The sequence below is a fragment of the Trichocoleus sp. FACHB-46 genome (assembly GCF_014695385.1).
Lineage (GTDB): Bacteria > Cyanobacteriota > Cyanobacteriia > FACHB-46 > FACHB-46 > Trichocoleus.
In genome coordinates, this window is record NZ_JACJOD010000031.1 from 402,584 (window position 1) to 460,254 (window position 57,671).

Consider the following 57,671-nt stretch of genomic DNA (forward strand, 5'->3'; position numbering starts at 1 on the left):
TCTGCACGGCCATCCTGGGTCAGGCAGTAGTTTGTCAGTGTTTACCAATCATTTATCCCAGCGTTTCCAGACCATTGCGCCAGATTTACGGGGTTATGGCAACAGCCCTGCTCAGCAAGCATTTCAGATGGAAGATCATCTACTGGATTTAGAAGCGGTGCTCGATCGCTATCAAGTTTCGCGTTGCTTAGTTTTGGGTTGGTCGCTAGGTGGCATTTTGGCGATGGAACTGGCCCTAAAATTTCCCCAACGAGTCAGCGGCTTAATTTTAGTCGCGACAGCCGCTCGCCCACGCGGTAGCCATCCGCCCATCACTTGGCAGGACAATTTTTATACGGGGTTAGCATCGATGATCAATCGCCTTTCCCCGGGTTGGCAGTGGAATATTGAGGCATTTGGTAAGCGATCGCTCTACCGCTACCTGATTCAGCAGCACACCGCGATCGCCTACCAGTATTTAGCCGATGAGGCACTAATTGCCTACCTCCGCACCTCCCGAGAAGCCACCCAAGCTCTGACAGTCGCTTTGAGAAAAGACTATAACCGCCTAGCGGATCTCGCTCAAATTACTTGTCCCAGCTTAGTCTTAGCGGGTGCCGAAGATCGCCACATCACGGCTCAATCTAGTTGGGAAACTGCTCAGCACCTCCAGAACAGTCAATGGCATTGCTACCCAAACACAGCTCACCTATTTCCTTGGGAGATCCCCGATCAAGTCGTAAAAGATATTGATCGGTGGCTAGCTCTCCATCCAGAAGTGATGAAATCAAATTAGGTTGGTTTTCTTAGCGAACCTCAAGGGTAGCCACAGGTTTAAAGGCAATTTTGAGCGTGACAACTCACACTACTAAAATTGCCCACTAAGAATCCGAGACTTTCCCAGAGGCATTTTTACCTCCAAATCATCCGCGATTGTTAGGTCGGCAGGGGTTTTGCAGCGCTTTACTGTGACTCGAATCCCTTGAGCGCCTTCTTGCTCCAAATCCTCAACGTAACCAGATTTGGCAACTTGAGCTTCTTGAGAACTGAGGAATGGCCCAAAGTAGTAAGTACACCGAGGCCTATCAGTAACAATCTCAACCCAAAAAGCGAGCCCAAGAGTCTCGAGAAAACTGACCAAAACTTCTTTCATGATTCTTTTTCTGTGCCGATTACCAACGTTTTACGGGGTGCTACGCAGGCTTTTACTGTCGTTATTATTCACACTTTGTTATACTCTGTTGCATTTCTTTTTTCAATTCCTTCTTTGTTAGGCATGTTGGCAAAATCAAAGGAGGTGCCATGCCGCTGTCGGTAAATTTCATAAAGTACCATTCCTGTGGCAACGGAAGCATTGAGGCTGGGAGTCTTGCCGCTTAACGGAATGGAGACTAAAACATCACAGCAGCGCTGTACCGTTAAGCTTAAACCTTCCCCTTCGGAACCAATGACCAGCACAATCGGGCCAGAAAACTTCACCGTGGGGACTGGCTCGCTCGCTCCCGCAGCAGTACCGTAAATCCAGAATCCGGCAGTCTTGAGTTCTTCTAAAGCGCGGGTCAGATTAACGACCCTAGAAACAGGAAATGTTTCTAAAGCCCCTGCGGCTACTTTCTTCACAACGGATGTAATCCCCGAAGCTCGTCGTTGTGGGATCACCAAGCCCTGGGCTCCTAACGCTTCAGCAGTCCGAATAATAGCTCCTAAGTTGTGGGGGTCGGTGATCCCATCCGCCACAATGATTAAGGGCTGACTCGTTGCCGCTTGAGCTTGGGCAATCAAATCGCCCAAATCAGCATATTCATAGGGTGCAACCTGAGCAATCACACCTTGATGATTTGCACCTGGTGCAATGTAGCTGAGGCGTTGCGGCTCCACTTCGTCAATGACAGTGCCATTGGCTCTGGCTTGCAGCAGCACGGTATGAAACCGGGGGTCGTAACGCAGTCGGGGAGTAATCCAGATCCGATTGAGCGGATGTTGGTTTTCTAAGGCTGTTAGCACCGGATGACGACCATAGATCAAGTCGCTTTCTTCGGACTCGCCAGCAGGTTTGGTGGAAGTCTCGTCAAAACGGCGATCGCGGTTTTCCTGCCCTCGATCCCGTCCTTCACTCCGCCCCTCAAACTTGCGATCGCGACCTTCACTCCGCCCTTCAAAACTGCGACCCCGACCTTCTGAGCCACCGTGACCCTCAAAGCTGCGGTCACGACCCCCAAAGTTACGCTCCCGTCCTTCAGGACGACCGAAACTCCGATCGCGGCCTTCACTGCGGCCTTCAGAACTAGAACTGCGATCGCGCTCTCCAAAGCTACGGCCACGAGTCTCAGGGCTGCGTTCCCGCCCTTCCGAACCCCGGTCACGCGGCTCAAAACTGCGTTCACGGGGGCCAAAGTTACGCTCCCGCCCTTCGGGACGACCAGAATTGCGATCGCGCTCTCCAAAACTGCGATCGCGGCTCTCAGAGGTGCGTTCCCGCTTATCAAAGTTACGAGTGGGTTTATCTGAGCGCTGCCGAGGAGCCTGAAAGTCTCCTGTGTTTGCAGTAGGCCTGACTCTAGGCTCTCCGTCACCTGCCCCCCTCCGGTCGCTGCCTCGGTATTCTCCCCCTCTATAATCGGTTCCCTTCCCGGAGGGGCGCTCCTTAGCAGATTTTGTGCGCAGACGAGGACTTGAGCTGCGAGATGCATCCTTTGGGATGGGGCGGCCTTGGCGGTCTCCTGACTGACCTTGCGATTGAGACCCTTTGCCTTCAGCGGCTCTACCGCGGTCTTTAGAGTAATTCTTCTTGGCGGCCATATTATTCTCTCAATAATTCGAAAAATTTATATCCCGGAGCCTTCAAGTCCCCACTGGTCTGAGGCTCATTATGTTGACCAGGAGGTAGCTACTCCTCTAGCGTTGGGTCTAGTTTCAGTTGGGCCAATAAGTAAGCCAAACGCTGGGGATTGGTTAGGTATAGATAGCCCATTAAAGCTTCTAGACTAGTCGCCTGCTGATAGATTTCTGGATTCACTCGCTTAGAGCGGCTAGAAGCGGCGTTACGTCCTCGTCTCAGAATTTCCAACTCTTCGCCGGTCAACAAAGACTCTAGCGATCGCAGATGGTGAGCCTGGCTTTCAGCTCTGACTTGCGCCACAACTTGCTGATGATAGCTTTGCAGTCGCTTGGGAGGAAGCAGGTACTGGGAGCGGATATACAATTCATAAACTGCATCTCCCAAGTAAGCCAACGCACCAGGTGAAATCGTCTGCAACTGAGCCGTGGGCAGAGTGATAGTGGGCAGAAAATTAGCTGGGCTAGCCAGGTCTTGAGCTGCCTGTGTATCCGAAATTTCTAAGCAATCTTCTTCTGCTTTCACAGACAGCTCTTACCTTGTCAGCTAGATCCCACAGAACCGTTATTTTCCATCATAGGTCAGTCGATTAATTCGCTACAGTCTTGCCATTTTTGCAGAATGACAAGCTATCCAGTTAAGCCTGGATAGCTTGATGGCGCGACTTTTGCATGAGTCAAGCTGACTTGACGTTCTCTAAGGCCACATCGACTGAAGTTTGCAGAGCTAAGAATTGCTCTAAACGAACTAGCTTCACAGTTTGGGTCACTCGAGGATTAGTGACAATCTGCAAGGTTCCCTCAGCGGCTTGCGCCTTTTTGGCTAGCTGCACCAGCGCACCCAGTCCAGAACTATCAACAAAGTCGATATGGGAAAGATCCAAAATGACATGCTTGGGGCCTTCTTCGACGCATTTTGTGAGCACCTTACGAAAGGTAGGTTCAGAAAATGCATCTAACAGACCCGTCAGACGGAAGAGTTGGCAATTATCTCTGACTTCGCGTGTGCCTCTAAGGCTAACGGTCAGGGTGAGTGGCTCAGGAATAAATCCCTCCTAACAAAAAATGTCCATAATTCGAGGCTCCAGTATACACTTTAGCCAGTTTTCAGGACAACTCATGCCAGTATAATCCTTAGCTCCATGCCTGTAACCTCAAGTTTGCAACTTTAAGTTTTTTAGGACGTTGCTTCGGTGGCGACGGCTGTAGGGCGATCGCCATTAGTTTTGGCAGCTCGCATGGCCTGTACAAAGTTTTCAAACAAATAATCTGCGTCATGCGGCCCAGGGCTGGCTTCCGGGTGATATTGCACTGAGAACAAAGGCAGGGATTTGTGCCGCAAGCCTGCTACCGTGCGATCGTTGAGGTTGAGGTGGGTGATCTCCACATCTGCATCAGGCAGGGATTCTGGCGCGATCGCGAAGCCATGATTTTGGCTGGTGATCTCAATTCGCTGCTTTAATCCAGCAGGTTGATTGAGTCCTCGATGACCAAACTTGAGCTTGAAGGTTTCTGCCCCCAACGACAACCCTAAAATCTGGTGGCCCATACAAATGCCGAAGATGGGTTTTTGGCTGGTCAAGAGTGCCTTGGTCGTGGCAATACCTTCGGTTACTGCCGCCGGGTCACCGGGTCCATTCGAGAGAAAAATCCCGTCTGGATTGTATTTCATGATTTCGTCTGGAGGCGTGTCGGCTGGAACCACAAGGACGCGGCAACCGTAACTAGCCAAACGACGCAAAATATTGCGCTTAATCCCAAAGTCCAGCGCCACCACGGTTAACAAATTAGAGCCGCTCTCATCGTTCTGAGCGGTGGGGCTGAACTCCCACACGGAATCGGTGGGGTCAGACCATTCGTAAATCGTTGAGGTCGTTACTTCCTGGACTAAGTTGAGACCAGCCATACTGGGTGCATTTTGCACCTGCTCCAGCAGTTCTGTGGGATCAAGAATTTCGGTCGAGATTGCCCCATTCATGGCTCCAGCAGAGCGAAGCTTACGCGTCAGGGCGCGGGTATCAATGCCGTAAATGCCTGGAATGTTGTGTTGCTTCAGGTAGTCCGATAAAGATTGGGTCGATCGCCAATTGCTAGGACGTGGGCAAATATTGCGAGCGATCGCCCCTCGTACCTGAGGCCGTGCAGATTCATCATCTTCAGGGTTTACGCCAGTATTTCCCAACTCAGGATAAGTGAAGGTAACAATTTGACCGCAATAGCTGGGATCAGTCAAAACCTCCTGATAACCCGTCATTCCTGTGTTGAACACAACTTCGCCAATGGTGGTCCCAGGCGCACCAAAAGACCACCCCCGGTAAACTGAACCATCCGCAAGAACTAAAAGAGCAGGTTGAGGGGCAGAAAGAGCCATAGAAGTCTAGATAGGAGGACCTTGGAAACTGATATTTGAAAACTACTTGCCGGACGCTATTATCCCATGCCCAATTGTAAGTGTCGTATCGAAAACTGCCGAATCCGGCTGGCCCAGTAGGAGCACATTAGGGCGAACTTGTCTCTGCTGGAACGAGCACTTTCAGAGCCTGGTGTACAACTTGGAATGTCACAGGCAACTCACCAATTTGATGCCCATCAATATGAAAAGGCAGCTTGGTAGGTGAACTAAGACGCACCTTTGCCACTTGGTAAGTTTCAATTTTGGGGTTGTAGTGGTACTGACCTCGACTAATAGACCAAAAATGACGCACTAGTTCCCATTTGCTGAACTTGCGATAAACGCTGACAGTCAGCAGCCCATCATCCATCAGTGCATCAGGAGCCACCGTAAATCCGGTTCCATAATAGGGACCATTGGCAATCACAACTAGCAGAGCTTGGAGCTGAAATTCGCTGCGAGTTGCGAGTTGACGGCGCAAAAATCGTTGACGCAGGGAGGTGCGTGTCGTCGCGTTTGCCAAGGGACGATCTAACTCAATTTTCAAGCGCTGAGGTTGATAACTGATGGCTAAGCGGACAGCTTGCAGCGTTCGTCCCCATTGCCCATCTTTCACTTCTTCCCCTAAAGGAAAGAGAGCTGCATCTAGCCCTACCCCAGCGGCCTCAAAAAAGTAGTGCTCAGCGTCGTTGTTGGCTTGTCCAACATCAATACTTTTGATTTGCCCTTGGGCGATCACTTGACAGGCTTGAGCCAGATCGGTCGGTATGCTGAGGCTACGAGCAATGTTGTTATAGGTGCCAATGGGAACAATGCCCAGCGGAATTGGAGCGTGAATCAGCCCTTTTGCGACTTCACTGACCGTGCCATCTCCACCCCCCACAATCACCATGTCATATCCTTCTTCTACGGCTCGTTGGGCCAGCAGCGCCGGAGATTCATCTGGCTTGGTAAATGCGAGATCAGCTCGAATATCTTCTGTCTCCAAGGCAGCAATGATATCGGGCAGCTTCATGGGGTTAGGCTCATCCGTACCGGAAACCGGATTCATGATCAAACTTGCACGCTTCACTGGCTTGGCCCCACTTGGATGTTGTGAATCAATATCAACTTATTCAGTGTCTAAACTAAACCTAGCTGATTCCAGCTTGGTGCCGCTCAATTGACTAAACAAGCCAACCGTCTTTTAAGCTGGCGATCGCCCTGTACGGAATCTCAGCTGGGGTCGGTGAGTTTAAAGTAGAAGAGTGAAAACTAAAAATATCTAGCTTGTAGACTTTAAACCATCCCACGGCAGTTGTTTGCCTTCCTATGCCAAAGCTTTTTCCGTCGAGAGCGATTTTGCTGATTGTGTCGGGTGTCTTAACGCTGGCTAGTACAGGTTGCAGCGGCTCCTCGATCAAGCCTTCGGCGCAGAGTCTGTCTGCTCCCACGCCTACTTCGAGTCCTGCGCCAGTGGCTGAATTACCGATTGATCCCTCACCTGTAGTGATTGAAGAGCCTGCGTCTCCACCTACTCCAGAACTGGACCCCTTTGAGTTTGCGCTCGATCGCGCTGCCAGTGCTGCTAGCATTGGAGCCTCCGCGCAATCCCAAGATGACTGGAAGTTAGTGGTGAGCCAGTGGCAAGAAGCGATCGCCTTCCTCAAACAGGTGCCAAATTCCAGCCCTTACCAATTGCTAGTTAAAGAAAAAATTAGCGAGTATCAACAGCAACTCACGTACGCCAAGAAACAAGTCAGCAAGCCAGATGGGGCTACCGAGCCTCCGGCTGAGAGCGTGATTGCTTTAGCGCCTCCCCCGATCCCACAACCCTTAGAGGCATCACGCTCCAATGTCGCCACCCGACCGGCTCAACCTGCACCTAGGCGCGAACGAGTTTTTGAGGCTCCCATCAAGCGCCGAGAAGGCGGTACTCCCGTCATTGATGTCACCTTTAACGGCAATCAAACCTTTGAGATGATTGTAGACACAGGCGCGAGCGGTACCTTGATTACGCAGCAAATGGCAGCTGCTATGGGTGTCAAACCCGTTACCAAAGCCTTGGTAGACACAGCCAGCCAAAAAGGAGTAGAAATTCCCGTCGGCTTTGTCGATTCGATTGAAGTAGATGGGGCAGTCGCCAGCAATGTATCAGTTGCGATCGCGGGGCCTGACTTAGATACTGGATTGCTCGGTCACGATTTCTTTGGCAACTTTGATGTCACGATTCGGCGCGACGTGGTGGAATTTCGAGTCCGATAACGCGATCCTACTGTACTGAGTTTGTATGCAACTGAATTTCGATTACGCAAAGCTGAAAGAGGCTTTGATTTCTGCCACAGCTGAAGCATTTGCCCAAACCAAAGCAGTTGCTGAAGCTGAGTCTCTCTATGTTTTCGGCCTCTACATTTGCCGGGAAGGCACTTTCATTACACCCACTGCCAACACAGAAGCAGGGCTGACTCGGCTAGCCCAAGAGTATGCTCATAAGTACGGCAAGCCGAGCAACTTGTATCAACAAAGTTTACGCTGGTCGCCCTGGGACTGGACCTACCATGCTCAAGGCCAAGAATTTTATGCTGAGGTAGAAGACCTTCTAGAAAGTACTTGGTCTGAAGCAGATTGCCGATACCTTCTAGAAGCTCAAAAGGTGTTTCAGGTTTGCCGTGAAGCTCTAGCACAGCTCGATCGCCAAGCCGTTTTCGACACCGGTAACGTGCGTGAAGCTCTTCTGCTCAATTTGTTCAAGAACGACCAAACTCAGGCACAACTCTTACAAGAAGCCCGCTACCTGAACAGCCCAAAAGCTTGCGATCGCTTCGCTGTGGAATTACACCAAGGCCAAACTGTGTTTTTCCAAAAAGCTCGTTAGACAAAACTAGGCAAAAGCGGAAGTGCCGAAATCAGGAGGAACATCCTGCCAGCGACCTTGGCCCACGGCTCGCAGGGCTTCTTTCAGATCTACGTCTCCGGTGTAAATCGCTCGACCGACGATCGCCCCTGTCACCCCGGAGGGTTCTAGCCCCAGCAAACTCAGTAAATCGGTGACAGAGCTGACTCCACCCGACGCAATGACTGGGATGGCGATCGCATTGGCTAATTCTCGGAGTGCGTCTAGATTGGGGCCTTGCAGCGTGCCGTCGCGGTGAATATCGGTGTAGATAATTGCGGCTGCGCCGAGTTGGGCCATACGCTGCGCCAACTCTGTAGCTAACACTTCCGAGGTTTCCAGCCAACCTCGTGTGGCTACCTTGCCATTGCGGGCATCAATCCCCACCACAATCTGACTAGGAAATTCTTGGCAGAGCTGCGCTACTAGATCCGGCTGCTCCACGGCCACGGTGCCCAAAATAGCGCGTTGCACTCCTGTTGCTAGGAGATTAGCGACACTTTGGCGATCGCGCAAACCGCCCCCCACTTGAACTGGCACATCCACCGCTCGCACAATTGCCTCAATCACTGGCAAATTCACCGGATGTCCAGCCTTGGCTCCATCTAAATCAACCAAGTGCAATCGAGGTGCGCCTTGTTCCGCCCACTGCCGCGCGACTGCCACCGGATTTTCATCAAACACTTGTGATTGGGCGTAGTCACCCTGGTACAACCGGACACAGCGACCTTCTAGCAGATCAATAGCTGGAATCACATCCATGACTTCACTATCCCTTAACCGTAAACACCAAACTTGCTACAACTCAGGTTTGCGATCGCGCTACCCAGTTCTCATTGAAGCAGGTTTGTTCTCATTCAGGAGCAAGGCCACAGACTCCAAGCCACGACCTGAGTTTCGATTTGCGGCTAAGAATCAAACAAGTGCTTCCAATACACCAACTTACTCAGTTCATCTCACCCAACTCTTGTCCTGGCAGCGTCACTCTAAAAACGACTTGAGTTGCCTGACTTTCAACTTTAATCTGTCCTTTGAGCAGTTCTACCAGCTTCTCGACTAAAGCTAGACCCAAACCTGTGCCTCCCTGTTTCCAGGGGCCATGGCTGGGGACTCGATAGAACTTCTCAAAGATGTGAGCTAAGGCAGGCTCAGGAATTTCACAACCAGAGTTTTGAATCGTGAGTTCGATTTGATCTGACTTCTCAAATCTAGAAGCTAAAGCGATCGCCCTTGCGCTAACGACGATCTCGCCTCCCATTGGAGTATATTTGCAAGCGTTATTTAGCAGTTCTGCCACAATGCGCTCTAAACCATTCTCCATTGAGAGCAAGGGTGGGAGATCCGCCGGGATGTCTAGCTGCAAATTTTGTTGGCGTTCTTTAGCTCGTTCTTGAAAGGGCTCCAGGATGGAGGGGAGCCAGTCTTGTAGCCGCAAACTTTCTAACTCTACCGAGACAGCACCCGCTTCCAACCGCTGAAAGTCTAGTAGATCGTTGATGAGTTCGATTTCGCGATCGCACTCTTTGCTCAAGATTTGCATGTAGCGATCGCGTTGCTCTGCATGTTTGGCCACCTTCAACATCTGAATTGCCATTTTGATGTTGGTCATGGGGGTGCGCAGTTCGTGAGAGACGGTGGACAAAAAATCATCCTTGGTTCGGTTTGCCATTTCGGCCTCAGACCGAGCGGCTTGCTCTTGAGCCGCAGCGGCTTCGGCAATATAGCGAGCTTGAGAATTGCATAAAGCAGCAGCTGTAAAGTCTGCCAAGCTGGTCATGACTCGCACATCTTCGGCATCAAAGTGGCAGTGCTCATCATGGGAAACAATCCAAATCGTGCCTAAAGGTTGTCCCTGGGCTAGCAGCGGAATCACCAATCCTTCAACAATGGTCGGTTTAGCTTGCTGAAAGTAGGTGAAATATTGTTCAGGATAGGAATATAGCTGGGGCGCACCTCGATCTATGCAAGTGCCGCAAGGGCTAAAGTGACAAGGAGTTGATCCTTGCTCGTAAGCCGCTAAGCCTCCTGCCAAACATGTCCAACGAAAAATAACTTCACCAGTCTCGGTGGTCTCCAGCAAACTCACCCCTGCTGTTCCGGCGTGGCAAAGCTTCAGAGCCATTTGAACTAGTTGTCTCAGCATAGTGGCAGGCTGGTCCACCATTTGTCTGGCTAAGCTGTGGAGAGCCGCATTCTCTGCCTGAAAGTTTGGCAATCTGGAGACTGGCCCCAACAACCTGTGCGTGATCAGAATATCTTCTAAGACAATTTGCTTCGAGGACAAGGAAGTCATAACGCACTGAATTGAAAGGGCAAAGAGATTTTGAGGTGAGGTTCCCCTTCAACTTCAGTTTGCCCTACCGATAGAGTGGCCCAACCTAATTGATAAATGTCTTATCTTTCTCGGCTGGCTTTCGTAGCCTTTACGCAGATGGAGCAAGTTCTCCTAGAATTTTGAACTTGATGTGATTAATGGACAAATCTCCGAGAGAAACGCCCAAAGATTCGCCTATGGGTGCTCCTTGAACTCTGACGTTTTCAAACGAAACACCTTTCGCCATTTCAGCGTGGTACCAAGCCAAGCCCATAAAGAAACGAGTTGGGTAGGGGCCGCGATCGACTACATCATCTGGGTTGGATTCCATTGGTAGCCAACCAAATCCTGGGATGTAGAACTCAATCCAAACGTGATTGAAATCAGGTTCTAAAGGGACAAATTGGCGCTCAGCATAAGGTGGGCACTTGTAGCGACCCACAGTGCGGCAGGCAATTCCATTCAGGCGAGCCAACGCTAAAATTAAGCCCACATATTCCCCACAGGAACCAATGCCCCGCTCTAGCACAACATCGGGAGTGTCGATATGCGGTTTGATGCCATAGGACAGGCGATCGTAAACATAATTACGAATCTTCAAAACTCGGCGCAACAGATTGGTTTCTGTGCCGACTGCGGCTTGAGCAGCCCAACGAATGGGAGCTTTATCCATTGCCAACTCATCATCATCCACTAAGTAGCGAGCCTGAAACTCCGGCGATAACGCTGGAACATTCTCTACTTCACGCGGAGCAAGCTGATACTTAATACTCCACACTTCTAAAAGCGCCTTCCAGCCCAATAATCGCCGCTCCCCAGGCTTCAACGCAGCAAACTTAAATACTGCGACTCGTTGCCCATCGTGCAGTTCTTCTGTAAACGGCACCCCAATCGGTTCCACCTGCCTCACCTTTTGCCGATTAGTTTCCGCAGGCAGCGCAATCCGCCACTCCACGTTTTCTAAATGCACTTCCTCTAGCGGTTGCAGTTCCTCCACATAGGACATTTCAATTAAGTAGCCGTTGGAGAGGGCATAGCGCTTGTCTTCGTAATAGTGAAAGTGCAAGGGATGGATGAACGTGCGATCGCGAATGGCGAGTTCATGGGACGGGTCAGCATTGGGGTTGTCGCGGATATAAGGTTCTTCTCCCGCATAAGCGACATAAAGAATATCTTGGCCATTGGCAGGATGACGGTGAAAAGCCAAACCTGTGGGTTGATCGAAGGGGGTTAGGACACTGAAGCGAATCTCCCCAGTGCCGCGATCGAGACAGTAAACAGTTTGCTCAATGCGATCGCTGACCCAGAGTTCTTCGTCCCGCACCGTCAGGTGTTCGCTACCGACCCCCGGCGTAGGAAATCGGGTAATTTGCCGAGCCGTAGCCGCCTCAAAAATCACGATGTAACCGAGTTTTTGAGAACTCACATAAACAGTGGATTGCCAAACTGCCACGCCATCAATCTGGTACGGCAAAGTGACAAAGTGTTGCGGTGTCAGATCGCTCAGGGTGCAATAGTAAACGCTACTGCCTCGTGTAAACCAAAGTTTGTCCCCTTGAACCGCTAAACCCGTCGCATCTAAAAAGTCTGCCGTGTGATGTGCGTTTAGAATCTGCGTGTCGCCATTGGTCACAGTGACTTGGAGCAGATATCCCCGGACTGTATCCACTGCCAGCAAAGTGTCTTCCCAAAAACTTAACCCCTGGAGGGCATAAGTGCCAAAGGGACGAATGGTACTTAACCAAGGGTCGAGTGGTCCAATTACAGCAGTCAATGGTTGGAGAGAAGGGGGCGGTTCAAGCGGCATAGTTGCAGGTTTTCCAGCAATGGCCTCCTCATAATAAACAAAAGCCCTCCGGGCTGATCGTATCCCAGCCATACTCTCTGGACGGAATTTTGATCTCGTACTCCAGATACTTGTGTCCCGGTGGCCCACCAGCGGAGCATTTATCTTCAAGGTATGGTTGGCAATTTATGAATCAACGCGCACTATTACTAGTCAATCGGCAGGCTCGGCGGGGCCAGGAGGCCCTCACTCAAGCGATCGCTCACTTGCAAGGTTGGGGGCTAGATTTACTAGAAGAATCAACTGCTGATCCTCAGCAGCTACCTGATTTGATTCGTAGCTACCGCGATCGCGTCGATTTAGTCATTGTAGGTGGCGGGGACGGCACCATGAATGCCGTCACTGAAGGCTTGGTTGACACTCAGTTACCGCTTGGGATTTTGCCATTAGGCACGGCTAATGACCTAGCTCGGACACTCTGCATCCCCACAGACTTAGCTCAGGCGTGCCAAATTATTGCCGAAGGTCGGGTGCAACGGATTGATCTAGGTTGGGTGAATGGCAAATATTTTTTCAATGTTGCCAGCCTTGGCCTTAGCGTCCAAATCACTCAGCAGATGACTAAAGAAGTAAAGCGTCGTTGGGGTGTGTTCGCTTACTTAACGACTGCCCTTCGGGTCGTAAGACAATCTCAACCCTTTAGGGCCGAAATCCGCTGTCGGGGAGAATCTATCCCAGTGAAAACGGTACAAATTGCCGTGGGAAATGGTCGCTATTACGGTGGGGGCATGACTGTGGTGGAAGATGCCGCGATCGATGATAATCGGCTCGATTTGTATAGCTTAGAGATTCAAAATTGGTGGCAGATTATTCCTCTATTACCCGCCATGCGAGGCGGGCAGCACATTAAGTCGTCTAAGGTCCGGGCATTAGCTGGAAAAGAATTTGAAGTGCATACTCGCAGACCCCGTCCGATTAATACCGATGGTGAAATTACTACTTACACGCCAGCTACTTTTCGAGTCGTTCCCAAGGCGCTATCAGTTTTGGTTCCCAACTCCCCGACTCCGACAAGTTAAACCAGGAACGCGATTCTGTAGTTTGAGCGGCTGGGGGATCGCCGGAGAGCAATTCTGGCAGATCAAGCGCTGACCAGTTGAGGGGTTGCTCTTGCAAGGTGAGTTCTGGCATGCCTAAGCCATAGCCTTGACCAAAATCGACTCCTAGTTCCCGACAAAATTCTATATCTGCGATATCTTCTAGACCTTCGGCTAAAACTAAAATTCCCAGTTCGTGGGCTGAGTGGAGAAAGCTCTTGATTAGCACTTGCTGGAGGGCATGTTGGCTACAGCCATGCACCAGTTGGCGGTCGAGCTTAATTAAGTCCGGATAAAAGCCCGTAAAGTAGTGGTCAAACGAAACATTACCGCACAGATCATCCACGGCAATGCCAAATCCTTGCTCACGAATCCAAGGAACGAGTTCGCTCAACTCTGGGCAGTCCAGTAGAGCTTCTACTTCCGTCAATTCAAACACGATTTGCTGAGGTCGTAACCCTAAGTCAAAAACTTGTTGAAAGTTCTGCGCTAAGGCTTGGGGATTTTGAATAATAGCGTTCGGTAAAACGTTAATAAAAAAGGTTTGTTCAGTATTGAAGTTGGCGATCGCTTCTAAACAAGTTTTACGCGCAAGTTCATCAAACTCATGCACACATCGACTAGAGAGCGCAGCATCTACCAACTGCTTACCACTAAAAGCCGCTCCATTTTTACCAGTCGCTCTCGCTAAACACTCGTGCGCAATCACATTTCCAGAAGACAAGTTAAAAACAGGTTGATATTTGAAAAATAAAGTTTGATTAATTAGAACTTCAAAAAACCAACTGTATTTAATCGATGCCGTCAATGCACTGAGGGGTTGAGCATGGAGAAATTCAATCAGTAATCCTTCTGAGTTCAAGGGCGATCGCGTAAAGAAACAACGAGAAAGCAGTTGGCTCTCATCGGATACAGTCTGGCCAATTTGCAAGCAAACTTCGATCAACTGTTGATCGGTAACGGCCAAATAAAGCAGTTGAGGAATATTAGGAAGATTTTGAAACCCTAAGCCATGCAGGCACTGCTTCACCTCTGGGTTATGAGGTTGAATAATCAGCTTAAAGGAATTGGAGAGCACCGAGGTATCAATAGGGGACACAAACAAGGAACCTTTTTCTATCGCTGCTTAAATTTTAAGTAAAGGCGTTTCATTAAGGAATGATGAAGTAGCTGAATAATATCCCGCAAAATGCTGAGTCTGCCTTTGCAATCAAGACAAATTTATTACTTAACGTATCAGCTCATGTCTTACTGCTCAGCTAATTAATTGAATGCCCTGTTACTTTAAAACTTAAACGGAAATTATCTTTCCTGGCTTTAGAGCTTAGTAATTATTTACTGACAATTTATTCAATTCCTGTATTTTTCTATACTCTTTTTATACTTATGTTTTCCCAATGTTAGGGCTAGATGCTTTTAGACAAGGATTGGGCTGAGGATTAAAATTATTAAATTGGTATTAAAAGATTTACTTATCAAAAATTTGAATGTTGGGACGAGCCGAGTTACTCCAAGCTCAACCAATTCCCGATCGCTCAGGGTTTCGTGGCAAACACAGAGCTAGAACTGGAACGGGCTCAAAGTCGCTCAGATTGCGGTTACAACAGCCTAGGAGCAGATGGAAACCAAATTTAAGCACTATGATTAAGTGCTGTAGGCGTTGTTTTATTTCCCGTGACTCTATCCATGGCTTCAGATTCACCGCCAGACTCTGTTGTGGCTTGGCATACCCTAGAGGCTGAGAAAGCTCTAGAGGTTCTTCAAAGCGATCGCGAATCTGGCTTAACGACTCAACAGGTGACAGAGCGCTTAGCACAGTACGGCCCCAACGAGCTAGTTGAGTCTGCGGGCCGCAGTACCTTAGCCATCCTGTGGGATCAGTTCAAGAACATCATGTTGTTGATGCTGATGGGTGTTGCGGTCGTCTCTGCCATTTTGGATTTGCGTTCTGGTAGCTTCCCTAAAGACGCGATCGCCATTACCTCGATCGTTGTTTTGAACGCTATCTTGGGCTACGTGCAAGAAAGCCGGGCTGAAAAGGCTTTGGCTGCTCTCAAAAGTCTGGCCTCTCCTAGGGTTCGGGCGATCCGCGATGGCAAAATTGTTGAAGTCAGCTCAAAAGAGTTGGTTCCAGGCGACGTCATGCTGCTGGAAGCAGGGGTTCAGGTGTCTGCGGATGGCCGCCTCATAGAAGCATCAAATCTGCAAGTCCGAGAATCGGCTTTGACTGGGGAAGCTCAGCCAGCTACTAAGCACGCAGAAACTCACTTGCAGGAAGAAACACCTTTGGGCGATCGCCTCAACTTGGTCTTCCAGGGCACTGAGGTCGTCCAGGGGCGGGCTACTGTGCTAGTTACGAATACTGGCATGAAGACTGAGCTGGGCCACATTGCCACCATGCTTCAGTCTGTTGAGGCGCAGGAAACGCCTTTGCAAGAGCGCATGACCCAGTTGGGGAACGTCCTTGTAGGTGGTTCGCTCGTTCTAGTGGCTTTAGTCGTCATTGGTGGCGTCATACGAACCGGAAACTTTAGCACCTTTGAAGAATTGCTAGAAGTTTCTTTGAGTATGGCTGTTGCGGTGGTTCCCGAAGGCTTGCCTGCGGTGATCACGGTGACATTGGCCCTGGGGACGCAGCGCATGGTTCGTCGGCAAGCGCTGATTCGTAAATTGCCTGCGGTGGAAACCCTCGGTTCTGTCACCACCATCTGTTCCGATAAAACTGGAACACTGACTCAAAACAAGATGGTCGTGCAACTCGTCGATACTGAGCGTCATACTTTCCGGGTTTCTGGCAACGGTTACGATCCAGTCGGCGAGTTTCAGCTAGAGCAACAAGCTGTTTCCCCAGAGCAATACTTAGAGCTACAAACTTTATTAATTGCTTGTATTCTTTGCAACGACGCGACCTTGCAGTATGAGAAAGACCAATGGGTCATTTTTGGTGATCCCACCGAAGGAGCGTTGCTCACGTTAGGCGCAAAGGCAGGCGTTGACAAGGCAACTTGGGCTCGTAAATTGCCACGAGTTTCCGAGTTCCCCTTCTCGTCTGAGCGTAAGCGTATGAGCGTGATTTGCGAAGCGAGTGATTACCGACCCATTACGGCTACTGCGGCAGACCCAATTCAATATCTGATGTTTACCAAGGGGTCTCCAGAGTTGATTTTGGAACGCTGCACCCATATGCAGGTGGGCGATCGCTTAGAGCCGTTAAACGCAGAACAGCGAGCCGAAGTGCTAGACCAGAACAACCAAATGGCAGGTCGGGGTCTGCGCGTTTTAGGGTTTGCTTACAAACCCCTGGCAACTTTGCCTGCCGAAGGCTCCGATGCAGCCACCGAAAAAGGATTGATTTGGCTCGGTTTAGTAGGGATGCTGGACGCACCTAGACCCGAAGCCAAAGAAGCCGTTGCGCGTTGCCGAGCCGCAGGTATCCGTGTGGTGATGATTACAGGTGACCACCAACTGACCGCCCAAACCATTGCCCAAGAGCTAGGAATTGCCCAACCAGGCGATCGCGTGGTCAGTGGTCAAGAACTCGATCGCATGAGTTTACAGGAACTCGAAGATCAAGTCGATCAAGTCAGCGTTTATGCCCGCGTTTCACCTGAGCACAAACTACAAATTGTGCAAGCTCTGAAGCGGCGCGGTAGAGTCGTCGCCATGACCGGGGACGGCGTCAACGATGCTCCCGCCCTGAAGCAAGCCGACATTGGCATCGCCATGGGAATTACGGGTACTGATGTCAGCAAAGAAGCCAGCGACATGGTGCTGCTAGATGACAACTTTGCCACCATCGTGGCTGCGACTGAAGAAGGCCGCACCGTTTATACCAATATCCGCCGCTTTATCAAGTACATCTTGGGCAGCAACATTGGCGAAGTGCTCACCATTGCGGCAGCTCCCTTGATTGGTCTAGGAGGGGTTCCCCTTTCGCCGCTCCAAATCTTGTGGATGAACTTGGTGACGGATGGTTTACCCGCCTTGGCCCTTGCGGTTGAACCCCCAGAACCCAACGTCATGAATCGGCCTCCCCACGATCCCCAAGAAAGCATTTTTGCGCGGGGTTTGGGTTCCTACATGATCCGAGTGGGCATTGTTTTTGCCGTTCTAACCATTGCCCTGATGACTTGGGCCTACGGTTACACTCACGCACCTGGATACGATCGCTCACCTGATACTTGGAAAACAATGGTGTTTACCACCCTTTGCCTCGCGCAGATGGGCCACGCGATCGCCATCCGCTCCAATGTGCGTTTGACCATTGAGCTTAACCCCTTCTCAAATCCGTATCTCCTAGGAGCTGTGACGCTGACAACGATTCTGCAATTACTGCTAATCTATGTCCCACCGCTCCAAAACTTCTTTGACACCTTCTGGTTAAGTCCTTTGGAGTTAGCTATTTGTTTTGGCTTTAGTGCTTTGATGTTCACTTGGATCGAGCTAGAAAAGCTATTTCTCCGTTGGCAATCGGCTCGACGCGGTTAAACGCTCAGTCCAATTGCTATCCAATTGCTAAAAGTCTAATGGCTAAAGTTGTTGGCTAGGGTGGTATTGGGTAGGCAAAACCCAACTTACACCACTCCACAAATCTAATAGAGTGCAGTAGTAGGGGTGTGCTAAGGTGCGCCCCTACAATAATTTTGAGCGATCGCTTCCTCTGAGCTCATCGCCTATTGCCGACCGCTGACCGTGACTTATGTATCTCAAAAGTCTTCATCTGCGCCACTTTCGCAACTATTTGGATCAGCGGGTGGATTTCTCTGCTCCCAAAACTATCTTGGTCGGCAACAATGCCCAAGGTAAGTCCAACTTGTTGGAAGCAGTTGAGCTACTGGCAACTCTGCGATCGCACCGGGCTGGCCGCGATCGGGACTTGGTGCTAGAAGGAGAGACGATTGGTCAAGTTGCCGCCCTGCTGGAGCGGGACACTGGCCCCATTGACCTTACCCTCACCCTAAGAAGTAATGGTCGCCGCACCGTAGCGCTGAACAGCGAACCTTTACGTCGCCAGCTCGATTTTCTGGGCGTTCTCAATGCCGTAGAATTCTCCAGCTTGGATTTAGATTTGGTCCGGGGTGGACCGGAAAAGCGCCGAGCCTGGTTAGATGCCCTACTGACCCAATTAGAGCCGATCTACGCCCATATTTTGCAGCAATACAACCACATCTTGCGGCAACGCAACGCCCTGTTGAAGCAGCGGCAACAACGCACCCCAGAAGCCAGCTTGTTTTCTCCGCCGCCAGAGCCTACAGAAGCGATCGATGAACCAGGCACCTTGGAGTTGTGGAATACGCAGCTTGCCGCCGCAGGGTCTCGCGTGATTCGCCGCCGGGCGCGGGTTTTGGAGCGGCTAGCTCCTTTAGCTGAGAAATGGCACCAAGAAATTAGTGGTAGTACCGAGGTGTTGCAAGTTAGATATGCACCGAATGTGGTGTTGACCGAGGATGACCCCGCTCAGGTACAGCAAGCTTTTCTAGACAAAATTCAGCAGCGGGCGATCGCCGAACAGCACCAAGGCACTACCCTGGTTGGTCCGCACCGCGACGAAGTGGAGTTCACCATTAACCAAACGCCTGCTCGTCAATATGGTTCTCAAGGCCAGCAACGCACCTTAGTTTTAGCCTTGAAGTTAGCAGAACTCAAACTAATTGAAGAGGTTGTGGGGGAGCCCCCTCTGCTGTTATTAGATGACGTTTTAGCTGAGTTAGACCTGAATCGGCAAAATCAATTACTCGATGCCATTCAAGATCGGTTTCAAACCTTAATTACCACCACTCATCTCGGTTCTTTCGATGCCCAATGGCTAAATTCTTCACAAATCTTGGCAGTACGAGCAGGGCGGATTTCGCCGATCTAATGCAGGTAATCCTGATGCATCTGCTTCCACTTCGTAATCGTAATTACGACCTCTGTTGGCTGACTTATCCCATTTTATGAGCACGTTTCTAAGTGATAAAAGCTGTCATGGAGAACCATGAAATTAATCAATTAGGGTCTTCGCTACGGCAGATTAAGCAAACCTCAATTCGCTCGGGTGAGGCTGGTGTGGTTCGGCTGTGGTATCAGGGCGGAGAACCCTACTTCGACATTTTTTTTGAGCTACAAGACGACCACCTCCGCTGGTTTCAATTTACCTTACGAGGCAAATCTCTCTCTTGGAGCCAAAGAGCCAAAAATGTTCAAACAGGCACAACTGACGAACCTCGAATCAACGACACTACTTACTACTCGGGTAGCAAATTGATCCAAACAAATCACACGGTTGATCAAAATTTTGTGCAGTTAGTTCGAGCCATTTTGCAAACGAGAGCAGATGAAGCTGTATTTCAGCAAGCGATCGCCCTGCTGGACAGCCAAGCCCAAACTTGACCATCCAACTAATCCATGACTGCTTTATTCCAGCTTAAGGTTGCGTTAAGTACTGCGAGGAAATCTTCTCCGCCTTACCAGACGCGACTAATGCTTGGTAAATAAAAGCCGCAGCATCCGCCCGAGTTGCCTTTTCGTTAGGCTCTAAAACGTTTGGTCGCGGATGAGACACGGCTAAACCAGCCTGCGTTGCCGAGGCCACCGCACCCGTCGCATATTTAGGAATCTGCGCGGCATCTTGATAGGTTTGCAACACTTGGGTGGGGGCAGTAGAGCGAGGCAGTTCTAAGCCGCTTGCCAGAGCCACCAACGCTTGCACTCTTGGAATTTGTTGGGTGGGCTGAAAGATATTTTTGGGATAGCCTGCCAAAAAACCATTTCGAGACACTTCTTGAATCGCATCAGTGGCCCAAAAATCAGCAGCAACATCTTTGTAACTGACTGCTTGCTGTTTCGCTGGTTTATCGAAGGCTTTTTGCAGCATTGACGCATACTCTGCTCGCGTTACTGGAGCATCCGGGCGAAATGTACCATCCGGAAAACCGCTGATAATATCGCGCTGCACTAAAGCAGTAATAAAGGGATAAGCCCAATAATTTGCCTCAACGTCTGAGAAGCCCTCTGGCTCAGCGGTTGTTGGGGTGGGGCTGGGCGTTGGGGTAGCGGGTGCTCGGACCGCAAAGGGAACTGGCACTACATTAGGTTGGGCAGGCTCTGGTGCAGGTACGGTCGTTGGGACTGGCTGGTTGGGGGTTGGAGAGGGGGGCAATGCCCCTTCATCTGGGCTAGGGGATATCGTTGGCGTTGCAGTGGGTGTTGCAGACGGGGACGGAGTTGGGTCTAGAAGGCCGCCTAAGTTAAACCCTTGTCCTTCTCGGCCTAACGACCAAAACAAGATCCCGCCAATCACACTAAAGGCTAGAAAAATACCAATGAATTCATCAAATCCCAAGGGGTCTCTACGGGATGGCTGAGGATCAGGGGGCAACGAATTGGTCATCTTAACTCCAGCAACGCCAAATACGCGAAGTTTGGTTAGATTCTACGCCCAATTTATATCCTCGATCGCGCTGAGTGGCAATTAGCCACAAGTTAGAGAAAAAGTTTATCTAATTTCCCACAGATACCGAGCGAGAGGCGATCGCGAATTTTTCTACCTTGCTGGCGCTGTCACCTTCGTTCGCGGGGAGAGCGGGTTGAGTGGGAAAATGCTCGTCGAGAATGGTGGAAACAGTTTCTGGATGGATGCGGGTATAGCGAGTCTTGTCAGGCATCACAACCATAGTGGGGCCTGCCTTGCAATGCTTCATGCAGCCCGTCCCCTTAATGGTTACCTGATTGGTGAGGCCGCGATCGCCCAACTCCGACTCCAACGCCTGACACACTGCTCTGGCACCCCGCTTCATACAGTCTGATTTTTGGCAAACCAAAATTGTGGTTTTGCCTGGAGCAGGCATTGCTTTTTTGGAAGTTGCTGGAACCGCTTCGCCCGGTACAGCAGGGTAAATGGCGTAAGCTTTGAGTTTGGCAAATCCAGTTTTGGAATCCAGCTTTTTCTCGCCAGCCACTCGGATCCAATCGCCTAGGTTTAACACCTTACCTTCAGCAATAAACGAGGCCACGACGCTAGCTCGTGACTCCTTAGAGAGCTTGATGCAAACCTCGCCTTCAGGAGTAGCCACTCGGATGCGCTTGAACTTGTAGCCATCTTCCATCTCAAAACCCAGAAAGCGCCCTTCCAAGCTGAATTCTAGAACTTGACCGAATTTGGACTTACTCATGATGACATCCTAAGGTTTGATAGGTTTACGCTTTTCTCAAAAGGGGTAATGCAAAGTGCAAGGCAGTGAATTGAATATGAATATGAGTTTTCTAAGTTTAGTAAGTGTGATTGCTTATTAAATCTGCACAAATATTGATTGGCGGAAGAATTTAGGCTTTAAGTTGCCAACAGAGGTCTAACCAATCGATTAACTCACTACGAGCAGCAGTTAGATGCTGTATCACGCTACGGAGTTGAACCGCTTCTCCCACTGTCTGGACTTCTACCGACAAGGTGCCATCTCCAGCACACCAACACTGAACTCCTAGCTCTTGCAACCGTTGGTAAACTTGCCAGCGATCGCACCGGGACACCGTAACTACTTGGCCGACGGGGGAGTTCAGACTAGATTGGTTCATAAGGTGTCTTCCTAAATGCAAGAGATTCTTAGTTGCAAGCGCTAGAGAAGCCGAACAAATTAAAAGAGGTGCTGCAAAGGAGTCGCAAGTAGACATTTAATGGCGTCTGCTTTTGAGTAAATACGGATAGCAGCAGTGAAATTCCGTATTCCGATTAGGCGATCGCTAGCAGGTGATGAGCTTAGATTGCCCACAGAGGAGCTAATGTGATTGATCAGTTTCGTTAATGCATGGCTGGATCGGCTCACTAAGTCAGGGGCAAGACTCTAAATTATTGAGAATAATAGTCAATAATTTCGTTAAAAACAATATAACAAAAACTGTGTATTTGAAAACTCTTTTCATTAAGAATTCATCAGATCTGCTATCAAAGCCAGATTTGAGGCAAGCAAAAGCTGGGCAGTGAGGTCACTACCCGAGTTCGGCGATCGCTTGCAGAGACGCCTGAAGCGCTAGCCCAGCCTTGATCTGGAGCGTCAGCCCAGCTTTAGTGGGTCAGCTTTGGTTAGATAGATTAATGCTCAATGTCTAAATTCAATACGTAAGCGCCAAGCTGTACTTTTTCCGACCACAACTCATACTCAATCCGCAAATGGTGAGGTAGAGCCTGACCCTCTAGCTTGAGACTGCGGGTAAAGTTGCGCAACCGCATCTGACCGCTGCTACTGAGCAAGTCACTTTGCAACCAATAACGGCTCAAGCCGTAAACGCCTTGCTCCCAGAAGTGGCGATAGCTAAAGCGACCGTTGCCCTGCATAGTCATGATGACGCGATAGGGCGAAATTTCTAGCCACAGCAACCGAGGCGCAGGAGTGGCTGCCAACGTTTCTTGATCCGAAATCCCCACGCCTGTGGTGCCAGCATCTAGAGCTTCCAGATGGCCTTCTCGGTCTTGGAGCGTTGGTTCAGTTAGCAACAGGTGAAACCGTTCTTGGTCCTTCTGGTATAGAGTTGCAGCGGTATCAACTACAGACCAAATCGGCAGGTCTGTTGACACAAAAGATAAGCAAACAGGCTTGCGGTGATGCGTCAGCATGAAGTGTGAAGAGTGTGAGGAGGTGGCGATGTTTTCGGATAGCTACGAACAACTCAGCCTTAACATCTAAAGAAAGCGGTAGGATTACTACGCAGTTCTAGGTCAGTCTATCTCAATGCCAGCTCCGATCGTAACGTTGACAACCGCAGAAAATCAGCATCAGCTCACAATTGCCCAACCCAGCGCAGGTCTTGCTTTGCAGGGCCGGGTTCAAATTCCAGGCGACAAATCCATTTCCCACCGAGCCCTGATGTTAGGAGCTTTGGCCGAGGGAGAAACGCAAATCCAAGGGCTGCTGCTAGGCGAAGATCCTTGCAGTACAGCGAACTGCTTTCAGGCAATGGGAGCAGAAATCTCAGAGTTAAACACGGAGCTGGTGCGCGTGCGGGGGATTGGCCTAGGCAATCTGCGGGAGCCAATGGATGTCTTGAATGCGGGGAACTCTGGCACCACTCTGCGGTTGATGCTAGGCATTTTGGCCTCTCATCCCGATCGCTTTTTTACCGTGACAGGCGATAGCTCTTTGCGATCGCGCCCCATGTCCCGTGTCGTCAAGCCTTTGCAACAAATGGGTGCCCAAATTTGGGGTCGTCAAGGAGGAGCTTTAGCGCCTTTAGCAGTGCAAGGACAAGCCCTTAAACCCACCCACTATCACTCGCCCATTGCCTCAGCTCAGGTCAAGTCTTGCATTCTGCTGGCAGGACTCATGACTGAGGGCCAAACGACCGTTACCGAGCCTGCCCTCTCTCGCGACCACAGCGAACGCATGTTGCGGGCCTTTGGCGCTGAGTTGACGGTCGATCCAGAAACGAAGAGCGTCACGGTCACAGGCCCAGCACGGTTACAAGGACAAACCGTGATTGTTCCGGGTGATATTAGTTCTGCGGCATTTTGGCTAGTAGCAGGGGCGATCGTATCTGGTTCTGAGTTGTGGGTAGAGAACGTTGGGGTAAATCCCACACGCACGGGAGTTCTAGATGCTCTAGAAATGATGGGAGCCGACATCACTCTAGAAAATCAACGAATTGTAGCGGGCGAACCCGTGGCTGATTTGCATGTGCGGCATAGCAGCCTGAAAGCTTGTGAGATTAAAGGCGACATCATTCCCCGCTTAATTGATGAAATCCCAATTTTGGCCGTAGCTGCCGCCTTCGCTCAAGGCACCACCGTGATTCGGGATGCAGAGGAGCTACGGGTGAAAGAGAGCGATCGCATTGCCGTCATGGCAGCCCAGCTTAATCACATGGGAGCGCAAGTCACAGAGTTGCCCGATGGTTTAGAAATTACGGGAGGTGCTGCCCTCCAAGGTGCGGAAGTGGATAGCCACACCGATCATCGGATTGCCATGAGTTTAGCGATCGCAGCTTTAAACGCTACGGGCATCACCACCATCCACCGAGCTGAAGCAGCCGCCATTTCCTACCCCAACTTCACCAGCACTTTGCAGCAGATCTGCCACCCCTTGTAGCGCTTAATTCGCTATTGAGATTTGGCAAATTTGCTTAGTAGCCATTCAGCGATCTAGTTTGCAACCGCAGCGATCGCTTTTTTGTCATGGCTTGGACATCTCAGGTTCAACTGCTAAAAGTCGGTACTTGTTAACTTAGGGGGCTAATGGCTTGCTTCCTCTATTCTTTGCCTGCCTTTAAATCTTGAGGAGCTTCAGGAATCAAGCTGCCTTGCCTTGAATACTAGGGGAAGCGGCTATCTTGGACTCAAATTTAGGTTTTACGCTAGCTTGTTCCCGCTAGTCAGGCAGAGTTGCATGAAGTCAGCGAGCTAAAGCTGTGGTTTTCAAGCTGGAACAGAGGGGTAATTTTCCAGAAGTTGTAATTAAGCAAGGATTTTTAATCGGATGCTAGATCACCGAGTTTCTAGCCAAGTCAGCAAATCACTTGCAGCCTATTTAACAACTAACTAAATATCAGCTAAATTTACTTTTCATATCAATTTTCGCATCACAATAATAGCTATTAGTAACAGCTAGTAATCATCAAATTGGAAGTCTTAAGGATCATGGACTTCGGGCTTGATGATGCTAAAGGAACGCTTACGCATGATTCAGCTTTGATGGTTAGTTGGAGTTTTTAAAGCCATACTACGTAAGTACTCAGCAGCAAATCAGCACTTTCAGCCTCTGTATTGTTTAGGATGCAACTTCGGTTATCTACTGACATTATGTGAAAGGATTATGATGACGCCAAACCATAAATTTAATTCTTTTATAAGAAATAATTAGTTGAATCTACGGTTTTCACAAACCTAAATTTAGTCATCAGGATTCGTACTTATTTTGACAGTCGTCTAAAAACATCATGAAAAAAATTCTTGTAATTGAGGATGATCTCCCAGTTCGAGAAAACATCCTAGAACTATTAGAAGCCGAAGAGTTTGATGTCATTGGGGCAGAAAATGGTGCGGTAGGCGTGCAAATGGCTCGGAAACATCTACCAGACCTAATTCTTTGTGATGTGATGATGCCAGAGCTGGATGGTCATGGTGTGCTGACCACTTTACGGACCGATTCCGCCACAGCTGCGATTCCTTTCATCTTTTTGACAGCCAAAGCTGACAAAACTGACTTTCGCCAAGGCATGAATTTGGGAGCCGATGACTATTTGACCAAACCTTGCACTGCGGATGAGCTGCTAGGGGCGATCGCAGCACGCCTCCAAAAACAAGCCGCCGTCACCGAGCAGTACACCACCGCTTTGAATCAGGCGCAAGAGCAGCTCAATCAGTTAATTCGGCATGATAGCTTAACGGGCTTACCCAACCGCTTAGCCCTGCGAGAGCGATTTACGGAGATTTTGGCTCAAGCGAGCCAAGCGGGCCATCTAGTCACCATTCTGCTGATCCATCTGAATCGGTTTAATCGCATCAATGACAGCATGGGCTATCAAGTGGGGGACTTGCTGATTCAAACAATGGCGGAGCGGATTGTTGCTTGTCTGCAACCCATAGACAGCGTCATTCGCCTCAATCCAGAGCAATTTATTGTGATTCTGTCTCACTCCGAGCAAAATCAGGCGGCGGCAGTCGCCCAGCTCGTCCTAGACCGCCTATCTATTCCCTTTGTCTTGGAAGGACAGGAAATTTTTATCACGACCAGCATCGGTATTACTACTCGTAGCGACGCTGCTGACAATGTTGACCTGCTAATTAAGCAGGCTGATGCCGCCATGCAAACCGCGCAGAAACAGAGCGGCAACCACTATGAGTTTTATGCTTCTGGGATGACTGTCGGCTCTCTAAATCAGTTTCTGCTAGAAGCTAATTTGCGTCATGCCTTAGAGCGCTCAGAGTTTCAGGTTTACTACCAACCCAAGGTGAGCTTGGTCACGGGGGAAATTGTTGGAGCGGAAGCCTTAATTCGGTGGTTTTCTTCTAGTCAAGGCTTCGTCTCGCCTGTTGAGTTTATTCCTTTAGCTGAAGAAACAGGATTGATTGTGCCCTTAGATGAATGGGTGATGACAACAGTTTGTACCCAAGCTAAGCAATGGCAACTAGCCGATTTACCACCACTCCAGGTTGCAGTCAACTTGTCAGGTTTGCAATTTCACCAAACTGACCTCACGGAACGGGTAACCCAAATTTTGCAAAGAACTGAGCTGGAGCCGCAGTACCTAGAGCTTGAGCTGACTGAAAGTGTGATTATGCAAAATACCGATGCCACCATTAAAAAATTGGATCAGCTAAAAACGCTGGGAATTCAAATTGCCATTGATGACTTTGGGACTGGCTATTCTTCCTTGAGCTATTTAAAGCAGTTTTCCTTTGATACCCTCAAAATCGATCGCTGCTTTGTGCAAAATATTAGCTGTGATTCTAAAAATGCTGCCATTACCACTGCCATGATCCAGATGGCTCACGATCTTGACTTAAAAGTAATTGCAGAAGGCGTTGAGACCAACTCAGAGCTAGCTTTTTTACAGCAGCAAGCCTGTGATGAAATGCAAGGATATTTCTTTAGTCGGCCTGTTCCAGCTCCTGAGTTTGAGCAGTTACTCGTGACTGGTAAGCGGCTCGCTGATTAACGATTGGTATACCTGAGAGATTACTGAGCAAGTGGGAATACTGAAAGCAAGCTTCGGTGAATCCTAGGTTGGTAGCTTGCAGGGCATGTGGCAAAGGGTCAAAAATTTCTTCCTTAGTTTTCGCACTTATGCTGACCTCAGCCCTGATGTCAAAACTCGGCGGCAGGTGAATCGTTGGCTCCGCGATCGCCCTGCTCTAACATCAGATGAATGGTACGAGTATTTTTGGCAAGCCCGCCAAGTTTCACCCGCTGTCGCAACGTTTGCCTATATTTATTTAGAGCAGTATTCCGGTTTGCAAACGGCCAGAATCCTACCCAGCGATCGCTTAGAGGAAGACTTGCATTTGACCTTAGTTTGCTGGTTTGACTGGCACTTCACCCTTTGCGAAGATTTTGAGCAGCACTTGGGGGTGGGGATTGAGGACTACTTGGAAATGCAGGACCTCTCGACCGTTGAAGATTTTGTCATGTTCTTAAATCAGCAATTGCTCTCCGTGAATCACTCCTAAGTCAGGTGACGCTGATATGAGGTGTTGCCAACCTAGTAGAACGTCCCTTGAATCTCCTAATCTGCTTGTAAAGCTCAAGCATTCACCTTTAGGGTTATGTCACTCGCTGCCATTGTATTAGCCGGAGGTCAAAGCTCCCGGATGGGTCAAGACAAAGCCCTGATTCCGGTCCAGGGAGTACCACTGCTACGCCACGTTTGTGATGTTGCAGCCGAGTGCACTAACGAAATTTATGTAGTGACGCCTTGGCCACAGCGTTACCGTGAGCTATTGCCCAATACTTGTCGGTTTGTGCAAGAACGACCGCTGCATCAAGATATTCACCCCCAAGGCCCTTTAGTGGGATTTGCTCAAGGGTTAGCCCAGGTCCAAACAGATTGGGTTTTGTTGCTGGCTTGCGACCTGCCTCGGCTTAGGGGCGAAGTCTTGCAAGGTTGGGCGCAACAGTTAGATACAGTTCCAGAACTTGCGATCGCCTTTGTCCCGTACCATGCTCAAGGTTGGGACCCGCTGTGTGGGTTCTATCGCCGGAGTTGCTTGCCTCTCTTGAATGCTTTTATCAGCCGAGGCGGGCGATCGTTCCAACGGTGGCTAGACCACAATGAAGTGCAAGCCATTCCGGACGCTGACAAACACATGCTCTTTAACTGCAATACACCCAACGACTTAGCGGCTTTAAATTAAATGCGCCACCAGTAAGATGCCAATTTCTCAAGTGAATGGCTAAGCTCGGTTTAGATAGTAATATTTTTAACTAAGGAGCTTAACACTATGAGTATTGAGGATAGAGCTAAAGCTGTTGCTAAAAACATTGAAGGTAAAGTTCAAGAAGCAGTTGGCAATGTAACAGGCGATCCTAAAGACCTAGCCGAAGGACAGGCCAAACAGAATCAAGCCGCTGCTATGCACACGGTAGAAGACATGAAAGATCATGCTAAACGGCTGATCGATCATGCTTAATTTGCTCTTTTAGTAAGCTTAAACCTTGGTTTCGCTTCAGCAGAGTTCTAGTAATTCTGCTGATTTTTTATGTTAGTTGCTATCAGCAATCCCAGTCATTTGCCATTCTTGCAAAGCGATCGCTACTCCCTGCTTTAGTTCTAGTGATGCTTCTGGATCTGCTGCCAGGGTTTGTAATTTTTGATGAGTGATTTCAGGCGCTAATTGCTTTAGAGCTGCGATCGCGTGCAACTGCACTCCGATATCTGGCGTGGCCAATAGTTGAATCAAGGGTTCTACAGCAGCCAGTTCTCCTAACTGCCCTAAGCCGAGAGCGATCGCTTGTTGCGTGTGGGGTTGTTGCACAGCAGGGTGTTGGCTTGCTAAGGCTGCCAATAAAATTTCGACAGCTTGCGGTTTTAACTCAGGGGCTTCCACTCGGCCTAGGGCCGTGAGCACCGCTTGATAAACCTCTAGAGACTCTAGCTGCAACGCTTGGTGTAAGTAGTTCAAAGCTTCTGGATGTTGCATCCAACCCAAAGCTCGTACTGCTTCTAACTGAAGGACCGCAGGAGTGGCCGCAGATTGCAACACTTGCCACAAGGCGGCAGCGGCGGCGGGAGTCCCCAACCGCCCTAAGGAAGTAGCTGCTTGTTGACACACCGCTAAATTAAAATCCCACAGGCGATCGCGCAGGAGGGCTACCACATCAAGGTCAGGGGCTAAATCGGCTCGTAACGCTAAACCCGCCACAGCCTCTCGTCTGACTGTAGCCGCCACATCATTGAGAGCATTGGCCAAAATCGGCGCAATCTGTGGGTCATGAAAACTACTTAATGCTTCGATCGCAGTCGATCGCACCTCTACTTGTGGGTCCTCCACCACACTGGATAAGGGAGCAATGGTTTCACGGCTGCGAATCTGAGCTAAGGCTTGCACTGCCAACCCTCTGGATTGCTCGTCGGCTAGTAGTTCTGTTAAAGCGGCGATCGCATCAGGGCCAAAACTTGCCAAGGTAGTGGCGGCAATTTCACTCAACTCTTCCGCTTCTGTATCCTCGGATTGCAGCAACTGCACCAAGATTTTGATGACTGCTGGATGGTTGAACTGACCTAGAATTCGGATTGCAAACCAACGCAGTTCGACCTCGGCTGCGTCGTCTTGCACAATCTCGATCAACGGTGCAATTAACCAATCTACACTTTGCCCAATCTGACCAACCGCTGCGGCTAAGGTAGGAAACACTTTGGCTAGATCCCAGCGCGATTGGAAGTCTCCCGTCGCGAGAGCCGCGATCGCCAAATCTAGAATTTGCTTTAGCGCTGCTACTGTTGGCCCATTTTCCTCAGCTTGAGGAGTCGTTTTTACAGCAGCAGAGAATTGTTGCAAATACTGATTCAGTAGCGGCCAATCGGCTTGTTGTGCCGCAGCCTGAGCTTTTTCCAAAACCTCTAACATTGGCAAATCGGGGGTGTTAATACTTTCACTAAAATCTATACTTTCACTAAAACTGTATCTCCCTCCAGCTTTGTCTCGTAAGTTTTGAGCGGCTCTGTCGCAGGTCCTTGCAACACTTTGCCATCCGTACCAAATTTAGAATCATGGCAAAGACAAACAAAAACTTTCTGCTCGGCTTGCCAGTCTACGAGACAGGCCTTGTGAGTACAGCTAGCATTGACTGCGGCTAAAGTGTCAGGGCTATCTGGATTACGCACCACAAGCAAAGGCCCCGAAACAAACTTCTGATCGCCCAACTGACCTTTCTGGTCTAAAGTCGCCACAGTTCCTACAGGTTGAAAACCATCTGCACGAGCAACCGCGCCTGAATTGACCGCAGGAGTGGATGCTGTTTCGTTGGAAGTTGTGGTCGTTTTGTTAGAACAAGCTGCGATCGCCACTGGCAAAGAACTGGCAATTCCACCAACGCCAACCCAAGTTAAAAAAGTACGACGATCCATGTTCAGTCTATAGAAGTTCTGCTCGTTCAATTGTCGCATAAGGCTCCAAATCAGTTCCTGCACTAACGATCACGGGAGTTTTCAGCCTCCTAACTGCCTAAAAAATCTACCTGAACATGCTTTGTGAATAGTACGGATTGCACCAGGATTATGCAGTTTTTGTATATTTGATTACCTTTTTTGGTTCATTGAGCTAATACAAGAACCGCATAAATTAATTAAAAAATAAGTAATTTTTTCCAAGCAGATTGTGTTTTTAGCTCAACTCAGTTTTTTTCAAACTGTCTCGAATGATGCAAATTCTCAGAAAACTGTATAGAAAACAACTTTTGATAAGCATGGGATTCATGCAGTAATTGCATTGATTGATGATTTTTGTAGTTAAAGATACAAATCTTCTTTCTATGCAGAAGTTACATAAACATAGATTTTGCAGCTAGAGATACACTTTCAAATTCAAAGTCAAAGATTTTGATTTGAAATTAAATATCCTGGCTCAAAGCAGCTTTAGAAGGACTTGATTATGACGAAAGAAGCGATCGCGACTATTATTAGTGCTGCCCGCACCAAAGCAGAACTGGTTGAAAACAGCTTGCCTAAATTCCTAGTTCTATCTGTATTGGCAGGAATTTATGTCGGCTTTGGAGTGATGCTGGTTTTTTCCATCGGCGCACCCTTGCATGCGGCTGGGTCACCCGCGGTTAAAGCTTTAATGGGAGCCTCATTTGCGGTCGCTTTGTCATTAGTTATTTTTGCTGGGTCCGAACTATTCACTGGCAATCATATGTTCATGACAATTGCCAGTCTCGCCAAACAAGTTACCTGGAAAGACACTTGGAAAGTCTTGGGAATCAGCTTTATTGGTAACTTGGCTGGCTCTCTGCTGCTAGCCCTGCTCTTGGTTCAATCTGGGCTTTTGGCTAAAGGACCGATCAAGAATTTTGTTTTAGAAGCTGTGGCTGGAAAAATGCAGGCTCCCTTTATGGAGCTATTTTTTCGCGGCATTCTTTGCAACATTTTGGTTTGTTTAGCCATTTGGATGGCCGCTAAGACTAAAGAGGATATCGCGAAGTTGGTGTTGATCTTCTGGTGTCTGTTTGCCTTCGTGGGGGCAGGGTTTGAACACAGCGTCGCCAACATGACCCTAATGGGATTAGGTCTCTTTATCCCCCATGATCCTGAGCAAATTTCTTGGATCGGATACGTCAAAAACCTGATTCCTGTCTCTCTGGGTAACTGGGTCGGCGGCGCTTGCCTGGTTGGAGCCTCTTACTGGTATGTAGGCAGCGATCGCCCATCTCGCAAAACCAAAAAAGCTAAAAAGTTGGAATCAGTGCCCAGTTTTGAAACTTGGGAAACAGAACCTAGAGAGAAAACAACTTATTAATTGCTTAAGCGAACTCATTCTCCTAGTTAAAGAGCTTATCCAGACTATTTGGGTAGGCTTTTATTTTTTGAAACAGCACCTATTAATCAGGTCTTTTGTATCCTTTGTTGCAAAATCAAATGTTTTTTAGATCGTTTGAAATTAACGAGTTATGTCAAAACAGCATGACTTACATGCAAGTGTTTCATATATAGAAACATTTTGTAACTATAGATACGAATTCACTAGCTAAGTACTCATAACCTTAGCTGGTAAGAAACGTTAAACGGCAAATTACATTGAATTCATCTGAATTCAAACCTTGCTTAAAGCCAGCAGTGACACGGGTAGATTCATGACAACCGCAGCAACCAATCCAGCGACTGGAAGCAATAAATTTGAGAAACTCAAAGCTGAAAAAGACGGTTTAGAGGTCAAAAAAGAACTTGATCGCTTTGCTCAAATTGGCTGGGAAGCGATGGATGAAACCGATCGCGACTACCGCCTCAAATGGTTGGGTGTGTTCTTCCGACCTGTCACTCCTGGCAAGTTTATGTTGCGGATGCGGATTCCCAACGGCATCCTCACTAGCGGCCAAGTCCGAGTCCTCGGCGAAGTACTCCAGCGCTATGGCGAAGATGGCACTGGTGACATCACCACTCGGCAAAATATTCAGTTGCGCGGCATCCGCATCGAAGATTTACCCGATATCTTCCGTCGCTTCGAGGAAGCGGGCCTCACCAGTATCCAGTCTGGCATGGACAACGTCCGCAACATTACAGGCTCTCCCGTTGCAGGGATTGATGCAGACGAGTTAATCGACACTCGCGGCATCGTCCGTAAAGTGCAGGACATGATCACCAATAACGGTGAAGGCAATCCCTCCTTTACCAACCTGCCTCGGAAATTCAACATTGCGATCGCGGGCTGCCGAGATAACTCAGTCCACGCGGAAATCAACGACATCGCCTTTGTCCCCGCCTACAAAAACAACAACCTAGGCTTCAATGTTTTAGTCGGTGGCTTCTTCTCCGCCAAACGTTGCGAAGCAGCAATCCCCATGAATGTCTGGGTTGATCCCCGCGATGTGGTGGCTCTGTGTGAAGCGATTCTCTTGGTCTATCGCAACCACGGTCTACGGGCCAATCGCCAAAAAGCGCGCTTGATGTGGCTGATTGATGAGTGGGGTCTCGACAAGTTCCGCTCAGAAGTTGAGCAACAAATGGGTCATGCGCTCCAGACGGCTGCTCCCAAAGATGAGATTGTCTGGGATAAGCGTGACCATGTCGGCATTCACGCTCAGAAGCAACCCGGACTAAATTATGTGGGGCTACATGTTCCGGTAGGCCGCCTCTACGCCCAAGATATGTTCGACTTAGCGCGTCTCGCCGAAGTCTATGGCAGTGGAGAGGTTCGCCTCAGTGTTGAACAAAATGTGATTGTTCCCAATATTCCTGATTCTCGCTTAGGCCCCTTCCTGAAAGAACCTCTGCTGCAACGCTTTACCGCTGATCCTGCGCCGCTCTCGCGATCGCTGGTTTCCTGCACGGGGTCCCAGTTCTGCAACTTTGCCCTGATTGAAACCAAGAACCGCGCCGCAGCCCTAATTCAAGAATTGGATTCAGAACTCTCTTTGCCGAAATCGGTGCGGATTCACTGGACAGGTTGCCCCAACTCCTGCGGTCAACCTCAAGTGGCTGACATTGGCCTCATGGGGACTAAAGTTCGCAAAGATGGCAAAACGGTGGAAGGCGTAGACCTCTACATGGGTGGCAAGGTTGGCAAACATGCCGTCTTAGGCACCTGTGTACAGAAATCCATTCCTTGCGAAGATCTCAAACCATTTCTCACGAATCTCCTGATCCAAAACTTTGGCGCTCAAATCCGCACGACTCCCCTAAAAACTTCTGCTCAAATTCAATTTTCTGTAGAAGATGAGGTAGTTGCTAGCCCGGTTGCGGCTGTCAATGTCCCTGCGGCATCCAGCTATCAACCTGTGGCAGTGGCAACGCCAGTTCCCTCAGCTCCCCCTGCTCCTCCCGCTCAACCTGCGATCGCTAGCTTTGCTAAGTCTGGCAAAGAAGTTGCTTGCACAGAAGCAGATACGTTATTGGATGTGGCAACTCAAGCAGGAGTAGAGCTAGATAGCAGTTGTCAGGCGGGTACCTGTGGCACTTGCAAGCAAAAACTGCTGGAAGGACAAGTGCGATATGAAGGTGAACCGGATGCATTGGATGCCAGTGAGCAAGCAGCAGGTTGGATTCTGACCTGTATTGCTCATCCCATCGGCAAGGTTGTGATTGATGCTTGATTAGCCGTTGTTTTCCTCACTGCCTCTCGCTCAATCACGGTGATAACCGAGAGGCACATTGAGGGAGCGATCCCTGCTCGCACCCCAAGCCTCACATCCCCCAGATGGATTGCGAGCTAGGTAGTTACGGCTTAAAAGCCACAAGTATGTTTCGCTACAGACAAAAACGCCGAAACCTGTAGAAAAACTTCAAAATTGCTCATGGGTAACATTTTATCTAGAGCAACATCGGTAGGGTAATGACAAGCTGTTGGTATAGAAAACTACCAACACCCCAAAATTTTCACAACTTATAACTTGAGTATTGGTGAACGAGGATGACGAAGTTTTCGAGACGGAAATTCATCTTGACAGCAGGCGTTACAGCCGCAGGTACTCTACTCGCCCACGGCTGTACGTCCTCTAATTCGACCGATACTGCTGCTAGCACTTCCCCCAGTGCTGCTCCTGCGGTTAATGTTGCCGCCGCCGATGCGCCAGAAGTCACCACGGCCAAGCTCGGCTTCATTGCCCTAACAGATTCTGCTCCCCTGATCATCGCTAAGGAAAAGGGTCTATTTGAGAAGTACGGCATGAAGGATGTCCAAGTGGCCAAGCAGGCTTCTTGGGCAGCGACCCGTGACAACATTGTGCTGGGTTCCGAGGGCGGCGGGATCGATGGCGCTCATATCCTGTCTCCGATGCCTTACCTAATTTCTGAAGGCAAAGTGACTGATGGCAAGAAAGTACCGATGTACATCTTGGCTCGGCTCAATGTCAACGGTCAGTGCATCTCCGTTGCCAATACCTACAAAGACTTGAAAGTGGGTTTGCAGAGCAATGCGCTCAAAAATGCCTTTGCTCAAGCTAAATCCGCTGGGAAAGAAACCAAGTGCGCCGTTACCTTCCCCGGTGGCACTCACGATCTGTGGATGCGCTACTGGCTCGCAGCGGGTGGCCTAAATCCCAATGAAGATGCTTCGACCATCGTGGTGCCACCGCCCCAAATGGTCGCCAACATGAAAGTCGGCAACATGGAAGCCTTCTGCGTTGGCGAACCTTGGAATGCTCAGCTCGTCAACCAAGGACTCGGCTACAGCGCTCTCACCACTGGAGAACTCTGGAATAACCACCCAGAAAAAGCCTTCGCCATGCGGGCTGAATGGGTTGATAAGCACCCTAAAGCAGCCAAGGCCCTCCTAATGGCAGTGCAAGAAGCCCAGATATGGTGCGACAAGGCAGAAAACAAAGAGGAGATGTGTGACATCCTCTCCCAACGGGAATGGTTCAAGGTTCCAGCCAAAGACATTATTGAGCGAGCCCAAGGCCGCATCGACTACGGAGATGGTCGAGTGGTTGAGAACAGCCCCCACATCATGAAGTTCTGGGCTAACAATGCTTCCTATCCTTACAAGAGCCATGACCAATGGTTCCTCACCGAAAATATTCGCTGGGGTTACTTTGAGCCAGAAACAGACACCAAGAAACTAGTCGATGCTGTGAACCGGGAAGACATCTGGCGGGAAGCGGCTAAGGCACTCGGTCAAGAAGCTATGACTCCTAAGAGCCCTTCTCGCGGTGTGGAAACCTTCTTTGATGGCGTCAAGTTTGACCCTGAGAATCCAGAAGCTTACCTCAAGAGTTTGCAAATCAAGAAAGTCGAAGTTTAAGTCCAACCGTGAATTTGTAGGGGCTTGATTGTCTAGGCTCCTACCCTTCTTTTCTCACCTGCGACCTAACGAGGAACAAGAGAGCATGACAGCTAGATCGAGTAGTAACGCCATTAATTCTTTCCCTGCCAACTTGCTGCCTCAGCTACGGAAGCAGGCAATCAATGTGATTCCTCCTGTAGTCGCAATCCTCATCTTTTTGGTGATTTGGCAAATTCTCTGCTCAGGCCCCAAAGCTCCTCTGCCAGCACCTACCACAGTCGTCACCGAAACTTGGGATTTGATTATTGATCCTTTTTTCGATAACGGTGACACTGACAAAGGCCTAGCTCTGCAAATCTTTGCCAGCCTGAAGCGAGTCGCGATCGGGTACTCTCTGGCTGCCATTGTGGGAGTTGGCTTAGGAATCTTGATTGGCACGAACAAGTTAATGTTTCGGGCTTTAGATCCCCTGTTTCAGGTTTTGCGAACTGTTCCGCCTCTGGCTTGGTTGCCGATCTCCTTGGCTGCGTTTCGCCAAGCCAACCCCTCCGCAATTTTCGTTATTTTCATTACCGCCATCTGGCCGATCTTGATTAACACAGCCGTTGGCGTGAAGCAAATTCCCCAAGACTACAACAACGTCGCTAAAGTCCTGCGGCTTTCCAAGCAAAAGTACTTCTTCAAGATTCTGTTCCCCGCCACGGTGCCCTACATCTTCACTGGCCTCAAGATTGGCATTGGTCTCTCCTGGTTGGCGATCGTAGCGGCTGAGATGCTTACCGGTGGCGTTGGCATCGGCTTCTTTATCTGGGATGCCTGGAATAGCTCCCGCATCAGCGAAATTATTTTGGCCCTGGTTTACGTCGGCGTGGTGGGATTACTCCTGGACAAGCTAGTCAACTACGTCGCTTCTCTGGTTGTTACTGAAGAACAGAAGTAAATGCCTGAGTGAGCCATATTGATGCTCAGCATGACTCAGCGCTTACTATCTCTCTCAATCACCGATCTAATTTCATCCCTCATCCTTCATCCCTCCTAGCACCATGTCTGCCTTCGTTGAAGTCGATCACATTGACCGTGTCTTCCCGCTTTCTAATGGCGGCAGCTATGTCGCGCTGAAAAATATTGAGCTAAAAATTCGCCAAGGTGAGTTTGTTTCTCTAATCGGGCACTCTGGCTGCGGCAAATCGACCCTACTCAACATCGTGGCAGGCTTGGATAAGCCCACCAGCGGTGGTGTGGTTTTGGAAGGTCGGCAAGTGACGTCCCCCGGACCCGATCGCATGGTGGTGTTCCAAAACTACTCGTTGTTGCCTTGGCTGACAGTGCGCGAAAACATTGCCCTGGCTGTCGATGAAGTCGCTAAGAACCTGCCTAAAGGAGAGCGACGGGGCATCATCGAACACCATATTGATTTGGTGGGGTTGCGAGCGGCGGCGGATAAGCGCCCTGGCCAGTTGTCAGGTGGGATGAAACAACGGGTGGCGATCGCTCGTGCCTTAGCCATTCGTCCTAAATTACTTTTACTGGATGAACCCTTTGGAGCATTAGATGCGCTCACCAGAGGGAACCTGCAAGAGCAGTTGATGAAAATCTGCGAAGAGAGCCGTGTGACTTGCTTGATGGTGACGCACGACGTAGACGAGGCGCTGCTCCTCTCTGACCGCATCGTCATGCTCACGAATGGCCCGGAATCGCATATTGGTCAGATTTTAGAAGTCTCCATTCCTCGACCCCGCCATCGTTTAGAAGTCGTGAACCACCCCAACTACTACAGTATGCGGAGTGAGATTATCTACTTCCTCAACCAGCAAAAACGGGCGAAGAAGCGGCAAGCCAAGCAGAATATTGCGATCGCCCGTCACGGCCTCGAAAAAGTCAACTTAGACATTGGCTTTATTCCGCTCACGGATTGTGCTCCTCTTGTAGTCGCCAAAGAGAAGGGCTTCTTCAAGAAACATGGTCTAGACGAAGTCAATCTGGTCCGAGAATCTAGTTGGAAGACGGTTGCAGAAGGCATTACCAGTCGCCGACTCGATGCCGCGCAGATGGTGGCAGGCATGCCCCTTTCGATGACCATTGGTGTGGGTGGCAATGCGCCTGTCCCAGTCGTTACAGCTTTGGTGCTCGATCGCAATGGCAATGCCATCACCCTCGACAAAAAGTTTCATGAGCAAGGGGTAAAAACTCTAGCCGACTTCCGCAACGCCATCCGTCAAGCTCCTGACCAAGTTCATACCCTGGGAGTTGTCCATCCTGCTTCCATGCACAACTTGATGTTGCGCTACTGGTTAGCTTCCGGAGGCATTGATCCCGATCAAGATGTCAGCTTAACTGTCATTCCGCCGCCGCAGATGGTCGCTAACCTCAAAGCAGGCCACATTGACGGCTATTGTTCGGGTGAACCGTGGAACTCGCGGGCGATTCAGGAAGGATTGGGATATGCGATCGCCACTGATCTCGACATTTGGCCCGGACACCCAGAGAAAGTCTTAGGGGTGCGTGAAGAATGGGCAAACGAGCATCCTGAAACGCACATTGCCCTGCTCAAAGCGATACTGGAAGCCTGCGAATACTGTGACGATCGCCGCCACCGGGAAGAGATTGTAGAGCTGCTAGCTCGGCCTGAATATGTTGGCACCGCTGCCCAGTACATTCGGCCTGGTTTCATCGACCCTTACAATCGCGGCAACGGCGAAGCACCGCAAAACTTGCCTCGCTACAACCAATTCCACGTCGGTCAAGCCAACTGTCCCGGTCGCGTAGAAGGGCTGTGGATTTTGACTCAACTCGCTCGTTGGGGTATCACTGCTTTCCCCAAAAATTGGGTCGAAGTTCTCGATCGCGTCCGGCGGGTCGATCTGTATGGAGAAGCCGCTAGACAACTCGGTTGGCCCGATACCGAACCCGATCGCGATTCCTTCAAGCTCTTTGATGGCACTCTCTTCAACCCCGACGATCCCATCGGTTATCTCAATCGCCTCACGATCCATCGCGATATCCGCATTGAAGAAATTATCCTCGATCAACCTACCCCCACCCCAACTTCCACCACTCCTACTTCTACAAGTCCCACGATCGCCGCCTAACTTTTCTTTTTCATTCCTCCTCCCTCCCTTTTCATCCTTCCTCTCATCCCTCCTCCCCTAGGAACCATGCAAATTCTCGACGGTCAAGCCTTAGATTCATCTCCAGCCATGAACCGAGACCCCTTCTTGGTCATTGACAACGTTTCTAAGGTCTACCCCACACCCAACGGTCCCTACACAGTTTTAGATGGAATTGATCTCACAGTCTACGAAGGCGAGTTTATCTGCGTCATCGGGCACTCTGGCTGTGGTAAGTCAACCCTCCTAAACATGGTGGCAGGCTTTAACAAACCCACCACTGGAGAAGTGCGCCTGCAAACCAAACGCATTACTCAGCCTGGACCCGACCGGATGATGGTGTTCCAGAATTATGCTTTGCTGCCTTGGATGAGCGCTTTTGAAAACGTCTACCTCGGCGTGGATGAAGTCTATCCCGACAAGCCACGGGCCGAGAAGGTGAAGATTGTCCGGGAGCACCTGGCAATGGTGGGTCTAACAGAAGCCGCTGACAAAAAACCAGGGCAACTGTCGGGCGGGATGAAACAGCGGGTCGCGATCGCCCGTGCTCTGGCCATTCGTCCGGAAGTGTTGATCTTGGATGAACCCTTTGGAGCGCTAGACGCAATCACGAAGGAAGAACTGCAAGAGGAATTGCTGCAAATCTGGCGGGATCATCGTTGCACCGTGATGATGATTACCCACGACATTGATGAGGCACTATTCCTAGCCGATCGCCTGGTGATGATGACCAATGGCCCCTCGGCTCAGATTGGTGAGGTGCTAGAGATCCCCTTCCCTCGTCCCCGCGATCGCGCTCAGTTGCTAGAAAGCCCAGAATACTACAGCCTCCGCAACTATGCGCTTGATTTCCTCTACAGTCGCTTTGCCTTAGCGCACTAACTCTGGTTCTGACAACTGCATTGATTTTGGGGCTATCTCTCACTCCGTACCCGCAACTTTACCCGCTTGGAATTAGGGATTGATCCCTCTGTTGAATTCAAAGGTTTTGACGTGCTTCAAGGATTGGTGTCATTCAGGGGTCGCTACCGTATTCTTCACCTGACGTGGTTTGCCTTTTTTCTCACTTTTGTTTGCTGGTTTAACTTTGCGCCCTTTGCCACCACCATCGGCAAAGACTTAAACCTCACCACTGAGCAAGTTAAAACGTTAGGCATTTGTAACCTGGCGCTAACAATTCCAGCCCGCATCATCATTGGCATGCTGCTGGATCGTTTCGGCCCCCGGATTACCTATTCCGTGTTGTTGATGTTTGCCGTCGTTCCTTGCTTAGCCACCGCTCTATCCCAAGACTTCGGCCAGTTGGTGATTAGCCGTCTCCTTATGGGTATTGTTGGCGCTGGCTTTGTCGTTGGCATTCGCATGGTGTCCGAGTGGTTTCCGCCTAAAGAAATTGGGGTAGCCGAAGGCGTATATGGCGGCTGGGGTAACTTTGGAGCCTTTGCAGCGGAGTTTGCTCTCCCCTCGCTTGCCGTTGCTAGTGCTTTTTTAGTCGGCGGCAGTAGCGGTTGGCGGATGGCGATCGCCCTGAGCGGCATCGTTGCAGCCATTTACGGCTACATCTACATGCGGATGGCGCAAGACACTCCCTCCGGGCAGGAATATCACCGTCCCAAGCGCAGCGGCTCGCTCGAAGTCACCAGTGTTAAAAGCTTTTGGGCGTTGATCCTATCCAACTTAGGTTTGATCCTGGCGTTGGCCTTGTTAGCATGGCGCTTAGCACAACCCCAAATCAACTTTTTCAACACGCCTCAAATGTTGGTGGCTTGGGGTTTACTGGCCGCTCTGTTTGCTTATCAAACTCACAAAGCTTGGGATGTCAACCGCGAATTGTTGAGCGGCAAAAAAATCTATAAACCTAGCGATCGCTACCAATTCCGCCAAATTGCCTTGCTAGAGTTCACTTATGTCACCAGCTTTGGCTCTGAACTCGCGGCTGTTTCCATGCTGCCTGCTTTTTTCGAGAACACCTTTGCGCTAGAGCATGTGATGGCAGCGATGATCGCAGCTTGCTATCCCTTCCTCAACTTAGTTTCTCGTCCCAGCGGCGGCTTGATCTCCGACAAATTTGGTAGCCGCAAATGGACGATGACCCTCCTCATGTTTGGCATCGGCGTTGGCTATCTCTTGGCCTATAACATTAACCAAAACTGGCCCATTCCTTTGGCGATCGCTGTCACCATGTTTTCGGCTTACTTTGCCCAAGCTGGTTGTGGAGCTACTTACAGCATCGTGCCTCTGATTAAAAAAGAGATCACAGGACAAGTCGCCGGAAATGTTGGTGCCTACGGCAACTTTGGTGGCGTGGTTTATCTCACCATCTTCAGCCTTACCGATGCTCAGGTGCTATTCCAAACGATGGGAATCGCCGCGCTGATTTGCGCCAGCTTATGCGCCTTCTTGCTGCAAGAACCCCAAGGCTCCTTTGCCGCTCACTACGATGACCCAGCTGAAACCTCAGATCTCCAGTCCATTCCTATGTTGGCGGATGAATCACATACTAATTCCTAATCACCCATCTCTAAAGGGGGCGTGCTGCCTCATTTTCAGGTTGCCTACATTAGAATGGTAAGTATTTATGCTTATCCAAAGTGTAAGCCCATCGAACATCCGTATCGCTAGCAGAGAAAAAGCGTCAAGCAGGCAGCATTATAGCTCTCGCCGCTTGACGCTACCATTTTTTCTCTTAGATGTACGGTTACCAATAGACGACAGTTATGACTGACTCGACTAAAACTCTCTGTCCTTACTGTGGTGTTGGCTGTGGCTTAGAAGTGTTGCCACCCGCGCAGCCTGGTAAGCCGATTAACAGAGATAGTGCTGGTACACCCATTTGGCAAGTCCGGGGCGATCGCGCTCATCCTTCTAGCCAAGGAATGGTCTGCGTCAAGGGAGCCACGATCGCAGAATCGTTGAATAAAGACCGCCTGCTCTATCCCATGCTGCGGGATACTTTGACCCAGCCGTTTCGCCGCATCACCTGGGAAGAAGCTTTTGACTGCATCGTGCAGCGCATGCAAACCGTCCGGTACACGCAAGGGCCCGAAGCAATCTGCATGTACGGGTCCGGTCAATTCCAAACCGAGGACTACTACACGGCACAAAAACTGCTGAAGGGGTGTCTCGGCACCAACAACTTTGATGCCAATTCGCGTCTTTGCATGTCTTCAGCGGTCTCTGGTTACATTCAAAGCTTCGGGGCCGATGGTCCTCCCTGCTGCTACGACGATCTAGAACTGGCCGATTGCGCGTTTCTGATTGGAACTAACACTGCCGAATGTCATCCCATCATTTTTAATCGCCTGCGGAAGTACCACAAGCAAAACCGCCACGTCAAAATGATTGTGGTCGATCCGCGCGAAACCGCCACCGCCCAAGCCGCAGATCTCCATTTAGCTATTCGTCCTGGCACTGATATCGACTTAATGAACGGCATGGCTCACTTGCTGATGCGGTGGGGCCACTTTGATGTCAGCTTTATCGATGAATGCACTGCTAACTTCCCGGCCTTTGCTCAGGTCATGCAAGATTACACGCCGGAGATGACGGCGCAGCGCTGTGGCATTGCCGTGGAAGATTTAGAAACCGCGGCTCGTTACTGGGGGGAATCTGAGCGAGTACTTTCCCTCTGGTCGATGGGAGTCAACCAATCTAGCGAAGGTACGGCTAAAGTCCGAACCCTGATCAACCTGCACCTGATGACAGGGCAAATCGGCAAGCCCGGAGCAGGGCCATTTTCTCTAACTGGTCAACCCAATGCGATGGGGGGCCGAGAGGCAGGTGGCTTAGCTCACTTGCTTCCAGGCTACCGCGTGGTGCAAAATCCCCAGCACCGAGCGGAACTGGAGCAGTTTTGGGGCCTTAAGCCTGGGCAGATTTCTCCGCATCCAGGTCGGACGGCTTGGGAAATGATCACCGGGCTAGAGCAGGGAGATGTGGGTGTACTGTGGATTGCTGCCACCAATCCTGCGGTGAGTATGCCTGACTTGGAGCGCACCAAAGCCGCGCTGAAGCGATCGCCCTTCACCATTTACCAAGATGCCTACTTCCCCACGGAAACAGCTGAGTATGCTCATCTACTTTTACCAGCAGCCCAGTGGGGTGAAAAAACTGGAGTGATGACCAACTCGGAGCGACGAGTCACCCTTTGTCAGGCGTTTCGCGATCGCCCGGGTGAAGCAAAAGCGGATTGGGAAATCTTTGCGGAAGTGGGACGGCGCTTAGGATTTGCTCAACAGTTTGCCTTTACGACTTCTGCGGAAGTCTACGCTGAATTTGCTCAAGTTACTCGCGATCGCCCTTGCGAAATGACGGGACTGAGCCACGAACGCCTGCGAGTTAAAGGCCCGGCTCAGTGGCCTTGTCGAGACTCGGGTCAGGTCAAGCCTGGAGAACCTGCCAGACTCTATCAGGAGCTTCGATTCCACACTCCCGATGGGCGGGCACGTTTTGGGGCTTACCATTCTCGCGGTTTAGCTGAACGGCCTGACCCAGAATATCCTTTGGTGCTGACGACAGGTCGTCTTTACGGTCACTGGCACACCCAAACTCGCACCGGGCGAATTGAGAAAACTCGGCAAATGCATCCCAATCCTTTTCTAGAAATTCATCCTCGCGATGCGTCTGAATTGGGCTTACAAGACAAAGATTGGGTGGAGGTGCGATCGCGGCGGGGGTTGGCCCGTTTTCCAGTCACGGTAACGAAGGCGATCGCACCTGGGACGGTGTTTGTGCCGATGCATTGGGGCTTTTTGTGGGCTGACCAGGCCGAAGCGAATGCCCTGACGCATCCAGAGTGTTGTCCCGATTCTAAACAGCCAGAGTTGAAAGCTTGTGCGGTGCAATTGGTGCCGATCAAAGCGGGTATGAGTCCTCAAGAGAATTTGCATCCCGCCGCGCGATCGAGTATTCTCGCACCATCTTCTTAATCTGGCTGAGCGCTGTAAAGATGCGATCGCTGAAAAAAGTCACCAGACAGTGTGCCGATGCTGGCAGCAATGAGAACTTTCTTAGGTTCCTGGGTGGGGCCGAAGCATTAGTTTCTAGAGCTTTGTCGATTGCTATGGTGGTGGTTTTAGCCGTAGCAGTGATTGATTTGGTGAGATTTCTGATTTTAGAGATCTTTTCTGAGCCTTTTGGGTTATTTAGCACCACACTGATTGAGATCTTTGGGCTATTTCTCAATATCTTGATTGCGCTAGAGATTCTAGAAAATATTGCGGCTTATCTGCGCAAGCATGTGGTGCAAGTGGAACTGGTGGTGGTGACTTCGCTGATTGCGGTGGCGCGTAAAATTATTATTTTGGATTTTGAGAAGACGACGGGGGTGGAGTTGATTGGTTTGGCGATCGCGATTTTCTCTCTCTCTATTAGTTATTGGGTGGTTCGTCATGTGAATGCTAAGGAGCACTAAATTTACGAAATCCGAACCTTGGGGGCACTCGCCCCCAAACCCCCGCTGAGGGACGGTTGCGTCCCCCAGGCCCCCTCCAAACGAACGTAACTGTCAGTGTTTCGATTCTGGTTCTATTTCTTTTTTCATTCCTTCTGACTCCTCACCCCTTCCTCCTTCATCCCTCCTCTACTCCCCTCCTCATGTCTGATTTTTTCCAGTTTGAAGCTGATTTTGTTGAGTCTCTCCGTTGTATTCCCATGCAGGTGCGCTACAAGCTGGATACTTGTGGTGTGAAGTTGAAGTTGCAACATTGGCATCAGTTTACGCAAGGGGAGCGGCAATCTTTGGTAGATCTCCCTTGTCTGATGGAGGCGGATGTTGTGAGTTATCGGGAGCATTTACAGCGGATAGTTGTGGAGCATACGGGCCACGCTGCGAGTGATTTGCCGATTGAGGCCTGCCCTGCTTGGATGGATGAAACTGCAATTCCGGTGAGTGTGCAGGAGAAGGCTACGGAAACTGGGGTAGGGTTGACGCTGGAGCAATGGCGATCGCTCTTACCACTGCAACGCTTTGTGCTGCTTAAACTCAGTCGATCGGGTCACGAAAACAGCAATTTTTTGCCAGCCATGCAGGAGTTCCAGTTGGTCTGACAAAAACTCCGCAAAATTACTCAGAGCTAAATCAGGCTTGTAGTTCATAGACTAGAGGTGCTGACGTGGAGCAGTTCTATGGAATCGCAACAAGCTGGGTTGATTTTGCAAGCTTTAGATTTTGCGGCGCGTAAGCATCGAGATCAACGACGCAAAGATTTAGAGGCTTCTCCTTACATTAATCACCCAATTAGTTTGGTGAATTTGTTGTGGAATACCGGAGGAGTCACAGATCCAGCGGTAATTATGGCAGCACTACTCCATGACACGGTTGAGGATACTGCAACGACTTTCGCTGAGTTGGCTCAGGAGTTTGGCGAGGAGGTACAGCAGTTGGTCAAAGAGGTGACAGATGACAAATCTCTACCTAAACAAGAGCGAAAACAACAGCAAGTTGAGCATGCAGCGCATTTAAGTGACAAGGCAAAGTTGGTGAAACTGGCTGACAAAATCTCTAATTTGCGAGATATTATTGCCTCACCTCCGGCGGATTGGTCTTGCGATCGCCAGCGCGAGTATTTTGTCTGGGCAAAGCAAGTGGTGGATCAGATGCGGGGTAACCACGCTCAGTTAGAAGCTGTATTTGATCAGGTTTATCAACAAGGGATCAGTCAACTGAGCGATCGCTGAAGTATCTAACTTTCTCAGGAAAAACTAATATTTGGTTTAGAGCCACATCATCTTTTTAAGTTTTACTTTTACTTGATTGTGAAGTAAAAAAATAGCTTTGAGTAGACAAAATTGAATTTTCACCAATAGCTAGTTGAATGAATCTCATTGGCGATTTGCTCACAAAAATTACTCAAAACAAGGGGCGAATCGATCCATTTTCGCTACAATTTCGGCTCACGGTTGGCATTATAGGGGCATCAGTTCTCAGTTTCGGTGGGGTGGCAATCTGGACAACTTGGACGACCTACCAAATTCTGATTGATTCTCACAAACAAAATATTATCTATCTCACCGATCGCTTGCCACGCGATGTGGAACTGTACAGCGAAATGATTCCGGTAGACATTGGGTTGCGACGGGCCATCAACAACGTCACTAGTCCGAATCTGCTCATTTGGGCTAGGGCCCCGGATGGCAGTGTTTTAGCGCAAGCGGAAACGTTGAAGACGGAGCGAGCCAGCCAAATTGTGGCGGCAGTGGATTCTCTGCCCTGGCTGCCGACTAAACCTCAAAGTTCTTGGATTAATGGCTCTTATTTGCTGCTCAGTAGCGAGCCTTTAGCCATTAACGGCACTCGCATCGGCAAACTCTATATTGCTCAAGATATTACCCGTGATCAAGCTCGGTTTTTGGGCTTGATTCGCAGCTTAAGCTTAGTCAATTTGCTAGCAATCCTGGCGTTAGCAATGGCGATCGCGTCTTATATTCGGCGATCGCTACAACCTTTGCGAGAGATGAGCCAGATGACTCAAGTTATTTCGGTGGATGACTTAGGACAAGCACAATTGCAACTCGATAGTGCCCCTAGCGAAGTCACTGATTTAGCGCAGACTTTCAATACGATGTTGTCTCGCTTGTCTGACTCTTGGACGCAACAGCGAGAATTCGTCAGCAATGTTTCTCACGAATTACGTACGCCGCTGACGATTGTGCATGGCTATCTGCAAAGTATGCAGCGCCGCAGCCAGAACTTAACAGAAGCTCAGCAGGAAGCCCTGGATATTGCTGCGGTCGAAACCGAGCGCATTATTCGGTTGTTGCAAGACCTCCTCGATCTTGCCAGAGCCGACAGTGGCTATTTGCATCTCTCCTGGGAACCGATTGACTTAGCTGCACTGCTACGCGAGGTGGCTAGCATGGCAGACCCATTCAGTAGTCATACCATTCAAGTTGAAATTGAGCGTCTCGATGCCCACGGTTCTGGAGCAGAATCGATTCACGTCAAAGCCGATCGCAGCCGTTTGCGCCAGGTATTGATCAATCTAATCGATAACGCGGTTAAATATTCTGAGCCTCATACCCCTGTGACTTTACGCCTGCATCAGTTTGATGAGTTTGTCGCTCTCCAAGTCAGCGATCGCGGTTGCGGTATTGATCTCCCCCACCAAACCCGCATCTTTGAGCGCTTCTACCGCGTGGATGAAGCTCGTTCTCGCTCGACTGGAGGCAGTGGCCTGGGGCTGTCGATTGTGAAAACCTTAGTCGAAGGTATGGGAGGCAGCATTACGGTGCGCTCCAAACTAGGGGAGGGCAGCGTCTTTACGGTCACTCTACCCAATCCCTCTGTAAAACTATGACCGCCCCTCCAGCCCACATCCTAGTGGTTGAAGATGAAGTGAAGCTGGCTCGATTTATTGAGCTCGAGCTGAGCTATGAAGGCTATCAGGTGAGTCTGGCGCACGATGGCTTCGTAGGACTGACCACAGCCCGAGATGCCAAGCCCGATTTAATTATTCTCGACTGGATGCTGCCTGGTTTGTCAGGTTTGGAAGTCTGCCGTCGCCTCCGCACCACAGGCGATAAAGTTCCAGTGGTGCTCCTCACGGCCAAGGATGAAGTTAGCGATCGCGTGGCAGGGCTGGACGCAGGAGCCGACGATTATGTCGTCAAACCGTTCAGTATTGAAGAATTGCTAGCACGAGTCCGAGCCCACCTCCGACGAGTGCAAGAAACTGAACCAGAAGTTTTACAGTTCACAGATCTCAGTCTGAATCGCCAAACTCGCGAAGTCTTCCGAGGTGATCGCGCTATTGAACTTACTGCGAAAGAATTTGATCTGCTAGATTTCCTCATGGCTCACCCGCGCCAAGTAATTACCCGCGATCGCATTTTGGAGCAGGTCTGGGGCTACGACTTCATGGGTGACTCAAACATTATTGAGGTCTACATTCGCTATCTCCGCCTCAAACTCGAGGCCAACCAAGAAAAACGCCTGATCCAAACCGTGCGGGGGGTAGGTTACGTCTTGCGTGACTGAGTATATTTGCAGACCTGAAATGCTAGGCTGAGGCCAGTGAAGTCAGCCATCCTGAAGCCATGCACAGACTCCTGACTGGACCGTTAAGCGTTGATCCTGTGACTGTTGCGATCGCTGGGCTCCCTCCGGCTCTGCACAATACAAAGCTCGTGCAGTTTTCTGATTTTCACTACGATGGTTTGCGGCTCTCAGACGATTTACTCACCCAGGCGATCGCTGCTAGTAATGCCTTGGAGCCAGATTTAATTTTGCTGACCGGGGACTATGTCACGGATGAGCCAGAACCCATTCATGATCTGGTGCGGCATCTAAAGCAATTACGCAGCCGCTTAGGCATCTTGGCAGTTTTAGGCAACCACGATCTGCACGAAGATCACTCTCAAGCTGAAGTCACGGCTGCCCTCACCAGTATTGGTACTCAGGTTTTGTGGAATCAAGTGGCTTATCCCTTGGGCAGCGATTTAGCCTTTGTAGGTTTAGCCGATTTTTGGTCAGGAGAGTTTGCCCCCACTCCAGTCCTCAGCGATTTAGATCCCGCTCTGCCCCGGATTGTTCTTTCCCATAATCCGGATACGGCCCAAATTCTGCAAAAGTGGCGCGTAGATTTGCAACTTTCTGGCCACACTCACGGTGGTCAAGTTGTCATCCCTGGTTTTGGCACAATTTCCAAATTGTACGAAGATGTTTTCTACAGCATTCCCAAAACGATCCGCAGCGCCATTCCGTCTATGAGAAAACATTGCCACCGAGTGGTGCAGCATTGGGAATGGGCCAGCGGCTTACATCAAGTCGGAGATAATTTGCTTTACGTCAACCGGGGTCTCGGCACTTATCTCCCTGGGCGGCTCTTTTGTCCACCGGAAGTCACTGCGATTACCCTCGTTTGCCAGGACGCATGAGGACGTGATGCGCTATTGCCTTGGAGTTGGCTGCCCGCTCAGGTCGTTTATCCTAAATCAGCAGGGCGATCTAATATTAGACAACGGTTGAGCTAGCGGCAATACGCTTCAGCGCTCTGAGTAGAACGAACTGTTACCTGAGCTCCCTGGCGAACCACAAATTCGCTTAAGCCTACCTGAGCGGGGTGATTTGGCTCAACCCGTTGCCAATCCGATTGACTACCCCAGTCATAGGTGTATCCCAGTTGAGTCCAGGGATAAGACTTACCCGTAGCGGGGTAGCGACTGGCAAACTGAGCGCTAAACCACTCCTGATAACTCGGCGGGGTTGTGGCAAACTCATTCAGCGGAAATTCTAAGGTTGCCTCGCGATCGCTAATGTCAGGGTCAGGCGTGGGACGAAACAGGTGTCTCGGTTCTACCCACAATTCCACGATGTATCGGGACTGGTTCGCTGCATCTGGAGGCAATCCCAACAGTTGGTTGAGTCGATAGGCTAGGGAGACTTTCTGGGTAGGACGGTAGGTTTTGCAGAAATTTTGTAAATCGGGAGCCGCTGTCACCCAAAGATCGAGAGGCAAACGTATCAAACCACCCACTCGGCTGGCGTACCCAGAATAAGTGGTCCACACTGTGACTAAAACGCGGCTTCGATCCCAAACTAAAGCAGGGTTGTACCAAACAATGGGTGTGAGGTTACGGTAAATTTCCTGCGGCTCTGCTAATTTGGCATCCTCAATCGCCTCTACATAGGCGGGCGGCAACGGTGACTGGTTGGTGGGTTTGCTACTCCCCTGAGCTAGAGTAGGAATTCCTAGAAGGGTTTCCGTGAGGCTGATCAGCAAAACTGCCCAGGAAAGAATGGCATATTTGTGGCGATCGCGGATTTGATGCATACTCATGCATCTAAAAGTACATGCCTAGCTCTAGACCTACGGAATCCAGATTAAAAAATTTACAACTGGACCAGAAACAAAAAACCCCCAGCCGAAGCCAGGGATTGAATTCAGGGTGCATCTACCATTCCTTTCTTCTAAGAAGGTGGGGCTCTATCCGGAATAAATGGCAGGATTAGAAATGAAATTTTGATTTAAGAGCGATCGCACAACAGATAGATGAGCACCATAGAAGTCACCCACCTGTTTACCTATTTCATCAAAGGGCTAACCCCTCATGCTGGCGATCGCGTCTCGCTCCAAGCAGGCCACGGCATTCCAGGCGATCGCGGCTTTGCCCTGATGTATGCCGATGCAGCCTCAATGGAGTCAGAAGCCGAAGTGCCGTGGATGAGGAAAAACAATTTTGCCATGCAAGCTGACTGGCCTGGTTTAGCCAGCCTCACTTGCGAGTATGACCCAGTCACCAGCCAGTTAATGGTGAAGCAGCAAGGGGTAGAGTTATTAGCTGAAGCGACTAACACACCCAAAGGGCGCGATCGCATTGGCGCTTTTTTTACCGGATACTTAGCGGCGCTGCAACCCACTGCCACCGCTCGCCATCCCGAAAAAACACCTTTGCGTTTAGTCGGAGACGGCAATAGCACCCGCTACCCTGACCGCGATCCTGTCCATATTTCGCTGATCAACCAAGCTAGCTTAGAAGATTTAGGCCAGAAGTTAGGACATGCCGTTGATCCGCGCCGCTTCCGACCCAACGTTATGCTCACAGGCATTCCTGCTTGGGAAGAGTTGAGTTGGGTCGGCAAAACCTTTCAACTGGGTACTGCTCAAGTGGCAATCGCAGCGCCGATCAACCGTTGTGTCAATGTTGATGTCAATCCAGATACAGGCATGCAAGATTGCTCCATTTTCGCGGCGTTGCAACCCACCTTAGGTCATCGTCAAACCGGAGTTCTGGCTACAGTCCTTCAAAGTGGCACGGTGACAATTGGCGATCGCTTGATCGAAGTGACATCCTCTTAATTGCGGACTTTCTTGCTGGGGCGGCCGATGTAGAATCCGCGCTTTTGCTCTATAGAGAACCTTGAATAGTGGGCATACTAGGGCAGATTATAAACAAAAACTTTATTCACTAGAAGTTCACTACAAAGCTTCTATTCACCCCCAATGCAGTCTGCCCCAGACTAGAAGTGCCCAGCATGAGTTCTGTCTCTCCAGATGCTCCTCTAATTCTCATTGTCGATGACAATAAAACGGCGCGATCGCTGTTACGAGAAACCATGGAGGAAGAAGGATACCGAGTCGCCGAAGCGCGAGACGGAGAGCAGTGTTTGACGATTTATGCTCGCCTCCGCCCAGATATTGTCTTGCTCGATGCCATCATGCCTGTAATGGATGGCTTCACCTGTTGCCGTCAGCTCAAAACATTACCAGGAGGCGATCGCACCCCTCTATTGGTGATCACCGGACTAGATGACCAAGCTTCGGTTGATCAAGCTTTTGCCGCAGGAGCTACGGACTACATCACCAAACCGATCCATTGGGCCGTGTTGCGGCAAAGGGTGCGGCGGTTGCTTCAAGCCAGCAAAGCGATGGTAGAACTGCACCAACAAACCGAGTGGGAACACTTGATGGGAGTGATTTCGCAACGCATTCGGCAATCGCTCAATTTAGAAGATATTCTCAACACTACAGTTGTCGAGGTACGACAGTTTCTTCAAACCGATCGCGTCAGCGTTTATCGTTTTGAACCTGACTGGAGTGGCACGATCGCAGTCGAATCGGTTGGAAGCGAATGGCCCTCTGTGTTGGGCAAGAATACGAAAGACCCTTGCTTCGCCCTCACCTACATTACGCAGTACAAGCAGGGCCATGTGCGAGCAGTCGAGGATATTTACACCGCCGGGATTGCGCCTTGTCACATTAACTTGTTGGCTCAATTTAACGTCCGCGCCAACTTAGTCGTGCCGATCTTGCAGGGAGACCAACTGTGGGGACTACTCCTAGCTCATCACTGCTCTGGTCCTCGACGGTGGCAACCTTCCGAAATCAAGCTGGTGGAGCGACTCACGACCCAAGTGGCGATCGCGATTCAGCAATCAGAACTGTACCAACAGGTGCAACATCTCAACGCCGACTTAGAATGCCAAGTGCAGGAGCGCACGACTCAATTGCAGCGAGCGCTGGAGTATGAAGCAATGCTGAAACGGATTACCGATAAAGTTCGTGACAGCCTCGATGAGAGCCAAATCCTTGAAACGGCAATAGCAGAACTGGTTAATGTGTTGGGAGTTTCTTGCTGTGGTACCAGCCTTTATGGGGGAGAGCAGCTCTGCGCCAAGATTCCTCACGAGTACATGATGCCTAATACGGTAGGCTGCCGCTTAGTGCCAAAAGCAGTTGAATTTCCCGAAATTTATCAGCAACTTCACCAAGGACAGTATTCGCAGTTTTGCGAAATCACCCCAGCTTCCGGTCGAGGCCGCTTGGCGATGTTGGCTTGCCCAATTTTTGACGACCAAGGTGTAATTGGCGATTTGTGGCTGTTTAAGGAAAAGTATGCCGTTTTCAATGAATTAGAAATTCGCTTAGTACTTCAAGTAACAAATCAGTGTGCGATCGCCATCCGCCAAGCTCGGCTGTACCAATCTTCCCAAGCTCAAGTAGAAGCGCTCGAAAAGCTGAATCGCCTTAAGGATGAATTTCTCAGCACGGTTTCCCATGAGTTACGAACTCCAATGGCCAGTATGAAAATGGCAACTCACATGCTGGAATTATCCCTACAAAAAGAGCGCACTAAATACGCTTCGCAATCCCATCCTGAAGGGAGTAAAACCACTCGCTATCTACAAATTCTCAAAGATGAATGTGAGCGAGAAATTAATTTAATTGATGATTTGCTCGATCTGCAACGGCTGGATGCAGGCAACCAATCCTTAGAGTTAGGGGTAATTAATTTGTACAATTGGCTACCTGTAATCATTGAGCCTTTTGTAGAACAAGCAAACAATTTACAGCAAACACTCCAACTTCAGCTTCCCGATCAATTACCTTTTCTCATATCTGATGCCTCTCATTTGGAGCGAATTCTATCTGAGTTGCTCAGTAATGCTTGTAAATACACTCCTGCTCAGGAACATATCACTGTCTCAACTGTGGCTCAACCAGAAACTTTGCAGCTAACTGTAAGTAACTCTGGCGTAGAAATTCCACCCGACGAGCAAATTCGAATTTTTGACAAGTTCTACCGGATTCCTAGTTCTGACCCTTGGAAGCAACCAGGTACTGGATTGGGGTTATCTCTAGTACGTAAGCTGGTCACACATTTAGGTGGTTCAATTCAGGTGCAGAGTGATAAAAATTTAACTAATTTTATTGTTGAATTACCTCTTAATAGTCCTCTAGGACATTTTGACAATTAAAATTTTTCACAATTAGATCTCCATGTTCTTTAGTGGTTACGGGTTAGCTAATTTTCGGGAACTCTAACAAAGAATTTTAGAATTAGCTCGTATTCACAAGAAGAGTAGAAATTTATGACTACAGTTACAACAACATTTGTGCTGACAGACGAGATCAAAAAAGGTCTCGCAGACGGCACTTATGAAAGAGTAGGAGGCATGATTCGTGAAACACAGACAAAACGTACAGTTCAATGGTTGCGTGAAATTGTACCAAGCTCAATGCCTGGAATTCTCTCTGACATCGGTTCTGTTGCTAGCGTCCTTAATTTAGGAGTTTCGATCATTAATCTAGGTGTCTCAGTAATGGGATTCCAGATGGTGAGCGATCGCCTAAATCATGTCGAGAAACAGCTACAGCAAACCAAAGAAGTCCTCTTGAAATCTAATGAGCAATTAGCCGTCAAAATTAACCTGTCATTTTATGCAAATCTTCGTGCAGCGATAAGCTTGGCAGATTTTGCTTTTACAATGGCTGATCCTGATAATCGCAAAGTTTTTGCTGCTCAAGCAATTAATCGCTTCTTGGAAGCCAAGGAACATTACCTTGCATATGCCGATAGTGCAATCGAGTCTAGCAGCCGAGCTGCGGATAAGCATCTTCTAACATTATTTCTAGCCTGTATTGCTGAGGCACGTTGCCATTTAGAGCTAGGAGAGCCAACTACAGCATCTCTTTGCTTGCAAAAAGGCAATATAGTTCTTCGTCCTCGGCTTGAAAAATATATCAATATCCTGCTTACAACTAACCCTGCTGCTTACTTACATCCCTCCTTAAATGAAGAGATTGATTTATCAAGATTGACCCATGTTTATAAGTGGCTAAATCCAGAGCTAAACGAGAATTCTATATTTCAAGAGCAGCGCTCAAACTTTTTTAAGATTGCCCAAAGCAACGACCAGTGGGTACGCTCACTTCCAGATGCAGTCATAGAGTATACGCAGTTCAAGAACAACGGAGCCTTGATTTACTCCAAACTGCCTAAAGTGATGGAAAAAATGGAGGCAATGATTGAAACGTATCGTCGCTTTGAAGCGTATCAAAGTGAAGTACAGGCGATCGCTCAACTAGGCATCAGCTTTCAGGAATGGCTGCAACTCAAACCAGCAGAACCCCAACCTGAGGGAGCCAAACTGATGTATATCATGCTATCCGAATCGCTAAAACTCATTAGTGTAAATTAATACTAAGTCACTTTATTAGTCGTAACCTCATAATCAGCTAAAAAGTTCTCAGCATTCAGCACTAGTTCCATAATTACAGATTGGGTTGCAACTCAGTATAAGGTGATCACTTGGTATGAGTTTTCAAACGTAGAGGCAATTGCAGTCGTCAGATTAGCAGCCTGAAAATGCGTAGTGATCCCACAGGGTGCCCTTATTAGCTTAAAAGCTCACCTAACACAAGAGGATGTAGCCCTTGTATCACTAACATTCATACTGCCTTATAAATTCTCCGCTTAAGTTTAAAGATCGAATAAAAGATGGCGTTGACAGCTGGCAGACTTAACTAAATTGGAGGAATATTTACACAGCTCCGTAATAATACCGAATCTAGCTAGCTTAAAGTTATTTTAAGAACTGACTAGATTCGGTAATAACCCTCAATAATCCTCATCGTTTATTAGTTTCGCTGACCAACCAATTACCCCATTAGGAGTGCTTAAGTGGACACCGCGATCGCAGCGTTGCTGAGCGTGGCCTAACGTTGTAGTACCGAAAAACTAACCTATTCGATATCGTACCTTCGATGCATCACCCCACCTACTAGTCACGCTGGTGGACTAGTTGTGCTGACAACTAGAGCAAAGTCGTAATCAATGGAGCCAAGAAGTTGACCTGGCTGAAATAGCCCTGGAGATTTGATGAAATTAAGTGTCATTATTGCTTGTTTCAATGCAGCCAATACAATCGCTAAACAGTTAGACGCCTTGGCGCAACAGCAGTGGTCGGAGCCGTGGGAAGTAATCGTTGCGGACAATGGCTCCACCGACGCTTCACTGGAGATTGTACGTCAATATCAGAGTCGAATCCCCAACTTACGGATTGTCGATGCCTCCCACAAAGCGGGCGCAGGTCCTGCCCGTAATGCAGGGACGAGAGCAGCTCAAGGTGAAGCACTCGCTTTTTGTGATGCCGATGATGAGGTTGCACCAGGTTGGGTGGCAGCAATGGGGCAGGCGCTGGCTGAATATGACTTCGTGGGGTGTCGATTTGACCCCAATAAACTCAACGAGTCTTGGCTGGTGAGAGCCCACCCCTGTACTCAAGAAACTGAATTGCCCAAAAGCCGCTACATGCCGCATCTGCTGTTTACAGGCGGTGGAGGAATGGGAGTTAAGCGATCGCTGCACGAAGCTATGGGTGGCTTTGATGAGTCAGTTTTGCGGTTAGAAGACATCGATTATTGCTGGCGACTGCAACTATCCGGCGTAAAGCTACACTTCGTTCCTGATGCGGTACTCTACGTGCGTTACCGCCCAACCTTGACAGGTATGTATCGACAAGCAAGACAGTGGGCCGAGTCTGAGGTGCTGCTTTACAAAAAATACCAAGCGTTAGGGATGCACCCATTTTCTTGGAAGACGGGCTTAAAATCTTGGGGTCGCTTGCTCCAAGAAATGCCACAAGTCCGCTCGTTGGAAAGCCGCCGCCAATGGTGTTGGAGATTAGCGTGGCGGTGGGGCCGTCTCCAGGGAAGCATCAAGTACAAAGTTTGGGCGCTCTAAAAGTTTTGTCAGATTTGAGGGTGCAATATCTAATGTTATTAAGCAGATTTTTCCAGAAGTTACATCGCAAACGGGAATCTCTAAATTTCCGGTTCAAGCGAACCGTCTACGCTCCAGCTTTGTGGCGCTGGTTACTGGTTAACAGTCGGCCTATGCATCTGAGCCAGAAATCAGCGATTGTTTTTGCACCCCATCAAGATGATGAAAGTCTGGGATGTGGCGGCTTAATTGCCCTCAAACAAGAACAAAACATCCCGATTCAGGTTGTGTTTTTGACAGATGGCCGCTCCTCGCATCCAAAACATCCTTTTATTAAAGGAGAGGAGATGGTACGAATTCGCCAACAGGAGGCGATTGATGCCTTGCAAATCTTGAGTGTTCAGCCATCTCAAATCCACTTCTTGAGCCAACTAGATGGTCATCTGCCCAAATTATCGAGTAGTGAGCGCCAGCAAATGCTCGCCCAGCTAGTTCAGCTATTGCAGACCATCAGGCCCGAAGAAGTATATGTCCCCTATCGAAAAGATGTGAACGCCGACCACATAGCGGCCTATGAGCTGATTCACACAGCTCTTCTGGCTTCTAGAATCCCAGCGGAGTTAATTCAATATCCAGTCTGGTCTCTGTGGAAACCTTGGGTCTGGGACTTTAGCACACCGGAGCTAAAAAATGCTTACCGTTTGCCAATTATCGCTATGCGCGATCGCAAACGGCAGGCTCTAGAGGTGTATCGCTCACAATATCAACCATTGCCACCCGAAACAAAACCCCTGCTGCCTCCAGGCTTTCTCGATCGCTTTCTGTCTCCCTACGAAATCTTCTTCCGACCAGAAGCGAATCAGAAATAGAGTTAACTTACAACCCTTCAGCATTAAGGCATCCACTCCAAAGAAACTCCCACACGGCTATCTTTAGCAAAGCGGGAGTTTTGCTTTTGGATATCCGTAGACAAGCGTAGATTGTTCGTCACTGCGTAGCCAGCCGACAGCGTCGTTAGCCCTACTTCCTTATCGGAACCAGGAGACACCCAACTTTGGGTTAGGGAGACATCAGCAGCCCCAGTACGAGACATCACCAATAAAACCCGCACCCCGACATTCACTCCATCCGTTGAGTACTGCTCGGTTTCTAAATGACGGTAGCCCACCACAGGCGCAACATTGACATAGCTACCCAAAGGCCGCACATAATAGCGCACATCTCCGCCATAAGCTTCGCGATCGCCATTAAACGCAGCTTGATATTCCCCACTCACCGTTAAGCCACTTCGCCCTAAAAAAATATCCTCCACACCCACATTCCAACCGCCAGCGTGATCTGTGGAAGGGAACTGAGAGTAGCCTGCCCGAACTCGCGTCCGAAAACTCGGATCATGTTTAATTTCTGACAACACATTGGGCACCTCGCGTAACCAACGCTGCAACACCGGACTTTCTTCAATGACCTCTGGCTTTAAATCCAAGTCACTCGCAGCCTGAGACACCTCAGGGGATTGGGTGTTAGGCCCAGGAGCTTCCTGAGCCACAGCCCAATTATTCCCACTAAAAAGCCCGATCAGTAAGCTGGCAAACAGTCCCAAGCGGAGGGGCGATCGCAGCCATTGCCAATAAATGATTTGTCTCTCCATGCAAGCAATTGATGGGTGAAGAATCAAGCAGGTTCCCATAAAAAAACGGTTCTGCATTCAACAGAACCGCCAGCATTCGGAGCCAATCTGAAACGTTAGCGTACAGTGCCTTCTAAAGCCACCATATCAATCGGCTTCATCAGGTACAACCGCAGCATTTGCCAAGCGATCGAACCGATGTGTGGTAGCTTCTGGAAGAACTTCACGGCTTTGGGCTGGTTAGACTCAATGACCTTGTTCAGCTTCAGAAATGCCTCAGCCGCCTTATCCATCCGAGCCACGAATTTAGGATTTTCTACATCCAAAATTACGGGGAAAACGCGACCCGCAGTTTCGTTGGTTTTGTTGATCACAT

The 57,671-nt window shown here is 49.6% G+C and carries 50 protein-coding genes (2 of these 50 running past the window's edge); 31 read left to right on the forward strand and 19 right to left on the reverse strand.

What is annotated here, in order from left to right:
• Positions 1 to 775, forward strand: partial view of an alpha/beta fold hydrolase gene (locus H6F72_RS19880; protein ID WP_190439641.1) — the 3' portion only. The gene continues 89 nt to the left of window position 1, outside the view; 775 of the gene's 864 nt are visible here — the last part of the coding sequence; its start codon lies off the left edge, out of view; the stop codon is at positions 773 to 775.
• Between the two features lie 72 nt (positions 776 to 847).
• On the opposite strand, the gene H6F72_RS19885 is transcribed toward H6F72_RS19880, so the two are convergent.
• The 6 genes from H6F72_RS19885 to H6F72_RS19910 form a co-directional block, all read right to left on the reverse strand.
• Entirely contained in the window at positions 848 to 1,132 is a 285-nt protein-coding gene (locus H6F72_RS19885) for a DUF1816 domain-containing protein (RefSeq protein WP_190439644.1), read from the reverse strand.
• A gap of 68 nt (positions 1,133 to 1,200) precedes the next feature.
• Positions 1,201 to 2,778 (reverse strand): 23S rRNA (guanosine(2251)-2'-O)-methyltransferase RlmB, encoded by a 1,578-nt coding sequence (rlmB, locus tag H6F72_RS19890; RefSeq protein WP_190439647.1) that lies wholly within the window; start codon positions 2,776 to 2,778, stop codon positions 1,201 to 1,203.
• An 88-nt stretch (positions 2,779 to 2,866) separates the two neighbouring features.
• On the reverse strand, positions 2,867 to 3,340 hold the full coding sequence (locus tag H6F72_RS19895; RefSeq protein ID WP_190439650.1) for a ribonuclease III domain-containing protein: 474 nt from the start codon (positions 3,338 to 3,340) through the stop codon (positions 2,867 to 2,869).
• A 151-nt stretch (positions 3,341 to 3,491) separates the two neighbouring features.
• Positions 3,492 to 3,860, reverse strand: coding sequence for an anti-sigma factor antagonist (locus H6F72_RS19900; RefSeq protein WP_190439908.1), 369 nt, complete (start codon positions 3,858 to 3,860; stop codon positions 3,492 to 3,494).
• Positions 3,861 to 3,991: 131 nt separating this feature from the next.
• Entirely contained in the window at positions 3,992 to 5,185 is a 1,194-nt protein-coding gene (gene carA, locus H6F72_RS19905) for a glutamine-hydrolyzing carbamoyl-phosphate synthase small subunit (protein ID WP_190439661.1), read from the reverse strand.
• 127 nt (positions 5,186 to 5,312) lie between these two features.
• Positions 5,313 to 6,278, reverse strand: coding sequence for a diacylglycerol kinase family protein (locus H6F72_RS19910; protein WP_348252034.1), 966 nt, complete (start codon positions 6,276 to 6,278; stop codon positions 5,313 to 5,315).
• A gap of 239 nt (positions 6,279 to 6,517) precedes the next feature.
• Here H6F72_RS19910 and H6F72_RS19915 point away from each other — a divergent pair, with 239 nt between their 5' ends.
• Entirely contained in the window at positions 6,518 to 7,450 is a 933-nt protein-coding gene (locus tag H6F72_RS19915) for a TIGR02281 family clan AA aspartic protease (RefSeq protein ID WP_190439667.1), read from the forward strand.
• A gap of 25 nt (positions 7,451 to 7,475) precedes the next feature.
• On the forward strand, positions 7,476 to 8,060 hold the full coding sequence (locus H6F72_RS19920) for a DUF4303 domain-containing protein (protein WP_190439670.1): 585 nt from the start codon (positions 7,476 to 7,478) through the stop codon (positions 8,058 to 8,060).
• 6 nt (positions 8,061 to 8,066) lie between these two features.
• Here H6F72_RS19920 and hisA read toward each other — a convergent pair whose 3' ends face one another.
• The 3 genes from hisA to H6F72_RS19935 form a co-directional block, all read right to left on the reverse strand.
• On the reverse strand, positions 8,067 to 8,840 hold the full coding sequence (hisA, locus tag H6F72_RS19925) for a 1-(5-phosphoribosyl)-5-[(5-phosphoribosylamino)methylideneamino]imidazole-4-carboxamide isomerase (RefSeq protein WP_190439673.1): 774 nt from the start codon (positions 8,838 to 8,840) through the stop codon (positions 8,067 to 8,069).
• 184 nt (positions 8,841 to 9,024) lie between these two features.
• A complete protein-coding gene (locus H6F72_RS19930; protein WP_190439676.1) occupies positions 9,025 to 10,371 on the reverse strand; it encodes a GAF domain-containing sensor histidine kinase in 1,347 nt (448 codons plus the stop codon).
• 130 nt (positions 10,372 to 10,501) lie between these two features.
• Entirely contained in the window at positions 10,502 to 12,199 is a 1,698-nt protein-coding gene (locus H6F72_RS19935; RefSeq protein WP_190439681.1) for a transglutaminase family protein, read from the reverse strand.
• Positions 12,200 to 12,366: 167 nt separating this feature from the next.
• Here H6F72_RS19935 and H6F72_RS19940 point away from each other — a divergent pair, with 167 nt between their 5' ends.
• Positions 12,367 to 13,257, forward strand: a complete 891-nt coding sequence (locus H6F72_RS19940) for a lipid kinase (RefSeq protein WP_190439685.1) — start codon at positions 12,367 to 12,369, stop codon at positions 13,255 to 13,257.
• Here H6F72_RS19940 and H6F72_RS19945 read toward each other — a convergent pair.
• A complete protein-coding gene (locus tag H6F72_RS19945) occupies positions 13,190 to 14,374 on the reverse strand; it encodes an EAL domain-containing protein (RefSeq protein WP_190439687.1) in 1,185 nt (394 codons plus the stop codon). The two genes, H6F72_RS19940 and H6F72_RS19945, sit on opposite strands and share 68 nt — an antisense overlap.
• Before the next feature lie 587 nt (positions 14,375 to 14,961).
• Here H6F72_RS19945 and H6F72_RS19950 point away from each other — a divergent pair.
• The 3 genes from H6F72_RS19950 (at position 14,962) to H6F72_RS19960 (ending at position 19,647) form a co-directional block, all read left to right on the forward strand.
• Positions 14,962 to 17,763, forward strand: a complete 2,802-nt coding sequence (locus tag H6F72_RS19950) for a cation-translocating P-type ATPase (RefSeq protein ID WP_190439688.1) — start codon at positions 14,962 to 14,964, stop codon at positions 17,761 to 17,763.
• Positions 17,764 to 17,974: 211 nt separating this feature from the next.
• Entirely contained in the window at positions 17,975 to 19,135 is a 1,161-nt protein-coding gene (gene recF, locus H6F72_RS19955; RefSeq protein WP_190439690.1) for a DNA replication/repair protein RecF, read from the forward strand.
• A 107-nt stretch (positions 19,136 to 19,242) separates the two neighbouring features.
• A complete protein-coding gene (locus H6F72_RS19960; RefSeq protein ID WP_199299184.1) occupies positions 19,243 to 19,647 on the forward strand; it encodes a hypothetical protein in 405 nt (134 codons plus the stop codon).
• A gap of 34 nt (positions 19,648 to 19,681) precedes the next feature.
• Here H6F72_RS19960 and H6F72_RS19965 read toward each other — a convergent pair whose 3' ends face one another.
• From H6F72_RS19965 to H6F72_RS19980, 4 genes are all read right to left on the reverse strand, one after another.
• Complete coding sequence (locus H6F72_RS19965; protein WP_190439692.1) at positions 19,682 to 20,647, reverse strand: S-layer homology domain-containing protein; 966 nt, start codon at positions 20,645 to 20,647, stop codon at positions 19,682 to 19,684.
• 109 nt (positions 20,648 to 20,756) lie between these two features.
• Positions 20,757 to 21,428, reverse strand: coding sequence for a ferredoxin (locus H6F72_RS19970; RefSeq protein WP_190439695.1), 672 nt, complete (start codon positions 21,426 to 21,428; stop codon positions 20,757 to 20,759).
• A 151-nt stretch (positions 21,429 to 21,579) separates the two neighbouring features.
• The gene (locus H6F72_RS19975) at positions 21,580 to 21,828 is read right to left on the reverse strand and encodes an Asr1405/Asl0597 family protein (protein WP_190439699.1); all 249 of its coding nucleotides are present in this window, start codon (positions 21,826 to 21,828) and stop codon (positions 21,580 to 21,582) included.
• 514 nt (positions 21,829 to 22,342) lie between these two features.
• Complete coding sequence (locus H6F72_RS19980; RefSeq protein WP_313930183.1) at positions 22,343 to 22,825, reverse strand: hypothetical protein; 483 nt, start codon at positions 22,823 to 22,825, stop codon at positions 22,343 to 22,345.
• 154 nt (positions 22,826 to 22,979) lie between these two features.
• Here H6F72_RS19980 and aroA point away from each other — a divergent pair, with 154 nt between their 5' ends.
• The 5 genes from aroA to H6F72_RS20005 all read left to right on the forward strand — a co-directional run bounded on the left by aroA (position 22,980) and on the right by H6F72_RS20005 (position 28,372).
• Entirely contained in the window at positions 22,980 to 24,332 is a 1,353-nt protein-coding gene (gene aroA / locus H6F72_RS19985) for a 3-phosphoshikimate 1-carboxyvinyltransferase (RefSeq protein WP_190439704.1), read from the forward strand.
• Positions 24,333 to 25,179: 847 nt separating this feature from the next.
• Complete coding sequence (locus H6F72_RS19990; RefSeq protein ID WP_190439706.1) at positions 25,180 to 26,901, forward strand: GGDEF domain-containing response regulator; 1,722 nt, start codon at positions 25,180 to 25,182, stop codon at positions 26,899 to 26,901.
• 85 nt (positions 26,902 to 26,986) lie between these two features.
• Positions 26,987 to 27,412: a hypothetical protein gene (locus H6F72_RS19995; protein WP_190439708.1), complete on the forward strand. Its 426-nt coding sequence runs from the start codon at positions 26,987 to 26,989 to the stop codon at positions 27,410 to 27,412.
• Between the two features lie 96 nt (positions 27,413 to 27,508).
• Positions 27,509 to 28,096 (forward strand): molybdenum cofactor guanylyltransferase, encoded by a 588-nt coding sequence (locus H6F72_RS20000; protein ID WP_190439710.1) that lies wholly within the window; start codon positions 27,509 to 27,511, stop codon positions 28,094 to 28,096.
• 87 nt (positions 28,097 to 28,183) lie between these two features.
• Entirely contained in the window at positions 28,184 to 28,372 is a 189-nt protein-coding gene (locus H6F72_RS20005; RefSeq protein WP_190439712.1) for a CsbD family protein, read from the forward strand.
• Between the two features lie 72 nt (positions 28,373 to 28,444).
• Here the strand turns inward: H6F72_RS20005 and H6F72_RS20010 are convergent, their stop codons facing one another.
• Complete coding sequence (locus H6F72_RS20010; protein WP_190439714.1) at positions 28,445 to 29,809, reverse strand: HEAT repeat domain-containing protein; 1,365 nt, start codon at positions 29,807 to 29,809, stop codon at positions 28,445 to 28,447.
• Between the two features lie 35 nt (positions 29,810 to 29,844).
• Positions 29,845 to 30,309, reverse strand: a complete 465-nt coding sequence (locus H6F72_RS20015; RefSeq protein ID WP_190439718.1) for a ubiquinol-cytochrome c reductase iron-sulfur subunit — start codon at positions 30,307 to 30,309, stop codon at positions 29,845 to 29,847.
• 523 nt (positions 30,310 to 30,832) lie between these two features.
• Between H6F72_RS20015 and H6F72_RS20020 the strand changes: the two genes are divergently transcribed.
• From H6F72_RS20020 to H6F72_RS20085, 14 genes are all read left to right on the forward strand, one after another.
• Positions 30,833 to 31,696, forward strand: coding sequence for a formate/nitrite transporter family protein (locus H6F72_RS20020; RefSeq protein ID WP_190439721.1), 864 nt, complete (start codon positions 30,833 to 30,835; stop codon positions 31,694 to 31,696).
• Between the two features lie 334 nt (positions 31,697 to 32,030).
• Positions 32,031 to 33,986 (forward strand): ferredoxin--nitrite reductase, encoded by a 1,956-nt coding sequence (locus tag H6F72_RS20025; RefSeq protein WP_190439722.1) that lies wholly within the window; start codon positions 32,031 to 32,033, stop codon positions 33,984 to 33,986.
• Between the two features lie 317 nt (positions 33,987 to 34,303).
• On the forward strand, positions 34,304 to 35,635 hold the full coding sequence (locus H6F72_RS20030) for a CmpA/NrtA family ABC transporter substrate-binding protein (protein ID WP_190439725.1): 1,332 nt from the start codon (positions 34,304 to 34,306) through the stop codon (positions 35,633 to 35,635).
• An 85-nt stretch (positions 35,636 to 35,720) separates the two neighbouring features.
• Positions 35,721 to 36,557, forward strand: a complete 837-nt coding sequence (ntrB, locus tag H6F72_RS20035) for a nitrate ABC transporter permease (protein WP_190439727.1) — start codon at positions 35,721 to 35,723, stop codon at positions 36,555 to 36,557.
• A gap of 103 nt (positions 36,558 to 36,660) precedes the next feature.
• Complete coding sequence (locus H6F72_RS20040) at positions 36,661 to 38,706, forward strand: nitrate ABC transporter ATP-binding protein (protein ID WP_190439729.1); 2,046 nt, start codon at positions 36,661 to 36,663, stop codon at positions 38,704 to 38,706.
• Positions 38,707 to 38,772: 66 nt separating this feature from the next.
• Positions 38,773 to 39,606: a nitrate ABC transporter ATP-binding protein gene (locus tag H6F72_RS20045; protein ID WP_190439741.1), complete on the forward strand. Its 834-nt coding sequence runs from the start codon at positions 38,773 to 38,775 to the stop codon at positions 39,604 to 39,606.
• 111 nt (positions 39,607 to 39,717) lie between these two features.
• A complete protein-coding gene (locus H6F72_RS20050; protein ID WP_190439743.1) occupies positions 39,718 to 41,235 on the forward strand; it encodes a NarK family nitrate/nitrite MFS transporter in 1,518 nt (505 codons plus the stop codon).
• Positions 41,236 to 41,441: 206 nt separating this feature from the next.
• Positions 41,442 to 43,652, forward strand: coding sequence for a molybdopterin oxidoreductase family protein (locus H6F72_RS20055; RefSeq protein WP_190439746.1), 2,211 nt, complete (start codon positions 41,442 to 41,444; stop codon positions 43,650 to 43,652).
• A 20-nt stretch (positions 43,653 to 43,672) separates the two neighbouring features.
• The gene (locus tag H6F72_RS20060; protein ID WP_190439749.1) at positions 43,673 to 44,137 is read left to right on the forward strand and encodes a phosphate-starvation-inducible PsiE family protein; all 465 of its coding nucleotides are present in this window, start codon (positions 43,673 to 43,675) and stop codon (positions 44,135 to 44,137) included.
• 182 nt (positions 44,138 to 44,319) lie between these two features.
• Positions 44,320 to 44,772, forward strand: coding sequence for a nitrate reductase associated protein (locus H6F72_RS20065; protein ID WP_190439752.1), 453 nt, complete (start codon positions 44,320 to 44,322; stop codon positions 44,770 to 44,772).
• A gap of 78 nt (positions 44,773 to 44,850) precedes the next feature.
• Positions 44,851 to 45,402, forward strand: a complete 552-nt coding sequence (locus H6F72_RS20070; RefSeq protein ID WP_190439755.1) for an HD domain-containing protein — start codon at positions 44,851 to 44,853, stop codon at positions 45,400 to 45,402.
• Positions 45,403 to 45,539: 137 nt separating this feature from the next.
• Entirely contained in the window at positions 45,540 to 47,021 is a 1,482-nt protein-coding gene (locus H6F72_RS20075; protein ID WP_190439757.1) for a cell wall metabolism sensor histidine kinase WalK, read from the forward strand.
• Complete coding sequence (locus H6F72_RS20080) at positions 47,018 to 47,701, forward strand: response regulator transcription factor (RefSeq protein WP_190439760.1); 684 nt, start codon at positions 47,018 to 47,020, stop codon at positions 47,699 to 47,701. The genes H6F72_RS20075 and H6F72_RS20080 overlap by 4 nt, the downstream gene beginning before the upstream one ends.
• 59 nt (positions 47,702 to 47,760) lie before the next feature.
• Entirely contained in the window at positions 47,761 to 48,600 is an 840-nt protein-coding gene (locus tag H6F72_RS20085) for a metallophosphoesterase (protein ID WP_190439762.1), read from the forward strand.
• A 92-nt stretch (positions 48,601 to 48,692) separates the two neighbouring features.
• Here the strand turns inward: H6F72_RS20085 and H6F72_RS20090 are convergent, their stop codons facing one another.
• Positions 48,693 to 49,502 (reverse strand): hypothetical protein, encoded by an 810-nt coding sequence (locus H6F72_RS20090; RefSeq protein WP_190439765.1) that lies wholly within the window; start codon positions 49,500 to 49,502, stop codon positions 48,693 to 48,695.
• Between the two features lie 213 nt (positions 49,503 to 49,715).
• Here H6F72_RS20090 and H6F72_RS20095 point away from each other — a divergent pair, with 213 nt between their 5' ends.
• From H6F72_RS20095 to H6F72_RS20115, 5 genes are all read left to right on the forward strand, one after another.
• Positions 49,716 to 50,522 carry an MOSC domain-containing protein gene (locus H6F72_RS20095; RefSeq protein ID WP_190439768.1) on the forward strand — a complete coding sequence of 269 codons (807 nt, stop codon included), beginning with the start codon at positions 49,716 to 49,718 and terminating at the stop codon, positions 50,520 to 50,522.
• Positions 50,523 to 50,698: 176 nt separating this feature from the next.
• Entirely contained in the window at positions 50,699 to 52,921 is a 2,223-nt protein-coding gene (locus H6F72_RS20100) for a GAF domain-containing protein (RefSeq protein ID WP_190439775.1), read from the forward strand.
• A gap of 114 nt (positions 52,922 to 53,035) precedes the next feature.
• Positions 53,036 to 54,145, forward strand: a complete 1,110-nt coding sequence (locus H6F72_RS20105) for an NC domain-containing protein (protein ID WP_190439780.1) — start codon at positions 53,036 to 53,038, stop codon at positions 54,143 to 54,145.
• 680 nt (positions 54,146 to 54,825) lie between these two features.
• On the forward strand, positions 54,826 to 55,689 hold the full coding sequence (locus H6F72_RS20110) for a glycosyltransferase family 2 protein (RefSeq protein WP_190439782.1): 864 nt from the start codon (positions 54,826 to 54,828) through the stop codon (positions 55,687 to 55,689).
• 32 nt (positions 55,690 to 55,721) lie between these two features.
• On the forward strand, positions 55,722 to 56,537 hold the full coding sequence (locus H6F72_RS20115; RefSeq protein WP_190439785.1) for a PIG-L deacetylase family protein: 816 nt from the start codon (positions 55,722 to 55,724) through the stop codon (positions 56,535 to 56,537).
• 23 nt (positions 56,538 to 56,560) lie between these two features.
• On the opposite strand, the gene H6F72_RS20120 is transcribed toward H6F72_RS20115, so the two are convergent.
• Both H6F72_RS20120 and acsF read right to left on the reverse strand, forming a co-directional pair.
• Positions 56,561 to 57,316, reverse strand: coding sequence for a hypothetical protein (locus H6F72_RS20120; protein ID WP_242017026.1), 756 nt, complete (start codon positions 57,314 to 57,316; stop codon positions 56,561 to 56,563).
• Positions 57,317 to 57,411: 95 nt separating this feature from the next.
• Positions 57,412 to 57,671 carry the 3' end of a magnesium-protoporphyrin IX monomethyl ester (oxidative) cyclase gene (acsF, locus tag H6F72_RS20125; RefSeq protein WP_190439787.1) on the reverse strand. 817 nt of this gene lie beyond the right edge of the window, so 260 of the gene's 1,077 nt are visible here — the last part of the coding sequence; its start codon lies off the right edge, out of view; it ends in the stop codon at positions 57,412 to 57,414.

Bases quoted from the DNA above. Each gene is read 5' to 3' on its own strand.
- H6F72_RS19885 (WP_190439644.1), bottom strand. From the start codon at position 1,132: ATGAAAGAAGTTTTGGTCAGTTTTCTCGAGACTCTTGGGCTCGCTTTT.
- rlmB (WP_190439647.1), bottom strand. From the start codon at position 2,778: ATGGCCGCCAAGAAGAATTACTCTAAAGACCGCGGTAGAGCCGCTGAA.
- carA (WP_190439661.1), bottom strand. From the start codon at position 5,185: ATGGCTCTTTCTGCCCCTCAACCTGCTCTTTTAGTTCTTGCGGATGGT.
- H6F72_RS19915 (WP_190439667.1), top strand. From the start codon at position 6,518: ATGCCAAAGCTTTTTCCGTCGAGAGCGATTTTGCTGATTGTGTCGGGT.
- H6F72_RS19920 (WP_190439670.1), top strand. From the start codon at position 7,476: ATGCAACTGAATTTCGATTACGCAAAGCTGAAAGAGGCTTTGATTTCT.
- hisA (WP_190439673.1), bottom strand. From the start codon at position 8,840: ATGGATGTGATTCCAGCTATTGATCTGCTAGAAGGTCGCTGTGTCCGG.
- H6F72_RS19930 (WP_190439676.1), bottom strand. From the start codon at position 10,371: ATGACTTCCTTGTCCTCGAAGCAAATTGTCTTAGAAGATATTCTGATC.
- H6F72_RS19935 (WP_190439681.1), bottom strand. From the start codon at position 12,199: ATGCCGCTTGAACCGCCCCCTTCTCTCCAACCATTGACTGCTGTAATT.
- H6F72_RS19940 (WP_190439685.1), top strand. From the start codon at position 12,367: ATGAATCAACGCGCACTATTACTAGTCAATCGGCAGGCTCGGCGGGGC.
- H6F72_RS19950 (WP_190439688.1), top strand. From the start codon at position 14,962: ATGGCTTCAGATTCACCGCCAGACTCTGTTGTGGCTTGGCATACCCTA.
- recF (WP_190439690.1), top strand. From the start codon at position 17,975: ATGTATCTCAAAAGTCTTCATCTGCGCCACTTTCGCAACTATTTGGAT.
- H6F72_RS19960 (WP_199299184.1), top strand. From the start codon at position 19,243: ATGGAGAACCATGAAATTAATCAATTAGGGTCTTCGCTACGGCAGATT.
- H6F72_RS19965 (WP_190439692.1), bottom strand. From the start codon at position 20,647: ATGACCAATTCGTTGCCCCCTGATCCTCAGCCATCCCGTAGAGACCCC.
- H6F72_RS19970 (WP_190439695.1), bottom strand. From the start codon at position 21,428: ATGAGTAAGTCCAAATTCGGTCAAGTTCTAGAATTCAGCTTGGAAGGG.
- H6F72_RS19975 (WP_190439699.1), bottom strand. From the start codon at position 21,828: ATGAACCAATCTAGTCTGAACTCCCCCGTCGGCCAAGTAGTTACGGTG.
- aroA (WP_190439704.1), top strand. From the start codon at position 22,980: ATGCCAGCTCCGATCGTAACGTTGACAACCGCAGAAAATCAGCATCAG.
- H6F72_RS19990 (WP_190439706.1), top strand. From the start codon at position 25,180: ATGAAAAAAATTCTTGTAATTGAGGATGATCTCCCAGTTCGAGAAAAC.
- H6F72_RS19995 (WP_190439708.1), top strand. From the start codon at position 26,987: ATGTGGCAAAGGGTCAAAAATTTCTTCCTTAGTTTTCGCACTTATGCT.
- H6F72_RS20000 (WP_190439710.1), top strand. From the start codon at position 27,509: ATGTCACTCGCTGCCATTGTATTAGCCGGAGGTCAAAGCTCCCGGATG.
- H6F72_RS20005 (WP_190439712.1), top strand. From the start codon at position 28,184: ATGAGTATTGAGGATAGAGCTAAAGCTGTTGCTAAAAACATTGAAGGT.
- H6F72_RS20010 (WP_190439714.1), bottom strand. From the start codon at position 29,809: ATGTTAGAGGTTTTGGAAAAAGCTCAGGCTGCGGCACAACAAGCCGAT.
- H6F72_RS20015 (WP_190439718.1), bottom strand. From the start codon at position 30,309: ATGGATCGTCGTACTTTTTTAACTTGGGTTGGCGTTGGTGGAATTGCC.
- H6F72_RS20020 (WP_190439721.1), top strand. From the start codon at position 30,833: ATGACGAAAGAAGCGATCGCGACTATTATTAGTGCTGCCCGCACCAAA.
- H6F72_RS20025 (WP_190439722.1), top strand. From the start codon at position 32,031: ATGACAACCGCAGCAACCAATCCAGCGACTGGAAGCAATAAATTTGAG.
- H6F72_RS20030 (WP_190439725.1), top strand. From the start codon at position 34,304: ATGACGAAGTTTTCGAGACGGAAATTCATCTTGACAGCAGGCGTTACA.
- ntrB (WP_190439727.1), top strand. From the start codon at position 35,721: ATGACAGCTAGATCGAGTAGTAACGCCATTAATTCTTTCCCTGCCAAC.
- H6F72_RS20040 (WP_190439729.1), top strand. From the start codon at position 36,661: ATGTCTGCCTTCGTTGAAGTCGATCACATTGACCGTGTCTTCCCGCTT.
- H6F72_RS20045 (WP_190439741.1), top strand. From the start codon at position 38,773: ATGCAAATTCTCGACGGTCAAGCCTTAGATTCATCTCCAGCCATGAAC.
- H6F72_RS20055 (WP_190439746.1), top strand. From the start codon at position 41,442: ATGACTGACTCGACTAAAACTCTCTGTCCTTACTGTGGTGTTGGCTGT.
- H6F72_RS20060 (WP_190439749.1), top strand. From the start codon at position 43,673: ATGCGATCGCTGAAAAAAGTCACCAGACAGTGTGCCGATGCTGGCAGC.
- H6F72_RS20065 (WP_190439752.1), top strand. From the start codon at position 44,320: ATGTCTGATTTTTTCCAGTTTGAAGCTGATTTTGTTGAGTCTCTCCGT.
- H6F72_RS20070 (WP_190439755.1), top strand. From the start codon at position 44,851: ATGGAATCGCAACAAGCTGGGTTGATTTTGCAAGCTTTAGATTTTGCG.
- H6F72_RS20075 (WP_190439757.1), top strand. From the start codon at position 45,540: ATGAATCTCATTGGCGATTTGCTCACAAAAATTACTCAAAACAAGGGG.
- H6F72_RS20080 (WP_190439760.1), top strand. From the start codon at position 47,018: ATGACCGCCCCTCCAGCCCACATCCTAGTGGTTGAAGATGAAGTGAAG.
- H6F72_RS20085 (WP_190439762.1), top strand. From the start codon at position 47,761: ATGCACAGACTCCTGACTGGACCGTTAAGCGTTGATCCTGTGACTGTT.
- H6F72_RS20090 (WP_190439765.1), bottom strand. From the start codon at position 49,502: ATGAGTATGCATCAAATCCGCGATCGCCACAAATATGCCATTCTTTCC.
- H6F72_RS20095 (WP_190439768.1), top strand. From the start codon at position 49,716: ATGAGCACCATAGAAGTCACCCACCTGTTTACCTATTTCATCAAAGGG.
- H6F72_RS20100 (WP_190439775.1), top strand. From the start codon at position 50,699: ATGAGTTCTGTCTCTCCAGATGCTCCTCTAATTCTCATTGTCGATGAC.
- H6F72_RS20105 (WP_190439780.1), top strand. From the start codon at position 53,036: ATGACTACAGTTACAACAACATTTGTGCTGACAGACGAGATCAAAAAA.
- H6F72_RS20110 (WP_190439782.1), top strand. From the start codon at position 54,826: ATGAAATTAAGTGTCATTATTGCTTGTTTCAATGCAGCCAATACAATC.
- H6F72_RS20115 (WP_190439785.1), top strand. From the start codon at position 55,722: ATGTTATTAAGCAGATTTTTCCAGAAGTTACATCGCAAACGGGAATCT.
- H6F72_RS20120 (WP_242017026.1), bottom strand. From the start codon at position 57,316: ATGGAGAGACAAATCATTTATTGGCAATGGCTGCGATCGCCCCTCCGC.